This is a genomic window from Umezakia ovalisporum Ak1311 (assembly GCF_029891685.1).
In the GTDB taxonomy this organism is placed as follows: domain Bacteria; phylum Cyanobacteriota; class Cyanobacteriia; order Cyanobacteriales; family Nostocaceae; genus Umezakia; species Umezakia ovalisporum.
Genome location: NZ_JANQDJ010000061.1, coordinates 1 through 45,355, shown reverse-complemented (window position 1 = coordinate 45,355; position 45,355 = coordinate 1). Strand labels below are relative to the sequence as shown.

At 40.9% G+C, this 45,355-nt stretch carries 37 protein-coding genes, 1 tRNA gene and 1 pseudogene; 8 read left to right on the top strand and 31 right to left on the bottom strand.

The window, feature by feature from the left end; genetic code table 11:
- Positions 1-277 precede the first annotated feature (277 nt).
- The 22 genes and pseudogenes from NWP25_RS11335 to NWP25_RS11230 form a co-directional block, all read right to left on the bottom strand.
- Positions 278-1,384, bottom strand: coding sequence for a glycosyltransferase (locus tag NWP25_RS11335; protein ID WP_280699428.1), 1,107 nt, complete (start codon positions 1,382-1,384; stop codon positions 278-280).
- A gap of 27 nt (positions 1,385-1,411) precedes the next feature.
- The gene (locus NWP25_RS11330) at positions 1,412-2,695 is read right to left on the bottom strand and encodes a glycosyltransferase family 4 protein (protein WP_280699426.1); all 1,284 of its coding nucleotides are present in this window, start codon (positions 2,693-2,695) and stop codon (positions 1,412-1,414) included.
- Positions 2,696-2,761: 66 nt separating this feature from the next.
- Positions 2,762-2,881, bottom strand: a pseudogene (locus NWP25_RS11325) (GDP-mannose 4,6-dehydratase); the annotation flags it as partial.
- Positions 2,882-3,086: 205 nt separating this feature from the next.
- The gene (locus NWP25_RS11320) at positions 3,087-4,100 is read right to left on the bottom strand and encodes a glycosyltransferase family 2 protein (RefSeq protein ID WP_280686489.1); all 1,014 of its coding nucleotides are present in this window, start codon (positions 4,098-4,100) and stop codon (positions 3,087-3,089) included.
- A 4-nt stretch (positions 4,101-4,104) separates the two neighbouring features.
- Positions 4,105-4,257 carry a hypothetical protein gene (locus NWP25_RS11315; protein ID WP_280699424.1) on the bottom strand — a complete coding sequence of 51 codons (153 nt, stop codon included), beginning with the start codon at positions 4,255-4,257 and terminating at the stop codon, positions 4,105-4,107.
- Positions 4,258-5,057: 800 nt separating this feature from the next.
- Entirely contained in the window at positions 5,058-5,285 is a 228-nt protein-coding gene (locus NWP25_RS11310) for a type II toxin-antitoxin system HicB family antitoxin (RefSeq protein ID WP_280649869.1), read from the bottom strand.
- The gene (locus tag NWP25_RS11305; RefSeq protein WP_280649870.1) at positions 5,282-5,488 is read right to left on the bottom strand and encodes a type II toxin-antitoxin system HicA family toxin; all 207 of its coding nucleotides are present in this window, start codon (positions 5,486-5,488) and stop codon (positions 5,282-5,284) included. Before NWP25_RS11305 ends, NWP25_RS11310 begins: the two co-directional genes overlap by 4 nt.
- Positions 5,489-6,123: 635 nt before the next feature.
- Positions 6,124-7,011, bottom strand: coding sequence for a dTDP-4-dehydrorhamnose reductase (gene rfbD / locus NWP25_RS11300; RefSeq protein WP_280687591.1), 888 nt, complete (start codon positions 7,009-7,011; stop codon positions 6,124-6,126).
- Entirely contained in the window at positions 7,008-7,559 is a 552-nt protein-coding gene (rfbC, locus tag NWP25_RS11295; protein ID WP_280657349.1) for a dTDP-4-dehydrorhamnose 3,5-epimerase, read from the bottom strand. The genes rfbD and rfbC overlap by 4 nt, the downstream gene beginning before the upstream one ends.
- A 174-nt stretch (positions 7,560-7,733) precedes the next feature.
- Positions 7,734-8,660 carry a glucose-1-phosphate thymidylyltransferase RfbA gene (rfbA, locus tag NWP25_RS11290; RefSeq protein ID WP_280699422.1) on the bottom strand — a complete coding sequence of 309 codons (927 nt, stop codon included), beginning with the start codon at positions 8,658-8,660 and terminating at the stop codon, positions 7,734-7,736.
- Between the two features lie 110 nt (positions 8,661-8,770).
- Entirely contained in the window at positions 8,771-9,835 is a 1,065-nt protein-coding gene (gene rfbB / locus NWP25_RS11285; protein ID WP_280699420.1) for a dTDP-glucose 4,6-dehydratase, read from the bottom strand.
- A 149-nt stretch (positions 9,836-9,984) separates the two neighbouring features.
- Positions 9,985-11,076 carry a glycoside hydrolase family 99-like domain-containing protein gene (locus tag NWP25_RS11280; RefSeq protein ID WP_280699418.1) on the bottom strand — a complete coding sequence of 364 codons (1,092 nt, stop codon included), beginning with the start codon at positions 11,074-11,076 and terminating at the stop codon, positions 9,985-9,987.
- A gap of 19 nt (positions 11,077-11,095) precedes the next feature.
- On the bottom strand, positions 11,096-11,377 hold the full coding sequence (locus NWP25_RS11275) for a glycoside hydrolase family 99-like domain-containing protein (protein WP_280699416.1): 282 nt from the start codon (positions 11,375-11,377) through the stop codon (positions 11,096-11,098).
- 34 nt (positions 11,378-11,411) lie between these two features.
- Entirely contained in the window at positions 11,412-12,902 is a 1,491-nt protein-coding gene (locus tag NWP25_RS11270) for a hypothetical protein (RefSeq protein WP_280649876.1), read from the bottom strand.
- A 28-nt stretch (positions 12,903-12,930) separates the two neighbouring features.
- Positions 12,931-15,177: an N-acetylneuraminate synthase family protein gene (locus NWP25_RS11265; RefSeq protein ID WP_280649877.1), complete on the bottom strand. Its 2,247-nt coding sequence runs from the start codon at positions 15,175-15,177 to the stop codon at positions 12,931-12,933.
- Positions 15,178-15,189: 12 nt separating this feature from the next.
- Entirely contained in the window at positions 15,190-15,864 is a 675-nt protein-coding gene (locus tag NWP25_RS11260; RefSeq protein WP_280649878.1) for an acylneuraminate cytidylyltransferase family protein, read from the bottom strand.
- A 16-nt stretch (positions 15,865-15,880) separates the two neighbouring features.
- Positions 15,881-17,254, bottom strand: a complete 1,374-nt coding sequence (locus NWP25_RS11255; RefSeq protein ID WP_280649879.1) for a polysaccharide pyruvyl transferase family protein — start codon at positions 17,252-17,254, stop codon at positions 15,881-15,883.
- Positions 17,254-18,711, bottom strand: coding sequence for a Coenzyme F420 hydrogenase/dehydrogenase, beta subunit C-terminal domain (locus NWP25_RS11250; protein ID WP_280699415.1), 1,458 nt, complete (start codon positions 18,709-18,711; stop codon positions 17,254-17,256). Before NWP25_RS11250 ends, NWP25_RS11255 begins: the two co-directional genes overlap by 1 nt.
- Before the next feature lie 196 nt (positions 18,712-18,907).
- Positions 18,908-20,194, bottom strand: a complete 1,287-nt coding sequence (locus tag NWP25_RS11245; RefSeq protein WP_280699412.1) for an ABC transporter ATP-binding protein — start codon at positions 20,192-20,194, stop codon at positions 18,908-18,910.
- Between the two features lie 52 nt (positions 20,195-20,246).
- A complete protein-coding gene (locus tag NWP25_RS11240; RefSeq protein WP_280649882.1) occupies positions 20,247-21,110 on the bottom strand; it encodes an ABC transporter permease in 864 nt (287 codons plus the stop codon).
- Between the two features lie 210 nt (positions 21,111-21,320).
- Entirely contained in the window at positions 21,321-21,746 is a 426-nt protein-coding gene (locus NWP25_RS11235; RefSeq protein ID WP_280699410.1) for a hypothetical protein, read from the bottom strand.
- 346 nt (positions 21,747-22,092) lie between these two features.
- A complete protein-coding gene (locus NWP25_RS11230; RefSeq protein WP_280649884.1) occupies positions 22,093-23,418 on the bottom strand; it encodes a glycosyltransferase family 4 protein in 1,326 nt (441 codons plus the stop codon).
- A gap of 630 nt (positions 23,419-24,048) precedes the next feature.
- On the opposite strand from NWP25_RS11230, the gene NWP25_RS18840 reads away from it, so the two are divergent.
- From NWP25_RS18840 to NWP25_RS11210, 3 genes are all read left to right on the top strand, one after another.
- A complete protein-coding gene (locus NWP25_RS18840) occupies positions 24,049-24,327 on the top strand; it encodes a zinc ribbon domain-containing protein (RefSeq protein ID WP_455685179.1) in 279 nt (92 codons plus the stop codon).
- Positions 24,328-24,731: 404 nt separating this feature from the next.
- Positions 24,732-26,927 carry a GumC family protein gene (locus tag NWP25_RS11215; RefSeq protein WP_280699408.1) on the top strand — a complete coding sequence of 732 codons (2,196 nt, stop codon included), beginning with the start codon at positions 24,732-24,734 and terminating at the stop codon, positions 26,925-26,927.
- A gap of 107 nt (positions 26,928-27,034) precedes the next feature.
- On the top strand, positions 27,035-27,910 hold the full coding sequence (locus NWP25_RS11210; protein WP_280657367.1) for an S-methyl-5'-thioadenosine phosphorylase: 876 nt from the start codon (positions 27,035-27,037) through the stop codon (positions 27,908-27,910).
- Between the two features lie 107 nt (positions 27,911-28,017).
- Here the strand turns inward: NWP25_RS11210 and NWP25_RS11205 are convergent, their stop codons facing one another.
- The 3 genes from NWP25_RS11205 to mnmA form a co-directional block, all read right to left on the bottom strand.
- On the bottom strand, positions 28,018-30,201 hold the full coding sequence (locus NWP25_RS11205) for a caspase family protein (protein ID WP_280699406.1): 2,184 nt from the start codon (positions 30,199-30,201) through the stop codon (positions 28,018-28,020).
- 99 nt (positions 30,202-30,300) lie between these two features.
- Positions 30,301-31,479, bottom strand: coding sequence for a sulfate adenylyltransferase (gene sat, locus NWP25_RS11200; protein WP_280686564.1), 1,179 nt, complete (start codon positions 31,477-31,479; stop codon positions 30,301-30,303).
- A gap of 123 nt (positions 31,480-31,602) precedes the next feature.
- Positions 31,603-32,721: a tRNA 2-thiouridine(34) synthase MnmA gene (mnmA, locus tag NWP25_RS11195; protein WP_280699404.1), complete on the bottom strand. Its 1,119-nt coding sequence runs from the start codon at positions 32,719-32,721 to the stop codon at positions 31,603-31,605.
- Between the two features lie 262 nt (positions 32,722-32,983).
- On the opposite strand from mnmA, the gene NWP25_RS11190 reads away from it, so the two are divergent.
- From NWP25_RS11190 to NWP25_RS11180, 3 genes are all read left to right on the top strand, one after another.
- The gene (locus NWP25_RS11190; protein WP_280649890.1) at positions 32,984-33,700 is read left to right on the top strand and encodes a hypothetical protein; all 717 of its coding nucleotides are present in this window, start codon (positions 32,984-32,986) and stop codon (positions 33,698-33,700) included.
- Between the two features lie 61 nt (positions 33,701-33,761).
- Complete coding sequence (locus tag NWP25_RS11185; protein WP_280699402.1) at positions 33,762-35,330, top strand: NAD(P)H-hydrate dehydratase; 1,569 nt, start codon at positions 33,762-33,764, stop codon at positions 35,328-35,330.
- 285 nt (positions 35,331-35,615) lie between these two features.
- Positions 35,616-35,810 carry a hypothetical protein gene (locus NWP25_RS11180; protein ID WP_280649891.1) on the top strand — a complete coding sequence of 65 codons (195 nt, stop codon included), beginning with the start codon at positions 35,616-35,618 and terminating at the stop codon, positions 35,808-35,810.
- A 68-nt stretch (positions 35,811-35,878) separates the two neighbouring features.
- Here the strand turns inward: NWP25_RS11180 and NWP25_RS11175 are convergent.
- From NWP25_RS11175 to NWP25_RS11165, 3 genes are all read right to left on the bottom strand, one after another.
- Positions 35,879-35,950, bottom strand: a tRNA-Lys gene (locus NWP25_RS11175).
- 67 nt (positions 35,951-36,017) lie between these two features.
- Positions 36,018-36,626, bottom strand: a complete 609-nt coding sequence (locus NWP25_RS11170; RefSeq protein ID WP_280649892.1) for a hypothetical protein — start codon at positions 36,624-36,626, stop codon at positions 36,018-36,020.
- 227 nt (positions 36,627-36,853) lie between these two features.
- Positions 36,854-37,441, bottom strand: a complete 588-nt coding sequence (locus tag NWP25_RS11165) for a thylakoid membrane photosystem I accumulation factor (RefSeq protein ID WP_280699400.1) — start codon at positions 37,439-37,441, stop codon at positions 36,854-36,856.
- Positions 37,442-37,630: 189 nt separating this feature from the next.
- On the opposite strand from NWP25_RS11165, the gene NWP25_RS11160 reads away from it, so the two are divergent.
- Complete coding sequence (locus NWP25_RS11160) at positions 37,631-38,974, top strand: Mur ligase family protein (RefSeq protein ID WP_280649894.1); 1,344 nt, start codon at positions 37,631-37,633, stop codon at positions 38,972-38,974.
- Between the two features lie 77 nt (positions 38,975-39,051).
- On the opposite strand, the gene NWP25_RS11155 is transcribed toward NWP25_RS11160, so the two are convergent.
- The gene (locus NWP25_RS11155; protein ID WP_280649895.1) at positions 39,052-39,831 is read right to left on the bottom strand and encodes a hypothetical protein; all 780 of its coding nucleotides are present in this window, start codon (positions 39,829-39,831) and stop codon (positions 39,052-39,054) included.
- 368 nt (positions 39,832-40,199) lie between these two features.
- Between NWP25_RS11155 and NWP25_RS11150 the strand changes: the two genes are divergently transcribed.
- Entirely contained in the window at positions 40,200-41,039 is an 840-nt protein-coding gene (locus NWP25_RS11150; protein ID WP_280686567.1) for a type 1 glutamine amidotransferase, read from the top strand.
- A gap of 395 nt (positions 41,040-41,434) precedes the next feature.
- Here NWP25_RS11150 and typA read toward each other — a convergent pair whose 3' ends face one another.
- Entirely contained in the window at positions 41,435-43,225 is a 1,791-nt protein-coding gene (gene typA / locus NWP25_RS11145; RefSeq protein ID WP_280649897.1) for a translational GTPase TypA, read from the bottom strand.
- A 407-nt stretch (positions 43,226-43,632) separates the two neighbouring features.
- Positions 43,633-44,649 carry a ribose-phosphate pyrophosphokinase gene (locus NWP25_RS11140; protein ID WP_280649898.1) on the bottom strand — a complete coding sequence of 339 codons (1,017 nt, stop codon included), beginning with the start codon at positions 44,647-44,649 and terminating at the stop codon, positions 43,633-43,635.
- Positions 44,650-45,355 lie beyond the last annotated feature (706 nt).

Below are 45,355 nucleotides of genomic sequence, written 5' to 3'. Positions count from 1 at the left end.
GCTACCTTCAAGCTTGTATGTGTCAACAAATCAGTTATGTTCATTGGATGGAAGATATTATGAGATGTTGACATTTTCACCTTTGATAGGACTACTATATCTAACTATGTAAAGTTTTGTAACGACATTCAACATTTCTGTGGTTGACTATCTTTTCAAATTATATCTAACTCTAGTTCATACCATCTCTAGTTCATACCATAAATTGTGTAGATTTCTTAATAATAACCATGGAGTAAAGACTTAATTATAAGGTCTCGATAACTCAAAAAAATACTCAATCAAACCTCCAAGCCTGGGAGAATTTATTTATAGATTGATAAATATATTTATTTTTAACAATGGAGCAATCTGTTTGATGTAATAACTTTTTATCTACCGTGCGTAGTTGTTGTAATAAATCTTCATAACTATTGAAAGTAAAAATATTAGCAGGATATAAACTTGCCATTCGCTCTAACCATCCAAAGGCGGAAACAAGAGATGGCTTATTACAAGCTATTGCTCTGAGAAGAATGCTGGCAATGCCGAAGTGATAGTTTCTATAGGGTAATATAACTAAGTCAAAGCATGAAATTATTTCATGCATTTCCTCAATATCTAGGAAGCGGTCAATAACAATCAATTTGTCATTTTGTCCTTTGTCTAAGATTTCCCGGATGTCTGAGTAAACACTTCCGGCTAACACGAAGTGAACTTTTTCTCGTTGTAAATCCTGGGAAACTTTAACAATTATATCGGCTCCCTTGCGATAATCTATTCCCCCTGTCATACCAACCAACAAGCTATCCCTGGGAAAATCCCACTTATGTCTTAGCTGCTCGCAGCTTTCAGGAAAGGAAATATCCTCAACAGGATCATTTATGTACCGTACATTACTATATCCTCTCTGTACTAGATAATTGTTAAAGAACTCATCATTAATAATTACCCTATTAAAACATGTAATTCCTTGTTCAAATAACCATTTTTTGACTTTTGGGAAATTTACATAAAAATATTTATAGGAAGCCAAGAATCCAAAAACTTGAAGCCTTGGACTCAACAACCAAATTATAGGTTTAAAAACCAGGGCTAAATAGACCATACCATCTATAGATGGTAGCATAATCACATCTGGACGAAATTTTATCAGTAAAAAAAGAAGATAGATAAATTTCTTCAATAATGATTTGGGAAGTTTTTCAAAAAATCTTGGTAAGAAGTAAAAATTTGTGTTTTTTAAAGTCTCCTTATACTTGTGAATAAATTCTTGATTAAACTCATCTTCATACAAGGCTATTGTTACATTATGTGCTCCTGAAAATTCCTGAGCTAAAATCTTTGTAAAATTGCCCGCGTGACCCTTAAGACTCGGTTCAAGAATAAATACTTTTTTTATCATAAAAAAATATGTTTTTTTATTATGTTTTTAATCTTGTGGAAATGAAGAAAGAGCTTTTCCAATAGTATCTTTAGCAGCAGACCATGAATACCTTGAATTTACTAATTCAAAAGCTTTTTCCATCAAACTTAAGCAAAGTTCTTTACAAGACAAAATTTCTACAATTGCATCAAATAATGTATCGGCATTATCCCGAACTAAAGCATGAACATTATTTTCCGATTCTATACCTTCAATGCCCTTTGGTGTTGTAACAACTGGGACACCAGCAGCAAAAGCCTCTAGAAGTTTTAAACGTGTTCCACCTCCTTGAAAAAGAGGAATCACCGCAACATCAGCAATAGCTAAGTAGTCTAAAGTATTTTCAACTTTTCCTGTCACCACAATATCTTGGTGTTCCTGTGCAGATATGTGCATTGTTTTGCTAGGAGAAGAACCCACTAAAAATAACTTAAACTTAACTTCTTGCTTTCTTAACCTTGGGCATATTTCATTAATCAGGAAATTTGCAGCTACTTGATTTGGATAATATCCATAAGAGCCAATATAAATTAGGTGTTTAATTTCATCGGAATTTCCTAAAGATTTAACCTTGGCAAATCTGTTGCTCCTAACTTTGGCAAAACGTCTACAATCAATGCTATTAGGAACTACAAAAAATTTATTCTGGGCTGGAGATATTTTTTTAAGTAAAAAAGCATCATCATTGCTGCAAGTCCAAACTTGATCAACTGTGTCCATTAGCTTTTGCTCTAGACGCTTTAATAAGCCAACACGATAATAGTTAATTAAAGCCTGTAATCCCTTCCTCAATCCCTGTTTTTGTTTATATTGCTCCTTTAGTAAATCTTCTAGCAAAAATGACTCAGCATTATGTGCATCATAAATTAGTTTGCAAGGAGTCTTGGAAAATGCATTAAGATAAGTTGCGAACCATACTTCTGAGAATATAACTACATCAGGTTTAAAAAATTTAACAATGGACTTTATTTCTTTTTCTACCGCTTTAGAAAATAGAGCATCTTTTTTCAAGCCATATCCAGATATAAAAAATATCAAGTTGTTAATACTTTGACTAAAATTTCGCCACAATGTTATCTCGCCAAAAACAATATTCCTTAAGTAAGATACTTCTTGGGTAACTATCTCACTTTTCAAGATGGAATAATCTTTAACAGATGAATCTAAATTAAGATAAATAACGCCGACAGAGCCGTAATGACTACAGGCAAAAATCGTTTGTTGATTTCGCAAAGATGAACCATTGATAATTTTGTTAGGATTATGTTTTGTTAAAATTAGAATATTCATTCTTGATGATTTGCATAATGGTTTATAAAAAATGGTTTATAAAAGTTGCGTTTTACTATTGCCTAACTACGGTTTTTCTTGACTACCTTGGGCGATGGGACAAGGAGTAGCGATCACTTTCTGGGTCACAAATCTTTCTGGACGCAAGGGAGATTCATGGTTAAAAAGAATACCAGAGAAAGCAAATAAACCATGAGCATCTCAATAATTAGCTACCTGGCAAATCTTTACCAACATAGATTGCAGGGTTGGTGTATTGGATGTATACAATGGGTTTTAATAGCTGTTTTTTTGCTGTGAGTCATCTTATCCGCCCTTGAGTTATAAAGTTTAGCCAGATGAAAAGCCACCTACTGCACCATAGTTTTGAATATTATCACTAAGATTTAATTCAGGAGTTTTTTATTTTCTTCTTCACTGAAGGGAGAACCCACAAGACAGAGTAATAAATCAGGAAAAAGATGACTTTGTAATAAATCAGGAAAAAGATGACTTTAAAAGAGTAACTACATTTAAGTCCTTCTTTAATTTGAGCAATAGCTGCTTCAAAATCATCTTGATTAATTAATGTATTAGCCCGCTTAATGGCATCAATGGCATAATATTCTTTCGCTTGCGTTGTTACTTTTTGGCTAATGGTATGAGGTAAATACAATCTAGAAATTTCAATAGCTTTATGTGTATCAGCAATATTAGCTCCTGTCCTAATTAAGCGAGAAGATTCTGAGCTAGAGTGTAGACGAAAACTCGCTAAAATTTGAGGCTCATACCAAATTGGGTAGTGAGCCGCAATTCGTTTCCACATTTCCCAATCGGCAGCAGATCGGGCTTCGGTACAAAATCCTCCTAATCCCTCATAAGTATTACGCTTGACTACTATGGAAGGGAATTGCACTCGTTGCATTGTGGCAATAAGTTGTAGCCAGTCAGTAAGAATACCAGGTGTTTCTCTTTCAGGCAAAGATAAAAATAGGCATTCATTCTTTTCGTTAATATAACTGTGACGGCAAAAGGCTGCTCCCACTGAGGATTCTTTTTGTATTCCTGCTCGTAACTGCTCATAAAACCCTGACAAGACTAAATCATCTTGATGAAGAATGTGAACCCAGTGACCATGGGCACGCCGAATACAAGTATCCCAATTAGATAACAGACCAACATTTTGAGGATTTCTAAAAAAGGAAATTCGACCTTTACCTATGTCTTGTACAAGTTCTTCGGGATCATCTTTAGTAGAGCAATCATCTACCACTTCAATTTGCATTTCATCCGGCCCTGGATCTTGGACTAGGACGCTTTTTAGTGTTTGCTCTAAGTATTTTGTGCCGTTATAGGCGGGAATCATCACCGACCAAAATGGTCTTTGATATTCTTGTGTAACTGGCTCAATCAATGGATATTTCACTTGTTTACTTCCAGTTAGATTTTCCACTATTCAACAAAAAGTTAGCTGAAGGCTGGGCTGGTGTGGGATATTGTTCTGCGGGAATAGGAATTACTGCGGGCTGCTCTAAAAATCGAGGGTGGTTATAATTGCGAATAACAACACTAACTTTTGGCATTTTCAGTGACTGTTTACTTTATTTACTTCCACCACTTAACGAAAAACGCACACAGTGTGCCTAGTTTCTAACTATGGAGGTGTAGTGCGATAGCAACTTCAGTCGCATTCCTAAAAATCGTCTTAAGAAATATTGACCTCAATGTATCATGTTACTAAAAGGTGATGCAAGTGTTTAATCTGACTTACGAATTTAAACTCAAACCAAATCAAAAACAAATGGCAATATTTTAAGAATGGTTACAAACCCCTCGGTGGGTTTGCAACCATGCTTTGCCAGAGCGCAAAGACTAGAATCAGTCTCGTAGTTGTCAGGTAAATGCTTGCAGTATTCGTAGTTCTTACATCATCCCTGCTCATGCACCTCGCCCCACATTTGCAAGTTAATGTAAGTCTCTGACTGTTGCACGCAAAGAAAATGAGTATTTAAAATGTGTTGATGATCAATCTTTGTAGCAAACATTAAGACGACTAGAAAAAGCTTCTATCAGTATGTGGGAACAAAATCATGGCTTTCCCAGATTTAATAAACAGGGGCGAATGCGTTCTTTTTCCTTGGCTCATAGCTGAGGCTCATAGCTGATAGCGGTAGCGTCGCGTTAGCCATAGTCGGTTAAAAAACTCACTAGGGCTGCTGCAAGGCGATGGACTAAGGGCCCAATAAATCTAATATTTGCCATCACCTAGACAATGTAGCCGGTTTCAACCGGCTTGAGCTTTCACACAGGGGTTTTAACCCCTGGATCTTGGCTAGTTTACCCAGCTGTGTACCCAATATGGGAGGCTATGGATCCTAAGTGGTTATGCTACCTGAAGATATTCCAAGGGGTTTTTAGCCTGGGGTAGAGGTTGGTTATTTTCTTGGTAAAGCTGAAGATAACTTTCAATTACTTGCTGGCCATGTTTGGCTGCTTCCTCATAACTATTCCCGTGGGTGTGGATATCTTGAAAAGGAAAGTCAGGGAGGTGGACTACATAGCAGTTATCCTCTTGAGACCAGAAAATAATCATACTGTAATGTAAATTCATTGCAATTCTTCTAGTCTTGCGAGTCTTTGTTTAACTTGTTTCTCTAAATAGATTTTAGCATCGTCACCATCCTTACCTGCAATTGTCATCGGCATATCTGGCATTTTTTCGTGAATCCAGATTGTGTGACTACCTTTACCAGTCCATTGGATAAATCCAGCTTTTAACAACATTGCCTTTAGTTCTCGAATTTTTCTAGGCATTGAATTAAAAGTTATTAAAAGTTATTAAACAAATCAGAAGTGTTGAATCCTGCAATAAAAATTTACAATTTTTGCGTTTTACCCAGATAAAGTTCATTGTCTATTAAGAATAGAGTCATTAATTCCTCAAATTTTGTATCACCGACGCACAACTTGGACAGTCAACAGTCAACTAAACAAATATATCGCTCCCCGTCAATTGTAAAACACACATAAAACACAGCAAAGGCAGCCGGGGAATTCATTCCCTGGCTAATAGCCGATAGCGGTGGCGTGGCGTTAGCCATAGTCCGTTAAAAACCCACTGGTTTGCCTAGCCTGTAGCTCCCCCACCCAAGCGATGGCTCTCGCTGTGCTGCCCAGCAGACCGCCCTAATACCCAATTAACCTCATATTTGCCATCACCTAGACAATGTAGCGGATTTCAATCGGCTTGAGCTTTCACACAGGGGTTTTAACCTTTGGCTCTTGGCTGGTTTACCTAGCTGTGTACCCAATACGGGTGGCCATGACCCCCGCAGTGTTGGAAGCAGATTGCCCTAATGCCCTGCTCTAAAAATCGAGGGTGGTTATAATTGGGAAGAATGACACTAACTTTTGGCATTTTCACTGACTGTTTATTTTATGTGTTTCCACTACTCAAAGGCGAGTTCTAACGACTTATGCCAATGGGGCAAAACCAAACCAAAATTTTGAATAAGTTTGCTGTTATCTAACAGAGAGTTAGCCGGGCGCTGGGCTGGTGTGGGATATTGTTCCGTGGGGATAGCAATTACCCTTTGGACTAGGTGTTCTGCACTTTTTGGGTCAAGGCGGAGAATTGCCTGGGTAAAATCATACCAAGAAGTTTCACCACTGGCGCTGAGATGATACAGTCCGGTACGGCCATGGCTAAACTCAGACAAATTTCCCATCCCCTGGGCTAAAATTTGGCTAGTTATCTCGGCGATGGCTCGGCTCCAAGTGGGCGCACCAATTTGATCATTCACTACCCGTAATTCTTCCCGTTCTCGTGCTAGTTTGAGGATGGTGAGCAAAAAGTTTTTGCTGTGCAGGCCGTAGACCCAGCTGGTGCGGAAAATGAAGTATTTCCCCCCCACAGCTTGAATGGCTTGTTCTCCTGCCAACTTAGTCTGACCATAGACATTCTGGGGATTTGTTTGATCAGTTTCCTTGTAGGGTGTTTGCTGTTGACCAGAAAACACATAGTCTGTGGAGTAGTGAATCAGGGGAATGTTCAGGCGTTTGGCTTCTTCTGCCATGACTCCCGGTGCTATGCCATTAACCACCATAGCCAACTCAGGTTCTGACTCAGCTTTGTCTACAGCCGTGTAAGCCGCAGGGTTAACAATCACATGGGGATGTATTTCTTGGATAACCCGACGAACTGATTCTAAATCGGCAATATCTAACTGTAAGCCAGGAGTATTGCGTCCTAGGGCTATTACTTCACCCAAGGGCATTAAAGTGCGCTGTAGCTCCCAAGCCACTTGACCATTGGCACCGATTAACAAGATTCTCATACAGTGGATTCCTTGATGACATCTTGGAGTTTCAGCCCTTGTTCGTCTTTCTTTGACAGCAGAGGAGGATCTGATAACGGCCAGTTAATACCTACATCTGGGTCATTCCAAGCCAAAGTTCTTTCATATTGGGGGGCGTAGATGTCTGTGACTTTATATAAAAAATCAGCATAATCTGACAGTACCAAAAAGCCGTGGGCGAACCCTGGCGGTACCCACATCATCCGGTGATTATCAGCGCTGAGATGGACTCCCACCCATTGGCCAAAGGTGCTAGAACCCACTCGCACATCCACAACCACATCAAACACCTCTCCGGCCACAACTCGCACCAGCTTACCTTGGGGATGCTGGGTTTGATAGTGCATTCCCCGCAAAACCTGACGCACAGAACGAGAGTGATTGTCTTGAATGAAGGGTAGGGATATACCGGCTTGTTCTCTCAGGCCTTGTTCTTGGTAGCTGATGATAAAAAAGCCCCGGTCGTCTTGAAAACAGGGAGGTTCTATGATGAGAACTTCAGGAATTTCAGTAGGTAAAACTTTCATGACTGAAATTAAATTAAGTTAAATTAAGTTAAGTGTATTAAATACCTTTGCCATTCTTCCCTAGGTTGGGTTGAACGAAGTGAAACCCAAGGTAAACTCAACGTATTTGTTGGCTTTCGTGCCTCAATGCAACCTACTTAAGATATTTTTGATTTTGGCGAAGGTATTGGTGTATTAAATTGAAATTGAAGCTGCAAGTAAGGTGGAGTTATTCACCTCTAATATTTGGGGTGGGGTTGCTTTTAACAGCTGCATCAGATATTTTCCGTAGCTGCTCTTGGCTAGGGGTTGGGCTAGTTGGTGTAGATGCTCTGCATCAATGTAACCCTGTTGGTAAGCAATTTCCTCTACACAGGCAATTTTTAGCCCTTGTCGTTCTTCCAAGGTTTGAATAAAGCTGGCGGCTTGGTGGAGTGATTCGTGAGTCCCCGTGTCTAACCAGGCATAACCGCGACCTAATAGGCACACCTGAAGCTGTTCTTGGTTGAGGTAGAGCTGGTTGAGGTCGGTAATTTCTAGTTCTCCTCGCTTGGAGGGTTTGAGGGTAGCTGCGAGGTGGCACACTTGGGAGTCGTAGAAGTAAATACCGGGGACGGCATAGTTTGATTTGGGATGTTGGGGTTTTTCTTCAAAGCTGAGGACACGACCATTTTCATCAAAGGAAATTACGCCATATCGTTGGGGGTCGGCTACCTGATAGCCAAATACAGCCGCTCCTTGTTGAAGTTGAGTTGCTTGTCGCAGCACATCTACTAAGCCATGACCATACAAAATATTGTCCCCTAGGACAAGACAAACTGGCTCGTTGCCAATAAATGATTTCCCCAGGATGAATGCTTCGGCTAATCCCCCTGGATAGGGTTGCTCCACGTAGCTAAATTGTAAACCCCACTGGCTACCATCTTGGAGGAGCTGGCGAAATAGGGGTAAATGCTCTGGGGTGGAGATGATCAAGATATCTCGAATATCTGCTAGCATTAGCAGGGATAGGGGATAGTAGATCATCGGTTTGTCGTATACAGGCATGAGCTGTTTGCTCACAACTTGAGTAAGAGGGTAGAGGCGCGTCCCTGATCCACCGGCGAGTATTATACCTTTCATGGGCTAAGTAGTTGTTAAATTTGCATTTGTATAGTATGAACATTCTCAATGTTCATGGGGTAAAGGCAAGTGCCTGACTTTCTTGGTAATGCAGTGTTTATCTGTGCCTTTCATTGCTTGAATCCCAGTCGCTGTCTTTGATACTTACCTTCTAAAGCTCGCTCACACCAGTCTCGGTGGTGGAGATACCAGAGGACGGTTTTGCGGATACCTGTGGCAAAGGTTTCTTGGGGTTCCCACCCCAGTTGTTGGCGAATTTTACCGGCATCAATAGCATAGCGGTAATCGTGACCCGGGCGATCGCTCACAAAGGTAATTAAGTCTGTGTAGCGATTTACTCCGGGTGGTTTGTTGGGGGCTAATTCTTCCAACAAGTCACAAATCATGTGGACAACATCGATGTTACGCAGTTCATTATGTCCACCAATGTTGTAGGTTTCCCCTGGTTGTCCTTGGGTAACTACGGTGTATAGGGCTCGAGCATGATCATCTACATATAGCCAGTCCCGGATCTGCTCTCCTTTGCCATATACTGGTAGAGGTTTGCCATCCAGGGCGTTGAGAATCATCAGGGGGATGAGTTTTTCGGGGAAATGGTAGGGACCGTAGTTATTAGAACAGTTGGTAATGAGGATGGGGAGGCCATAGGTACGATACCACGCCCGCACGAGATGGTCGGAACTGGCTTTAGTGGCGGAGTAGGGGGAACTGGGGGCGTAGGGTGTGGTTTCCGTAAATAGTTCGTCGGTGGTGTGTAAGTCTCCATAGACTTCATCTGTGGAAATGTGGTGAAAGCGAAATTGCCCTTGGGCGCTGGGGTCTAAAGTTTGCCAATAAGCCCGGGCGGCTTCTAGGAGGGTGTAAGTACCGACGATGTTGGTTTGAATAAAGGCGGCGGGGCCGTCGATGGAGCGATCAACGTGGGACTCGGCGGCTAGGTGTAAGATGGCCTGGGGTTGGTGGGTTTCCAGGATGTGGTCTAGGGATGAGCCATGGCAAATGTCAACTTTCTCGAAGTGATAGCGGGGGTTGCTGCTAATAGTAGCGAGGGATTCTAAGTTACCTGCGTAGGTGAGTTTATCAACGTTGATGATGCTGTGGGGGGTGTTGGCTATTAAGTAGCGAATCACGGCAGAACCAATAAATCCCGCACCCCCGGTGATTAGGTATTTCATTAAATTAACTGTTAGGTGTCAATAGGTATTTTTCAAAAAATATTTTTCAATGAGTTCTAATACTTTGGGGGCATTGTCCTCTAGCCTATGGCGATAGTTTGGGTTCATTCAAGGGTTGGTATCTGAATCAGATGATTTAGGTCTGGCTGTTAACTGATATACTTCAATGCTCGACGTGTTGCTTCTAGATAGCCATGACCCCACCGCTGACAGGGTTCTAGATGATTGCCCTCAGCCCATTCGTTCCAAGCATTGATGAACACTATGCCCTTCTGGGATGGGTTAGTTACTGTTTCTTGTAAAACAGACCTGAGCCAAAGTTCATACTTTTCAGGGGTTGAACCATGAAATATTGTAGCTCCTTGCTTACGGCGAGCTGTATTATCCCAGGAGGGTGTGACGCAGGGAAAGCGTAAATAACCAGGGGATGGCTTCTGCAACATCCGCTCAACCATTTGTGAGTAATCGTAGTAGTTAGGTTGATTTGCCTTTATTAACTTTAACCGTTTTAACCAGCGCCTAAGTCTTCCCTGTACAGGGCTGGGCAAGTTTGACCAATCTGGTTGAAACTCCACTGCTGCATCAAAACCTACTGCGGTGGGATCTTGATGCTCATGTGCAAAACTTTCCACACGGCACAAAAATAATTCTCCCACACCAAGGCGACGGGCTTCCTCTCGCCAAATTTCCGTGGTTTGTTTAGGGTTGGGAATTTTGGTGGTTCTATACACGAGGAATAGAGGCTTACCATCAATGCGGATGTATCGTGGGTCCTGGAATGCTTTCACTAACCATTGCATATGCAGGCGATCGCTTTCTTCGCCATAGACTTGCTCGGCTAGAATTTCTTGATCTTTACCATCCCAACGGCGAGTCCAGTTCTCATTTGCCCAACATAAACAAAAGGGGAAGTCGGGTTTACCTGACTCTAAAACTTCATTGAAGGGGCGCTCTAATAGTCGCTTACCATTAAACCAGTAGTGGTAATAACAAAATCCATGTATACCATACTCCCGTGCTAGGTCTGCTTGGTCTTGCCTTGTTTCAGGGAGTCTTAGGTCATAAAATCCCAGGTCAGCAGGTAAATGAGGTTGATAATGATCTTTAAATAAAGGCTTTGCTTTGGTGACGTTTGTCCATTCGGTGAAGCCTTTACCCCACCACTCATCATTTTCAGGAATGGGGTGGTATTGGGGTAGATAAAAGGCGATGGCACGAATGTCAGAATTTAATTTTGACATTGAATTTATTGTTTTGATGCTAAATTTTAATAACCCGCTTTACTGCTTCCAGATAAGCTTTGCTGTTGCCTAAGTCCGGATCTAAATGATTTCCTTCAGCCCATTCATTCCAGGCATTAATAAAGACGATATTATCATCTAAGTCTTGACGTAAAAGCAATTTACTAACTACCTCAGATAATTTATCCTCAAACTCTTGGGGAGTTGAATTTTTCAAAATAATAGACTTTTTTCCCCTTCTAGGACTATTATCCCAACTCACAAAAACTGGGTGTAAGACAAGATTTGATACACTAATCATACCTTTTAAAACATCCTCTTAGTATTTTATATTTTTACATATTTAAAATATATTCTTTGATAAAGTTTTTATCAATGCTTACTTGTTGATTCTTTGCATAATATATACTGCTCGTTTCCAAACATCTTCTCCTTTCTTCTAAATAAAATGCTTCATCTGTAGTCAGCTTTTGAAGTTTATGGATTAATCGGTCAAAAGGTAATGCGAAATCATTTTTAAAACAGTTTAAATCTGGAGTAAAATAAGCATCCTGTAAAGTGAGAAAATAGCTAGGCAATCCACTCGCAGCAGCAACGGCTAAGGCTCCGCTGAAAAGACCTACTGCAATAGAATTTCTCTGGATATCTACTTCAAGTTTTAATCTAGGATGAGATATATCAAATTTGTGAGGATAATTGATACTACACCACTCCCAAAACTCAAAAAACTTAGATTGTGGATGTGGTCTAATCACTATTTTTTCTACAGGATCACATAGAAGTAGTGCTTTAATTAAGCGTTCAGTTTCTTCGATGAGTTGGCTTAATCCGTTAAATTTACAAGCTCTATCAACAGACTGATCAATAATCAAAACAGAACGCCTAGAAAAATTATTAATTTGTAATTTTATACTATCAGTGATTGAACCCACAGGATAAAATTCTGAACATAAATTGGATTGATTAGTTGCTTGAGCAAATTGATGATTAAGTTCTGTCATTAACTTTGCTGATTGCTCTCCGAAGGTCAGAAAACGATCAACTCTAACAGGAACATCTAGTGTATGGCTAATTACTCCATGTTGAAAACATATTACTGGAATCTCTTTCAATTTTGAACTTTCAGTTATTGATACAGAAAAATCATCCCATTCACATCGCAAAATTACGAATTTAAAGTTTAAGTTTTTTTGTATATGTAGCCACGAAAATTTATTATAAATAGCCGATTCTATCGAGGAATAAACTTGACGATTAATATTTATTCTATTTTTTGCCAGTATCCTAGTAACTTCTCTAAAATCTGCTTTAGCAATTATTTTAGATAATACCCTTACTATTTTCTTCTGAAACCATGTCATTTCAGAAATAGGGTTTATGAGCATAACATTCTTACTTGTAACTAGATCATCCAGTTCACCACTAAGAATTTGCTTTATTTCATTGTTGCATACAACACATACAATTAAACCCAGAGAGGTACATGACTCAATCAGATTCAAAACTAGCTTTTTTTCTGTAATTCTGTTAAATGTACAAAATGAAGGATTGATTAAAATATCACATTCGATTTTTGTATTCTTCTGAATAAGAGTTAAAAGTTTTTGATATAACCCAGTTATTTTTTTATTTAAAAAACTGTTGTTTATAAAACCAGATTTTTCTGCTAAAGGTTCTGTATCTGCAAAACTAACGTTATAAATTATACTCCTAAAATAGAGATTAAAACGACTATCTATCTTTCCCAAAAGTTTTTGGCTCTCCCAAAAAGCTTCTGCTTCACCTGCTAAGGGAAAGTTAAATTTTTTAATTAAGTCATCGTTCATTGTATTTTAGAATATGAGAGTATTTGTATTAGAGATAGTTCTCTAGTTTTTGCAGCGCTATCCAAAAGCCTTCGCCTTCATTTTTATGCCCCTGCCAAATTTCGGGGATAAATGACGCATTGGGTGCAGTCTTGTGTAAATCTTCCGCTAAAGCCGGAAAGTCAATTTCACCTTCTCCAATTTGTAAGCCTTCTCCATCCAAACCCTCGGAATCGGCAATATGTAAATGGGCTACATAAGTTCCAATTTGCTCAATAAACTCTTTGAACGACAATTTATGGTGATTGCACGCCAACTTGGAATGTGATATGTCTAGACAAACTCGATACCCATGTTGACGGCAAAAGTCGGCGGTATCCTGGGGGTCAACGAACAAGTTATGATAACGTTGTCCACCAAAATGCCAAGGGAATGGGGGCATGGTTTGGGGAATCACTTCAACGCCTGTAGCATCAAGTTGGTCAAGGCTATCACTTAATAACTCATAAAGCTGCTCTCTTTGCCATTGCTCCATTGCTGCATCTAAAGTAAAGCCTCCCACATTGGTAACAATACAGGGACGAATAGCCTGCTTAAAGTAAGGTTTGAGTTGTCGAGTAATGTCAATTACTCGCTGAAGTTCGGCAATGGAATGCTGACGGTAAGCTTCATTTTGGGAACAAAGATCCAGTAAGTGGTCACCAGCAAATAATTCTGGAGCATGAACTACTAAATCTAAATCTAGAGGCTGTTCAAAAAACTGATGAATATCTTGTTCTAAATCTTTGTAACTCAGGTGAAACTCTAGTAAATCGGGATTAGTTTTAGCTAAAAGCGCCTGAAAATCGTGATAGCGAACAGGTAAACCCCACGGACGTTTAAAATGGTATTTTCTCCCCTCTACCCGTTCATGGGCTAAATCACTGGGATAGAAGAAGTCACCGGGTTTAAACTCGCGTTTTGCTGGTTTACCAATCAGTTCAGCTTTGCGATTTGGCTGCAAACCTTTACCTGGGCTTTTCACCTCAATCATACCCTGGGTAATGATTTCCCCTGGTTTGAGGTTGCAGTTAATTACTAAGCTTTTGGCTAGTGTTTCCCGGTTCATTAACTCACCCTGGCTGAGTTTGCGATCGCCACTTTCTCCCAGGGACTGTTCAACTTGGCGAATTCCTTCCACCATGAGGCGAAACTCCTCTGGTAACAAGCTCACTTTGTGGTCGTTCCCTTCCATGGTTTTGTCTAGGGTGAAGTGTTTTTCAATCACCTTTGCACCCTTAGCTACAGCAGCTACAGCAACATTAATTCCCCGCTCATGTCCAGAGTAACCAACAGGACAGTCCCCAATTTCTTTTAATCTTTCTATGTAATTGAGGTTAACATCCTTAAATGGGGCTGGATAAGTTGAATTGCAGTGCAACAGTACATACATGGCTCCCAAGCGTTTGAGTAACGCCACAGTTTCGGATATTTCCTGCTCCGTGGCCATCCCTGTGGAACAGAGCAATGGCTTACCTGTTTTCGCCAAAGCTGTTAAAAGATCATGGTTTGTTAAATCAGCAGATGCAACTTTATACGCCTGCATCCCGTATTCTTCTAACAAAGCTAGACTTTCTAAATCCCAAGGAGTACAAAGAGGTAAAATTCCCTGAGAACGGCAATAGTCAAAGGCTGCAAACAGTTCTTGGGAAGTTAGTTGAAAGCGTGATAGTAAATCCAGTGTGTACTGTGAACCTAAATCTTCACTCGCATCATTAGCATTACCTGCATTGCTATAGAGAGATTTGAGATCCCGCATTTGGAATTTTGCACAGTCGGCTCCTGCTGCTATGGCTGCATCAATCAACTGTTTTGCTAGTTCTAAACTACCGTTGTGATTATTACCAATTTCCGCAATGACAAATGTAGGAAATTGGGCATCAATGATAAAATCACCAATACGGATGCCTTGAGATTTCCGACAAGCAACTGCTACTAAATGACGGTTTTTATCTAAAAGGGGGATAAATTCAATTTCTGGAGAAAAGTAAGATTGAATCTTTGCCGGGTCTTCTGTGTAATCAACATATTTATAGTTTTTGTTAGAAATTTTAGAGACTGGTTGATTTAAATTAATAGTGTCTTGCTTCACCAACCAACGGCGAAAGTCCCCATCGGTGAGGACACCTTCTAAAACTCCTGCTTCGGTGACTGAAAAGATAATGCGGTTTTTGTTGTCGCTGATTTTTTTCAGGGCGTTGATGATATCGTCTTCAGCGAAGACAATATATTTGGATAGGTTCTTATCTATAATCATTTTTTTAACGCGTTATGTTAGTTGTTTATTAAGTAAAAAATCTATGTATTCAAAATCTTCTAAAGAATCTATTTCGTGACTTTGTTCTTCCCTCATGACAAACAAAGAAACTTTGCCCCCCAATCGGTTATTTAATTCTTTTAATACCCACGGTTTAAAAATGTAAATTGAACCATTTTCCATATATTGGGGGTTCATATCTTGGCGACGCTGGCGGTGGCGATAGTCATAGTTAATAGATTGACCTACACCATTGACATGATGCCAGAGAAAGCGATGACTGGGGGAGACAGAAACCAGAGAGTCGGCGTTTTCATTCTGGAGTTGCTCAATGGCGCGGTCAATGTCAATACCATTACGCAAGGGTGAGGTACACTGTAGAAATACAATTAGTTCCGGGTTAACACCTGTTTTTTCAATTTCAGTTACAGCATGGATAAGAGCAGATTCCGAAGATGCTGTATCTGTAGCCAGTTCTACAGGGCGTTGAATAATTTCTGCTCCATAGCTGCGGGATACAGAGGCAATTTCTGGGTCGTCGGTGGTGACGTAGATGCGATCGACTAGATGGGCTGCTTGTGCATCTAGGATAGAATGGGCGATGAGTGGTTTACCTGCAAGGAGGCGCAGGTTTTTGCCAGGAACGCCTTTGGAACCGCCACGTGCGGGGATGATGACTATTGACACTTCTTTAGACTCATACTTATGAGATGAGATCCTGAATAACCTCAAAGTAGTATTGGGTTTTTTCTTTGCAATCCTGACTAAACACTTTTAATCTCTCTCTAATTTCCATTTCGTTGGAAAGAGTTACCTCTAAATCAAATAATAACTCATTGATTTTATATGGCAGTTCTTCAATTTTGTAAAAGCTACTTGAAAGATTAGCCATACTGTGCAATGCACGAGTTTTATGACTATCAGTGCCGAATAACACAGAGGGGGTTCCCGATAAAGTAGCCAGAATAGAAGCGTGCCATCTGCCAGATATGAAGGCCTTAGAATGAGCAAGAATTGCTCCAAGCTCTTCAAAAGTCGTATTTCCAACTGTAATTCTGAAAATTCCCAATTCTTCACACAGTTCCTGAAGTACTTTAGAACATATTGGCGCACCTCCATCAACAACCACAACTTGACCGTAACGATGTTTGACTTCGCCAATAATTTGCTTATAAAAATTTTCAATTGACCAATCTACATATCCTGAAGATGCAGAATCACCTATACAAACATATGGTTTATCAAAATCAATTACGCCAGCATCCTTGAATCTATTAATTAGAGATGGATTCACAGTGTAGTTAAACAAAGCATCCGGAATATATCTCGCGTTTGAGAAGCCTATATTTTCTAAAACTTCTAAAGAGAAAGGATCACGAACAAGCACATGCTTACATAAAGGATATATACGCCTAATCATCTCTCTGGGCTCTTCTTGATCAGGATCAACTATGTGATTAACGATAGCACAAGGCTTATTAAAATACTTGGCTGCAAGATATATCAAAAAAAGAATATACCTTGCCCCTATCCGATAATCTCCTCCCTTGTTGTGAATATTATTTACAATATTACCCTCACCATTAACATAAACAGCATCGCAGCGTTGTAATAGTTGGTACTCAAAGTGCATAATATCACCATTCATTACCATCCTTGCTGCGCTATCAAAATCTTCAAACTTAGTAGGAATAGGTGTTGCTTTAACTGCGGGTAATTTTGATTTTTTAACTTTACTCCGTATAAACTGTATCCCATTCCTTAGAAATGGAATTTTTATTAAATTATTTTTTAGATGAGAACGAATAGAAGATTGTCTATGTTCATGTACGACCTCTTCTGCATATAATGGTTGGATTTTAGGCATACTATAAACCCCATAACCACTTCTAGGAGAAAGTCCTTTAAATGAACGTTGGTCAATTATGGAAAGATTTTGCTCTCCAACACTTTGTTTGGCAATTGCTATTAAAGATGTTGAAGTAGCGATGGCGCCAAAATTTTGGCCTGGTCTATAGTCGCCAATTAGAAGGAGGTTACGAGAAATATTTCTGTTTGAGTCAAAATTTCCTATCATTATATATACCTTTTTATATTTTTAAGTAATTGTTTAGCATAAGTTTTAAAGAGGTTGATTATCCGCTTGGGTCTTCCTCTGAAGAAATCACGAATAGCCATCGCCTTTAAATATTCACTTTCGTACTTAGACATTCGCTGTTTAAAAATATTAAAATCATCCTTATTGAGAGCTTCCTGAAAAGCCAAATGACTAAAAGAAGACATCTTCATCCTAACGACATATAAATTAGACTCCAAAATCCTACTTGCGAGTTCAGAAACTTCCACTCTTTTACGAGGAACCCATTTACCATTTCTCTTTTTTTCGGCAAGACGAATGGATAACCCATCACGGCGATGACGAAAACTACCTGATTGAGAAGCAATTAGATCTTCAAGACTAAGCTCATTTAAGACAATTTTGTTTGATATAACAGCATGTGTGAGAATTACATTTAACCTCTCATTGCGAACAACTATTATATTTGTTCCTCTCCAATCTTTATCATATTGATCTATCCAGGCATCCCCAAAAACAATGTCTGCTGTTTCTGCTAACACATCATCACAGAAATCACACGCATGATATTTAAAGAAACCGTATCCCCAATTAGTTCCATAAAGATTGCGAGCAAAAGCTTGCTTCATTTCAGGATCATACTTTCCTTTGGCTTCAACACCATAGTTATGGGCATCATCACATTCTATCTTTTTTCTAAAGTCGAATAATTCTGTGTTTTCAGGAGGAATTCCCAGTTGCCAAGCCATCATATCGAGATAGAAAGCACTTTTCAAATGGCCACATACTAAACCTACAGTAGTTGTGATACGCTCCCTAAAAATATAATCTACGTTTGACAATAAACGAATTGCTTTGATAAAACAAGGCAATCCTACTACTGCATAACGTCCAGGTGTTTCTCTAATTAATTCGAGAGTTTCAGAATACGAAACTGGGTAGTAACGAGATTTGGAACCAAGTCTTATTTCTTCTTGACTTTGAGAAACAGCAAAATTAAATAGAGGTTTTTCACCATTAGAATTATTGGGTTTTACATGAATAACATAATCCACTTCATTATTTCTTAGGAGTTCACAGAGAAACCAAGAAACCATACCTCCAGAACTACCATTGCTACGAAAATTATCTTCTTCTACCCAGCCAGCGTAAGAATAACTATAACGTCCTGCCTTTGAATCAATAATTGCACTTTTAGGAAAAAGTTCCTGGGAAATTTCAGTTTCATTATGTCCCTTGTCTGTGAAAGGGCACACGTAATCAATTTTTTGGAAAACTTCTGTTTTTTGGTTTGCAAAAGAAACATTCAATTTTGCATTATACATTCCAAGTTCATTTAAAGAAACTTGAACACTCCCATTACTTACCGCCGAACAGACACCACATCCAATACAATATCCTCCAGAAATGACTGATTCTATCTCGCTTTGATAATTACTTTTATCTTTTTCTTTCATTTATCTTTGATGCTGCAATGCACATATATTAATCTGAATCAGAACCAACAGAAAACTAGTCTTGTTCGTTTAGTTCATTTTCTTGCACCCCATTAGCTAATTTTTTGTCAACAACCCTTGATTAAGAATAAAGTTTTTTTGACATAATCCACCAGCAACTCTGAACCAGAAATACAAAATTAAATTTGTATTCAGTCTAAATATTTTCAACAAGTTCCCACTCTCTTGATTGAAAATATAGATTCCTTTCGCAAGGCTGATTGGATGTAACTGAAAATAAAAAAGTTTCCACATAATCAAGTACTTGAAGACTGCCAGTTTTACAAACTACTTGAGCATAATACTGACCTGGCTTCAATCCAATATAAGGCATTTTCATGCGAAACTCATAATTGCCTGGTTTAGCAGAAAAGGAGATTTTATCATTGTAGCTACTTAAAAGTAATATTTTTTCATTTTCTCCCCCAGCACTATTAATTACAACATAAAGAGAAACGTGTTGTAATTCTTTATAAATTTTGCAAGCAACACAAAAAGATGTAAATTTACCGCTCTCGGGATAATCAATAATATTATTTTTAAAGTCTCTAAAAAAAATAGAAACTATATCTAAGCTAGTTGACCCTTCTCTAAGTCTAGAATTTCTCACAAATCTTGTAGGTGAGCTTTGAAAAATAAGTCCATGCAAGTCTTGTTCATAACGAGACATGACCTTACTTACATCGCCCTGGCATATCAAGTTTCCCCTCAATAAATATACAGCAGACCTACAAACATTCAAAATAGACTGAGACGAATGGCTTACCATGACAACAGAAGTTCCCTGATCTTGTAGTTTTTTGAGGCGAGTGTTGCACTTACCTCTAAACCTAATATCCCCAACTGACAAGACTTCATCAATTAACAGAATATCTGGCTCCGTATGAATTGCACAAGCAAACCCCAACCTAGCCGCCATCCCGGAACTATAACTCTGCACTGGTGCATCAATGGCTTCCCCAATCTCGGCAAACTCTACCACATCCTCAAACCGCTCATCAATCTCTTCTTTGGAAAGCCCCAAAATCGACATATTCACATAAACATTCTCTCGCCCCGTCAAAATAGGATTAAACCCAGCCCCCAAAGCAATTAAAGGTGCAACCCGCCCCTTAATCTCCACGGAACCATGATCCGGCTTAATCAAGCCACTAATAATCCTGAGCATGGTTGTTTTCCCCGCACCATTCGCCCCCACTAATCCCAACGCCTCGCCCCGGCGCAGTTCAAAGCTAACATCATTGAGCGCCCAAAACTCACCTTTGCGTAACTCTACATCTTTACGTCGAGCGCCAAAGACCTCACCAGCTATATCTTGTATGCCATAAAATAGGGACTTCTTTAAATCCCGACAAAACCGCTTAGATACATTCTTCACCGACAAAACCACTTCGTCATCTTGTGGTTGTTTAAAAGTGTCTTCATGAGATGTCAGCACAGTCATAGCTAGAATAGTGAGGTTAACTACAAATATAAACAGTAAACAGTGAATAAATTTACGAACTCATCCGTTCTACAACAAAGGGTATTGCCAAGCGATACAAAATCCAAGCTACTAGTAATAACCCAAAAGCCAAACCACTAACTACCCAAAAACCACCCGGGTTACTCACCAACCCGTTGGTAGCCAAATCCCTTGTAGTCACCAGCAAAGGTGTCACCGGGTTCAAATTAACAATATTAGCAATCATTCCTTCTTTGGGAGCCGGATAAACCACAGGAGTTAACAACAACCAAGGAGACACAATTAAGGGTATAGCTTTGGATACATCTCCATACAAAGCACCAAGAGGAGCCAAGAACAACCCAATGGCCGTACCCAACATTACTAAATGAATCAAAGCCACTGGCGCAAGTAATACACTCCAAGTTACAGGAATCTGGAACCAAATAAACAAACCCACAATCAAAATTAGCTTAATGCCAAAATTAAAAAAAACTTCCCCTAACTTAGCTAATATAATCGCTTCTTTTGGAAAGTTAATTTTTGCCAACATCGGTTTAGCTGTACCCACAGCTGCAATGGGTCCATTCAATGATTCCACAAAAGTCTGCCACAGTGCCATGCTAAACATCACATAAGCCGGATAGGGAATATCTGTTTCTCCTATATTTACTGCTCCAGCACTTTTAGCTACCAGCAACCCCGCAGCTGTAATAATTGGTGGTAAAAATGCCCACAACACCCCAAACAGAGATTGTCGATATTGAGCGCTAATATCTCTAACCAATAATCGCCATGCTAATTCTCTAGAACCCAGCAAATCCAGCCCCATGTCCCGAAATAATTGCAAAGGATGACGAATGCGGCTCTCTGATGTGTATACAACTTGGTTAGAAAATGTACTGGTTTTTTTCACACTAAAGTTACCTCAATAAACTGATTTTAACTAAATTAAAATTAAATTTTTTGGTTAAATTTCTTGGTTAATTTTTTTTTGGATTTTCAGTATATTAGGGTTCAAATTCAAATGAACTCAGCAGAACATTTGCTGTTAACATAATTAATCTTTGATTTGAGGCAAATAAGGGCATTTTGTTTCACTCCACTACAACACACACAGCAGCATTCACAGGCAATAAAAGGAATTAAGGCTATGAAAACTCAGCTGTTTGGCATTGGTGCGCGTAAACTCCCCCACAGAAGGATTACCATGGGGGTCAATGACACCGGTTACCTGTTGCCATAGTTCCCTAGGTGCTAAGGTAATGTTATATGTGCCATCATCACACTGACGCACATAATACCAACTTTTTTGCTCACAATGCTGACACCAAAAAGCCTCCAACCATTCCCCTTGTATAGGGACAGCTGTGTAATTAGCTATTAATAATGATGCAGTCCGGCGACTTAAGCCTCTTTGCTGTAACTGCCCTGGTTTATCAGCGAAAAGTTTATATTTCTGACTGACACTATCCAGATAACAGCCATGAATAGGACAATATATCGCCCTGCGTTTAGAACGTTTTCGATTTCGGTCACACCTTCTTTGCAATTCGACCCCCTAATGTAAATAAGATAGGCAGGTTACGTTTGGAGGGACTGAGATCAATCAGACCATCGAAGCCCAACTCCTAACAAATATCACGCTATTTCCTTCCAGGAAGCATTTATTATTCCCTAATGCTTTACTTTTTAATTAAAGTGTGATTTGGGATTTTTAGATAGATTAGCGACCTTATGTTCTTTGACATTGGATCATTGATTAGTCAACTTGTAAGTTTACATTATTTGTGTCCACTTATCATGAGTAACTTATACCATATGACAGATACCCTTGACACAAAAATTTATGTGAACTATCAATTAACTTGTCTAACTCCTCTGGGGGTTTAGAAATATTAACTATCTTCCATATTCAAAGCCTGACGGAAAACCTCAAGGTATTGTTGGGAGATAATCTCAGGTGTAAAGTGAGTTTGGAGATATTGACGAGCCGCTTTACCCATTTGTTGCCCTAGTTGTTGGTTACTCTGTAGTAAGCGGATAAATTCCGCCAATCCATGACCATCACCATGATTAAATGCTGCACCACACTGAGCTTCGCCAATTAGTTGTCTTAAGCTAGAGTAGGGTGAACAAACTACCGCTAAGGGTCTACCGGCGGCTAATGCTGAGTATAGCTTGCTGGGTAGAACTAAACTTTCGCTGGATGGGTTAACACTTACCAAAGACAAATCGCTAGCTGTGAGAGAATAGGGTAAGTCTTTTTTATCTTGATAAGGTAAAAATGTAAAGTTATTTAGCCCTAATTGATTGACCTTGGCAATTAATTCTTCACGCCTCGCTCCCCCACCAATACACACAAACTGTACCGACTCATTTTGTAGTTCAATGGCGGCTTTTAATAAGGTATCAATGTCATGACATCTACCCATATTGCCAGAGTAAAGCACAGTGAATTTGTTGACTAAGTTGTGCTTCCAAGCAAACCAGTTTTCTTTTTTAGCAATGGGGACTATTAATTCTGGGTTAGCCCAGCTATGAATTACAGAAACTTTATGACCCACTTGGGGACAGTATTCTAAAACCCGTTGTTTCATTTCAGGACTCAGAACCACAATACCTTTAGCATTAAGCCAAACACGCTGATTTACTGCCTGCCAAAGTTTTGCTACCCAGTGATTCTTGGAAACTATACCCAGGGAAATCACAATATCTGGGTATAAATCATATATTATACAGACATAGGGTAATTTGAAAAGGAGATTAGTAAAGTAAGCTACAATGGGTAAAAACGGTGGGGCTGTAGTCACCAGTAATAAATTACTGCGCCGAGAAGCTTTTACTAAATATACGAAACTACGTAATGTATATAAAATACCATTAATTAACTTGCCACGAATTCTGCCTGGAAAAAGTTGAGCACTACGTGAGCGCTGAATTTTAATTTTATCAACACTTTCTAAATATGGAGCCTTGCTTAAGCTAAAGGCGTATCCAGGCTGACTGGTAAATACTTCAATACTTACTCCTTCTTTCTCCAACTGTTTGACAAGTTCTTCAATCAATTGTCCTGTGGCAGCATAGTCTGGAGGAAAAAACTGTGTGACTACCGACAACTTTATTGACTGCTGAACTTTGTGATTCTCACCATGTTTGTATTCACCTGGTGATTCCATAGATGGCGACACTATTTTCTGACTAGTCCAGTTGTTGAGTTTCATTGACAATCATATTCTAGATTTAACAAAGCTTCTTAGTGATACCACTAAATGAATCCCACAATCAATGGATGAATTGTATCTTGGGAAAAATGTAGACGTGAAAATAACATTTGATATTTTACTATAAGATGCTCATCTACGTAAGTCTTGGGTATCATCACTTAAAATATCTTGAAACCTTTGAGAATAAGGGAAAAAATTACGTAATTTTACCAGGGGAACCCATTAGCTCAACCATAGATGATGAGGCGTTGATGATTTATGCTTAGTAATAGTTATGGTCAGTTTTGAAAGTTAGAAAAGAGGATCCTAGATTGTTGCCAAGGTCTGAGAAGTCTTTAAAGCGCAAATAAAGAAAAGTTTCTAAATCTAAAAAAGGTTCATGTAATCTTTGTAAAGCTATTAGGAAATTAGCTAAAAAAAAACCTCAAGGTAAGTAGACAGTGTAAAGATTTTGCAGTTAAGACTGCAAGATCCCTTGTGCAGTGAAAAGACTTGGTAGTTTATGAACACTTGTAGGTAGGAAATATTGTTAGAAACCACCATTTAGCTAGATCTATCAGGGATGCATCGTGGTGGTTGTTCACCGATTGGTTAGAGTAATATTCCTAAGTTTTTGATACTTGGGCCATGGTAGTTGCACCACAGTATACATCTCAAGATTGTGCTGTTTGTGGAACACGGGTTAAAAAGTCGTTGTCTACTCCTACTCACAAATGCTATTCTTGCGGAACAATTATGCACCGTGACTACAATGCAGCGATTATGATTTTGAACAACGGACTAAAAAGTCTAGCAAATGCTGAAGGAGAAGAAGGACTTATTTGGTCAGGGAGAGAATATCTTTCTTCCGCAGGAAACTGTTTTGATAACCTAAAAATTGTCATGGCTGCATTAAACGCTTTTTGATACATAACTAAATATTCATGGGTTTTAATTCTTCCTTGTCCACTTTCATTCCTTGTGTCCCAAGTCCGGCCCTATTACAACTATCTATGTAAAAAAAACTACCCCTGTAAGGTGGGAGCGTCAATAAATTGTTTTGTTTGATCAATTTTTCCATCACTTAAGGTGTAACTGTGAAAACAGAATGTTATACTGAGTAGTTGTTACTTTATGCTTAAAAGCTAATGTATAAACAATGTCATAAACAACACTTAAGTATTTAACAACAAGGGTTGAATTGATTTGATGTTGAATTTAACTGATTTAATTAAGTGAGCTTGTCCATCTGGGAACCTAGAGCAATTTTTTTGCAAAAAATATCAATAGACCACTGCCACATCGAAATTCCATCATCACATTTAAAATATATGAATAATCAAGCATCCAATAATTTCAGGAACGAACATAGTAACAACTCCATCACTCCATTTTTTCCATATCAAAATACCTTGGGGAATGACGGTGAAAGGGATGAATGGAACCCTAAAGAACTTTTGGATTTGTTAAGGCGCAGAGCGCTAGTCATAATTGGGGTGTCTACAACTGTGATGCTGGGTGTAGCTATCAACTTAATTTTAAACCCCAAGCCAGTTAAATATGAAAGCAGTTTTCAAATGCTAGTTGAACCTGAAAATCACTCTAATCAAGTAGTTGATATTCTCGAAGACTTTAACCCTTTATCTAATAAATCTGCTTTAGATACTTTAGATTATGAAAGTCAAATTCTAGTTCTCAAAAGTCCTGAACTGGTTAGTAAAAGTATTAATAAGTTAAAAGATTTTTATCCAGAGATTGACTACGAATATTTGATGAATGGTTTGGCAATTGTTCGTTTAGGTGAAACCAAGATTTTAGAAATCAGGTATCGTAGTGAAGATCCATTGGAATCGAAAGCAGTATTAGAGCAAATTGCTCGAGACTATTTGCAATACAGCCTAGAGAAACGGCAAACAAGGATAAATCTAGGATTGCAATACATTAACAGAGAAATACCAGTTTTACAAGGTCGAGTAGATCAAATTCAGAAGGAATTCCAACTTTTCCAACAAAGGTATAATTTTATCACCCCAGAATTACTCTCCCAGCAAGTTGATGGACGCACAGCTACATTAGTTGAAAGACAGCAAGAACTTGGGCGACAGATAGCACAAGCTCGTGTCAATTTGGATTTCGTACAAAGTGAAGAAGGCACTAGAACAGTGCTGGAAAGCTATCCTGTGTATCAGGAGTTGAATAATGAGTTGCGTCAATTGAATCTTGAAATTGCCAAGACATCAACTCTTTTACAAGATGACAACCCCAGGATGATCACATTAAGGGAAAGACGAGACAAACTTGTCCCAATAATACAGGAAGAATCGGAGCGATATATACTAACCAAGCGGGCAGAAGCAGTGTCTGCACTGCGGTCCTTACAGGTTAATATGGAGGAACTGCAAAAAAGCCAGCAAATCTTGGCATTACAACATCAGCAATTACCAGATCTCCTCCGACAATATACTGAAATACAGCGGAAATTAAAAATTGCCACTGAAAGTCTAATTCGTTTTTTATCTACTCGTGAAAGTTTACAAATTCAAAATTCCCAGGCAGAAATAGGTTGGCAATTAATTCAACTACCCGATCTGCCAGAACAGCCTGTGGTCTCCTCAACTTTGATTCGAGATATTATTCTGGGAGCAGCCGGGAGTATCTTTTTGGGTATTGCTGCAGCATCCCTGGTGGAAAAGCTTGATCACACCTATCACAATGCCTGGAACCTCAAAGAAAGGGTAAAACTTCCTTTATTAGGTAATATTCCCTTCAAAAAGGAACTGACAACTCTTAAACCAGAAGATGAACCAGAAGATGAGATGTTTGTTTTGTCAGACCCATCTCCTAAAACTACCACCCAGACGGCTACTATACGGAAACCTCGTTATTACGGTTATTCGACTAATTTTTTAGAAGCCATACGGGTGCTTTACACCAATATTCAGTTGTTAAACTCTGATTCTCAGATCCGCTCTATTAGTGTTACTTCTGCTATGCCTGGTGATGGCAAATCCACAATTGCTTTTCATTTAGCTGAAATAGCCACAGCTATGGGCAAGCGAGTATTACTGGTAGATGCAGATATGCGTAGGGCTTCTATTCATAATTTATCAAAGTTAGATAATCTGTGGGGATTGAGTAGTTTAATTACTTCAAATCTCCCCGTGGAGCAAGTAGTGAAAGAACTACCTTCTATGAAGGGATTATCTATAATTACTGCCGGTCCCACCCCCCCTGACTGTGCCAAGTTGCTGTCATCTGCAAAAATGAAGCGACTGATGGCAGATTTGCATAAGGAATTTGACTTGGTTATTTATGATCTTCCTCCTGTAGTTGGACTGGCTGATGCTAGTTTGATTGCTCCCGAAACAGATGGCCTTTTGATGATAGCAAGGATAGAGAAAACAGACCGTTCTGTGTTTGAGAGAGCATTAGCTGATTTGAAACAAGCTCCTATTAATATTTTAGGAGTAGTTGCTAATGGACAAAAAGCTAATGTCACTGATTACTATTACTACACACCAAATTAAGGTTACAAGTAGCTTCCCGATTTTTTTGAGTAGTGGGAGAAATGAACATCAGTTGAGCCTTTTGGCCAGAATAGCTTGGGAAATCAGCAAATAATAACTTGGGGATCATGGTAACAGCTCAAATAGGGATTATTGGTGGTAGTGGTCTATACAAAATGGCAGACCTTCAGGATGTGGAGGAGGTAAAAATTTCCACTCCTTTTGGTTCACCTTCTGATGCTTTGATTTTGGGAACACTGTCAGGGACACGAGTAGCATTTTTAGCCAGGCACGGTCGTCATCATACTCTATTACCTTCTGAGTTGCCTTTTCGCGCAAATATCTATGCGATGAAGCAGCTTGGTGTGGAATATTTAATTTCGGCTAGTGCTGTGGGCTCTTTAAAGGCGGAGGCTAAACCACTGGATATGGTTATACCAGATCAGTTTATTGACAGAACCAAAAATCGAATTTCGACGTTTTTCGGTGAAGGAATTGTGGCTCACATTGCCTTCGGTGAACCTATTTGTCAAAATTTAGCTGGGGTGTTAGCAGATGCCATTGCATCTCTCAATTTACCAGATGTGACGCTGCATCGTGGTGGCACCTATGTGTGCATGGAAGGTCCGGCATTTTCCACCAAGGCGGAATCCCATCTTTATCGTAGCTGGGATGCAACGGTGATTGGGATGACGAATTTACCAGAGGCGAAGTTAGCCAGAGAAGCGGAAATTGCCTATGCAACTTTAGCCTTGGTAACAGATTATGATTGCTGGCATCCGGATCATGATAGTGTGACGGTAGAAATGGTGGTTGATAATTTGCAGCACAATGCAGTTAATGCCCAAAAAGTAATTCAAGAAACTGTGCGACGTTTGAGGGAAAACCCACCTGTTAGTCATGCTCATTCAGCGTTGAAGTATGGGATTTTAACTCAGTTAGATCAAGTGCCTGTGGCGACTAAGGAAAAGTTAGGGTTATTGTTGCAAAAATATTTAAGATAGAGGAACAAGACTTAGATCCCCCATTGGTATTAAGGTTCGGGGATCATTTTATTTACCTAAAAACGACAATGCTCTCACCACACCAAAACCGTTAGCCGGGAAGAATATCAAGCTACTTGAAAGTCAAAATTGAAACTAGCCCAATTTTTGACATCTAATACATAAGAGTCAGTGGGTGTACTGTTGATATCAAATTTGACTGCACTGGCATTATGCAAGTCTTGCAACAATAGTTGGGCAATTTCTAAAGGTTTAAATAATATTCCGAAGGGTCTTTGCTCTGTAATGGGATACTTGGATTTTTCTAAGTATCCTAAAGTTTCGTTAAAGGGGGCAGTGCTGAAAATGATTTGGTGTTCGCATTCATAAGCTGGCCCTGGTATCATCCATTCAGAAGCAGCTACACTTTTTGGTAAAAACAGGGTTTCACCTGGGGAAATAACCACTTGTTGGAATAAGGGTTGGGAGGTAAAAAGGGTAGATTCTTCAGGGGATTGCCAAGGATAAAAGGCGATGGGGGTGTCCCAAAAAAATGTTGAACCGTTTTTTAAACCTACCAGCATGAGATAAATGGGGACATGGCTCTTGTTCTCCACCCTGTACTGCATCCCACTGGCAATGGGTACAATGGGATTACTGAGGGCTGTGAGGGGTGATGTTGTGGTTAGATTTTGGGTGCTGAGACTGCGGGTTGTTTCCCGTTGCATGATGACCCGTGGTGACAATTTGTTGATAATCTCAAGGGAGGCTTTGACTGGTAAAAGGGAAGAACCTTCATTTTCTGTGAGTCGCCATAACTTTGCTGCTAGGAGGGTTGGTAGTTTGGGCGCTAGTCTTTGCACTGCTAGCTTGACTGCTTCCCCTGGTTCCCCGATGGTGTTGGGGATCAGTTTTCCACTTAGGGTAAATAATCCATAGCGACTGGGGGTTTCTACTAGTTTGCCAAATACGCAATCTGCTGGTTGTTCTCCGGCAAGGACTGTGGAAATATAGTTGATGGCTGCGAAGGCACTTGTGGCATCTACGCGCTCGATTCTTTCTAATCCAGTATCTAAGGCTATTATTAAGTTGGGGGTGCGAGGTAGTGCCCGAATGGCTTCTTGGAATGGTTCCCCTATTTGTGGAGAAGTTTCTGGTTTGATTTTGGAGATTTGCGCTTTTACTGTTAATCCGTTGCGGGTTTGGGGGGAGCGCAGTGGGGCTGGGGATTGCAAGATTAATTGCTCTCCTGTTAATAGATTAAATCGGGAGTTGCTTCCATAGTTTTCTAGTACTTGTGGGGGTAGTCCTGGTAAAAATAGTTGGGCTGTTTTACCATCATCCTCTATGGCTGTAATAATTCCTTCGGCTCCAAGGGTGGGGTTTGATAGAAGTAAGTTGTTTAGGGTTAATTCTTGTGGATTTTTCTGGCTGGTGAGCAATGCTGGTTGTTGATTGCTTCCCAGGTTGTGCATATGGCTTGTGATGTGGGCTAGGCTGATTTGAATTGTGGTTGGTGGTGCGGTTTGCCATAGGTATTGGGTTAGGGTGTAGGTGAATAGTCCTGCGCTAAAGGCGGAGAACAGTATTTCCCGGGCCAGTTGTTGAGGGTCTGAGGTGGCTGTTAGGATGATGCTATGATTGGGGTTTGGGTTTTGGGTTTTAAGTTGTTGTAGGATTTCTAGTTCTTCTATTGCTATTTGTGTTTGTGGTGGTTCTGGGTGGACACGAATTCGCCATCCTCCGGGTTGTGGTTTGGTGGGGGGATGATAACTGGTGTCTAATACGCCAATTACTCGGTCTGTGGGTAGCGATCGCAGTAATAGCTGTAGGGTTTCTTCTAATACATAGTTGACTATTTCATCTTTTTGTGATTCTAGGGGTTCCTGGGCGGGAACTAAGGCGTTTTGGACTGTATCAATGAATCTTCCGGTTTTGATGCGGGTGCCATAGCCACTAAAGTGGAATATTGCTACGTCATCAGTTTTAACTTGCTTTCTTAGGTGTTCGACAAAGGCTGTTTCAATGGTTTTCCTGGTGGCTTGTTGGTCTGTTAAGGTCAGGATATCTGAAGGTTGGAAGCCAAAGCGATGAATTAGGAGTTCTGTTTGCAGTTCTACATCGGTGAGACAACCGCTTAAGGGTAGAGTTTTTTGGTATTGATTGATGCCAATGAGTAGCGCTAGTTTACGGGTACTGGGTTGTGCTAGGGCTTGGGAGTAGCGATGGCTTAAGGTTAACCATTGAGCTTGAGTAATACCTAGGAGGGTGAGTATTGAACCAATTTGTTGTAAAAAAGTCCGACGCTTCATAATTAGCCATCAGTCCTCAGCTTGTTAGCTATTAGCTTATAGGGCTGAGGTCTGTAGTGTAAAGTTAAGGTTTATACTGTTTTTTGATTAACAAATGTCTTAAGCTGGTGTTTGTATTTCCATGGCTCGCGCTAGTTCGGTTGCTACTTCAGGACGGGAAAATTCTGGTGGTGGTAGTTCTCCCCGACGCAGCATTTCTCTGACTTTGGTTCCTGAGAGGTGAATTCGTTCTTCTGGTTTGCTGGGGCTGGTTTTAGTTGTGGCCATTTGTTTGGTGCGTGTGCAATAAAAGGCGTGTTCAAATTTCATCGGGACGATGCCTAGTTCACTGGGGTGGAATTGGTCGAAGATGTGTTGAGCGTCGTAGGTGCCGTAATAATCACCTACCCCAGCATGGTCTCGTCCTACAATAAAGTGAGTGCATCCATAGTTTTTCCGGACTAAGGCATGGAATATGGCTTCCCGTGGACCTGCATAACGCATGGCGGCGGGATTGATTGCCAGAATAACTCGGTCTTGGGGATAGTAGTGTGATAACAAAATTTCGTAGCAGCGCATCCGTACGTCCGCGGGGATGTCGTCTTCTTTTGTAGCTCCCACTAAGGGGTGTAGGAATAAGCCATCAACTGTTTCTAGGGCGCATTTTTGGATGTATTCGTGGGCTCGGTGGATGGGGTTGCGAGTTTGAAAGCCTACGATGGTTTTCCAGTTTTTGTCTTTGAATTTTTGCCGTGAGGCCGCTGGGTCGATTTGGTATGTGGGAAATTGGGGGTGGGGGTTGCGTTGTAGTAACCAAATGTCGCCGGCAAGGTTGACGGTGCCTTGGTTGTAGACTACTTGTACCCCTGGATGTTTGGGGTCGTCGGTGCGGTAAACTTTAATAGCTTCTTGGGTTTTGTCGTAGGTATATTTTTGGGTGAGTTGTAAGGTTCCTATTAATTGGCCTTTGGGGTTATCTAGTCCGATGAGGGTGCCTTCCTGGAGGGGGTTGGCTATTTCTGGTGTTACCGAGAGTGTGATTGGTATTGACCATGGTAGTCCATTGGCTAGGCGCATTTCCTTGACCACCGGGGTGTAGTCTTCTTGGGTCATGAAGCCTGTGAGTGGACTGAAGCCGCCGATGGCTATCATTTCTAGGTCTGAGAGCGATCGCGCATCAAGTTGCACTCGTGGTAGGGTGTGGACTTGAGAGAGAATTTCTGCTTTTTGTTCTGGTGTGGCGATACGGTTAACTAATTGTCCACCGTGGGGTGCAATGGCTTCTGGATGTTGATTCAACCTGTTTCCTTTTTTGATTTAATTGGTGTTGTTGTAAGCTATGTACTAATTTATCAAAATGCTGGTACGTGGTTGATAAGGAGTTTGGGGTTGGTTTTCTGGTTGTGTTGGGGATGTGTTGTGTTAGGGTTTGTGTTCTATGATTCCTCCCCCTAGGAGTTTTTCGTCTTGGTACCATACGGCGGCTTGTCCGGGGGTGATGTTTTGTTGGGGTTGATCAAATACTATTTTTACCCGGGTGTTTTCTAGGGGAATGATTGTTGCTGATGTTGGGGTGGAACGATAACGAGTTTGTACTTCTGCTTTGATGGGGATGGATGGTTGGGGGATGGAAACCCAGTTGACGCTGTTGACGGTGCTTTCTTTTTGGGTTGCTTTGCTATGGTCTACTATTACTTTGTTGTTGATTGGGTCTAGTTCGATTACGTAGAATGGTTCTGGTGCGGCGATTCCTAGGCCTTTTCGCTGTCCAATGGTGTAGTGATGGATTCCGTTATGTTGTCCGAGGATTTTTCCGGTTGTATCGACGATATCTCCTGGGTTTAAGGGTAGATATTTATCCAGAAAGGCTTGCATGGAGCCGTTGCTTTCTACTAAGCATAGGTCTTGACTTTCTGGTTTGTGGGCAGTTTTTAGTTTGTATTGGCTGGCGATACGACGGGTGTCGGTTTTTTGCAGTTGTCCTAGGGGGAAGATGGTGGCTGCTAGTAGGTCTTGGGATAGGTCGTAGAGGAAGTAGGATTGGTCTTTGTTGCGGTCTATGGCTCTTAATAGTTGGTGGCGACCTGTTTCTTCGTCGTAGTTGATTTGAGCGTAATGACCTGTGGCTATGTGATGGCTTTGTAGTTTTTCACGGGCATACTGGAGCATTGGGCCAAATTTAACTGTTTTGTTGCATTGAGAGCAGGGTAGTGGGGTGATGCCGGCGCTGTAACCTTTTAAGAGGTGGTCTACGATGTTGGTTTGAAAGGTTTGACGAATGTCAAGGATGTGGTGGGGTATGTCTAGTTGTTCGCAGGTGTTGGCTGCGTCTATTATTCCTTCGGAGCAACATTGGCCTTTTCCTTTCATGAGCCAAAGGGTTAATCCGATTACTTCATGGCCTTGATGATGTAGGATAGCTGCGGCGGTGGAACTGTCAACGCCTCCGGAAAGTCCAACTACGATTTTTTTCATATAGTTAAGTTTTTTTATTTTATTTGCTGCTGGTGTTGGTGATGAAAATTCGGGTAGAACATTCATTTTCAACGGTTTTATGGCAAGGTGTTAATTTAATTTTTTAAGTTATGTGGGGAGTTAGGTATAAAGTCTTAGTTGTTGATTGTGCTGTTGCAAAACAAATAGTACTTTAAGGTTTTGGGACTGTCTGATTTTAGCATATTTAGCATATATATATATATGTATATATTTCTAGTTGAGGAAGAACTGTTGGCTTTTGGCTGTGGGTTTTTCTTTTTTATGTGGTGAATAATACACTATTGTGAATAGGAGTTTTGTTATTGTTATGGGCGGTTACATATTACCTATTTTTACTGGGTTTCAAGTTGTATTTTGGTTGTTGGGGTGGTGTTTGGCCTTTGTGCCCCAAGGTACCGCAGCCCAGGTAAGGGTTGCGGGGGGGGTGAATAAGATGGTGGTTGGGGATTTATTGCCTCCGGTTGAATATGAGAGATTTTTTCGGGGCTATGAGGTGGCTCAGGTTGATGAATACGGAGGGCGTGGGTATTATTTAGTGTATGTTAATAGTGGTAGTGCGGAGGTTTTGGAGCGTGTACGTTTGTTTGAGCCTGATGCTTATGTTCGTGTGTATGAAGGTCGTGCTGTGATTCAGTTGGGGGTTTTTAGGGAGGTTATGAATGCGGAGGGTCGGGTGAGGTTTTTACAGTCTCAGGGTGTGGGTGATGTACGGATGGTGAGGGTGGGGGATGGAAGTGGGGTATCTGCTGGTTTTGGGGGTGAAGGGTCTGGGGTTTCTATGGCTAAGGTGGGGGAGGGGTTTGGTTATTATGCTGTGATTCCTGGTGATGCTGAAGATTTACCTTTGATGGCGGATTATATTAGGCGGCGGAGTGGTTTTTATGGTCTTGTGTTGGAAAGACAACGACCTCTGGGGCCTCATGTTGCTGTGGGGCCTTTTAAGAAAAGGGAGGAGGCAAAGGTGTGGAGTAAGTACCTACGAGGGTTGGGATATGGTGATGCAAGGGTTTATTATGGGTGGTGATTGAGGTTTTTAGGGGTCAGTTTTTTGTTTTTTTTGTGTTGTAAGCTGGGGCTGAGGTGTGATGCGTGATGGACAAGAAGCAGTTTCACAGATTGTGGTGACTGCTGGGGAAATGCGCGATGTTGAGGGGAGGATGTTGGCGGCGGGTATGCCTGGGTCTGCTTTGATGGAGAAGGTGGGGGGTTTGATTGCTGTTCGTGTTGGGGTGGTGGCGAAGGGATGTTGTGTGGGGGTTTTGGTTGGCCCTGGTGACAATGGGGGGGTTGCTTTAGTTGTGGCTCGTGAGTTGCACTGGCGGGGCTATGAGGTGCGGTTGTTTTGTCCTTTTTCTGAGTTAAAGGTGTTGACTGGGGAGTTTTTACGATATGCCCAAGGTTTGGGTATTGGTTGTTGTGAAGAGGTTGGGGGGTTGTTGGGTTGTGATTTTTTGATTGACGGGTTGTTTGGGTTGGGTTTGGATGGGTTGGTTGCTGATGGAGTTGCCGGGGCCATTGATGTGTTGAATGGATGGGGCAAACCTATTTTGAGTGTTGATGTTCCTTCGGGTTTGCAGGCTGATACGGGTGAGGTGTTGGGCACTGCAATACGGGCGACTCGAACGTTTTGCCTGGGTTTATGGAAGTTGGCTTTTTTTCAAGATGAGGCTTTAGAGTATGTCGGCGTGGCTGAGTTGATTGATTTTGATATTCCCTGGGCTGTGGTGCGGGCTGTGGTGGGTGATGTGCCTAGGGTTAAATGTATTACGGGAGGTATGGCGCTGTCAAGTTTGCCTTTGAATCGTTCTGTGGCTACTCACAAGTATAAGGAGGGTCATTTATTGTTGGTTTGTGGTTCACGGCGCTATGGGGGTGGGTCTATTTTAACGGCTTTGGGCGCTCGTGCTAGTGGTGTGGGGATGCTTTCTGTTGCTGTACCGGAGTCTTTGAGGTCTGTTGTGGTGTCTCATTTGCCCGAGGCGTTGGTTTTTGGCTGTCCAGAAACGGCCTCTGGTGCTATGGCTGGTTTACAGCTGCCGGCGGGGATGGATTTAGGTTGTTTTGATGCGATCGCTTGTGGTCCTGGATTAAGTTTGGATGCTGTTTCTGTGGTTGAGGAGGTGTTTTCTAGTGATGGCTGTTTGGTTCTTGATGCTGATGGGTTGAATATTTTGGCGGGGTTGGGGTGGGTTTCTAGGTTACAGGAGCGTGGAGCTCCGACGATTTTGACTCCCCATGGTGGGGAGTTTAGGCGTTTGTTTCCTTATGTTGTGGATTTTAATGAGGACAGGATTAAGGCGGTGGTGAGGGCGGCGAGGGATTGTGGGGCTGTGGTGTTGTTGAAGGGGGCAAGAAGTGTGATGGCTAATTGTGAGGGTAGGGTTTGGGTTAATGGTGAGAGTTCTGCTGGGTTAGCCCGGGGTGGTAGTGGGGATGTGTTGACGGGGTTGGTGGGGGGTTTGTTGGCCCAGGGGATAATTAGGGGTTTTGGTGTGGAGGATGTTGTGGCGAGTGGTGTTTGGTGGCATTCTCAGGCGGGAATTTTGGCAGCCCAGGAGCGGACGGTGTTGGGGGTGGATGCTTTTACGTTGACGCAGTATTTGGGGAAGTTTATTTCTGGCCAGAGCTTTATAACGGGTTTCGTTGATAAGTAAGGATTGATGAGGAAGAAGTAATGAGGTTAGGAAGTTTCTATCCCGCGAACGGGTTTCATTTATTTGAAAGTGTTGACGGTTGACGGTTGACGGTTAACAATTGCTTGTTTCAATCCCGCGAACGGGTTTCATTTATTTGAAAGATGATGCTGCTAGCTTTACAGTTAGCTGGTATGTCTGTTTCAATCCCGCGAACGGGTTTCATTTATTTGAAAGAGAGCGACGGACAAAAGTCAGTGACAGAGCCATTCCCACCGGGGATTTTGGCGGGGGAGGTTTAAAACCTTGTTTCAGCCACTGCCTGAAGACTCTAGAATTATGCTGAAAACTCTGAAACTATTAACTTGTCAAGGTTCTGACGGTTTGGCGGGAGGTGGGGGGTTTTTGCCTGTGCTTTCCCCTGGCAAAAAAACACTGGCACTATCACGGCGAATTTACAATATTGCTGTAGGGATTTGGGTGTGGATGCTTTTGGGTTGACACAGTGTTTGGGGGAACTTATTTCTGGTTAAAGCCTCGTTGTTAATTAAACTTAGGTTGTGTGGGAATGGGTGACCTGAGATTCGAACTCAGAACCAGCGGATTAAGAGTCCGATGCTCTACCGTTGAGCTAGTCACCCGTTAATAGAATCCGAATCTATCATATTTGTGCTAGATTGGCAAGTGGTAAACTAAAAATATCTGGGGTCAACCAATGGGATGATTTCCCGGATTCACGGCGTGAATCTGCTCACTACCAGATTGGGGTCTACCTCGTTTGTAGCGAGCTTCTTCTGGTTTGCCCCATCCAAGTTGCAAAATCATCTCCAGAAAGTTAGAGTTTTCCCACTTCCATAAACTTGCCCATTGTGTGATTTGAGCAATTCGCTCCACATCAGCCTGAAGAATTTTTTGGTGTTCTTTACCGTTGTTAAAGCTCAAGTATAAGTCCATCCCCTGGGTGACTTGGTACCAAAATTCCAAGATGGATTTTTTTGTGGCTTTAATGATTTCCAAGTCTGTGGGGAGGGAAATTAATTCGGTGTCTATTTCTGGATAACTCAAGGTTTTACCTTTGACTGTCATCTCTCGCCAGACAATACCTGATATTTGGTGCTGTTTTTGATAATGGTGAATGGCAGCTTTAAAATCTTGATAGGCGGTGAATTTTTGCAGCCCATCACTTTTAATGAACTGGTCAATTACAGGATTGCCGGAAACACTCACTTCTAATTTGAGGCGTTTTCCCTTGAGGCAAGCTTGGCGTTCATCTGCCAAAATTTGGATTAGCTCCTGGGTAGTATAAACCTTTGACATCAGAATACAGTGATTCATTTACGGGCTCATATTTGTGAGCATTAAATAGCAATAATTGTTACTGTTGAGTGTTGACTGTTGACTACCTCCAGGAAAAGCTCAGGAATCAAATTCCATCAGTATAGTAATCATATTAACTAATTTTTATCCTATCGCTTTTCTGTGGGAAAATATAGTATCAGACACAACTAAAAATCAGGGTAGACTAACTTGGTCTACCCTCAGAGTTATTGGGCTAGTTCACTACTAAATTCGTTGAATGAACGTCGCTGCAATTGTACAGATTGGTTCCGGGGTAATAAATCAAACACTTCCCGAAATTCATCGTCTATTTCTGCGTAAGGAACTTGACCGGTTTTATTCAAAACTACTTGACCAGATTGATTAAAAACTACTACTTGGGGTACGGCACCAGAATAATAGTATCCTGGCTCAGTGGGTTCATAGGTTTGTTGCACAGGAATAGTGTCTACGTCTACAGGAATAATTTCTGCGGCTCGACCATAGAATTCTTGTACCTGGGAAATGGTAATGGCGTATTGTTTGCAATCACTACTATCATCTACATAAAACGCTAAAAATACGGGTCTATGTTCTTGTAAGGATTTTGCTAAACTTTGTCTGGGGGGCACCAGTGAACCATTGCCGGCATAAACTACGAAAATATTACCATCATAGACATCATCATTAATACCAGCAAATGCAGGTTCTATGTTTATCACCAATAGACAAGCAAGCAATAACAAGCATTTGGACGTTATTCGTCGCCAATCAAGAATTGTTTTATGTAAAAACCGAAACTTTAAATTTTTCATCAACAAGAACCTTGCAAGCTATCAATTGTCATCAATTTGTGCTGAAGTCGGTTAACTGGGCTGGATATATAATTACACTCGCGCACTATTTTTTAAGATAACGCTTACCGGCATGGGAATAGCCAGTGGGGACTAACTAGATTAAATTTGTAGGTTAAAGACTATTTGGGAACTGCTAGCAATTAGGGTATGGATGTGGGCAATAAAATTCAACTTATAGATAGACTACGACTGGGTTTCGCGGTGTCAGTGGCTAAAGGCGTAACATTGATGGTGCGATGGCTAGGTCTGGGTGCTGCTAGTGTATTACCAGGCTCTATTGCTCGTCGAATTGAACCTCGGTTGTTGGGATTATTGAGTCAGCAGGTTAAAAACGGTGTGATTCTCATTGCTGGTACTAACGGTAAAACTACCACAGCGCTTCTGTTATGCACGATTTTAGAACGCCAAGGTTACCGCATCGCTCATAATTCCACAGGTGCAAATCTAGAAAATGGCTTGATGACGGCGTTGATAGAAAATGCTGATTTAGTGGGAAGGCTGAATGTTGACTATGCCATTCTAGAGGTAGATGAGAATATTGTTTCCAAGGTTTTAAAGCCCCTTAAGCCGAGAATTATTCTGTGTTTAAATTTATTCCGGGACCAACTTGATAGGTATGGGGAAGTGGACAGTATTAGTAAGCGGTGGACGGAGGTTATTTCTACTCTCCCCCTAGAAACAGTGGTGATTCCCAACGCTGATGACCCGACTTTATCTTATCTCGGTCAGCAGTTACCCCAAAGGGTACTATTTTTCGGGATGAATGAACCAGAACAGTATTTAGAAGCTATTCCCCACGCGGTGGATTCAATTTATTGTCCTCGTTGTGGATATTCTCTTGATTATGAAGGTGTATATTTGTCTCATTTGGGAGATTTTAGTTGTCCCCAGTGTGGTTTTAGTAAAAGTAAACCACAGCTAGAAAGCCGAGAATGGTCACAGATTTTGGTGGGTTTGTATAACAAATACAATACTTTAGCGGCGGTGACTGGGGCCCTTGAGTTGGGGGTTGATAGAGCCATTATTCAAGAGACAATTGAGAATTTTCAAGCTGCTTTTGGTCGGGCTGAGGATTTGGTAGTTAATAATCAGCGGGTGCGGATTTTGTTGTCAAAAAATCCCGTGGGGACTAATGAAACTATTCGCGTAGTCACCCAAAGTAATGATAGCACTACATTATTAGTCTTAAATGACCGCACTCCTGATGGTACTGATGTGTCTTGGATTTGGGACGTAGATACGGAGAAATTAGTGGAACGGGGCGGAACTTTAGTTGTGAGTGGCGATCGCGTCTATGATATGGCCTTACGTCTACGCTACAGCGAAAAATCCAGTGATAGCAAGGTCAATTTGATTATAGAAGAGGATTTACGTCGGGCGATGGCTATAGCCTTAAAGCATACCCCAAACAATGAAACTCTCCATATTCTCCCTACCTATTCTGCCATGCTAGAAGTTCGAGAAATTCTCACTGGGAGGAAGATTCTTTAAAAGCTGTTACTGAATTGCTGGTTGGTTGATTTCTCCCCAGCTGAAAGCTGGGGAAAAAAGGTAGACAGCAAAACGAATTAGACTAAATATCTAGTATTGGGAACTATGGGAAAGAAAGCATATTCATACCAAGCTGTCCAGATAAAACTTCTGATCCATCTTTGAGATTTTTCCGAGGTCAATTTATAGTTAAATTCTCCTGAAGCTTCATCAATGGAAGACAAATGGGAGTTACAACCACAACCGTGATGATATGTAAAACCGTATTTCGAGGCGATGCTTTGCACTTTCATTTGTATAGCAAAAACTTTTCCTGCGTGTAACACTGCATCCCAAGAACGTTTGTGTACTATATCTCGTTTGTCAAAGCGTAAAGCCCGTTCTTCAAACACATGGTCTCGGTAAATTGGCCCTAGGTGGACATGGTAAAAACTAGCTGGTAATTGGTAGCCAAATTCATCAAAAAGTTCTCCGCCAATGTGGGCTACTTTTAATTCATCTCCATGTTCTTTTTTCTTTGATTCTAAATCTTGAATAATTTCTGTAAAGTTTGGATAGCTATCAATTAAAAAATCATGTCCATAAAATTCTAATGTTTCATGAGCTAGTTGTGCAAATAGCTGAGAAAATGCAGATTTGACATCAGCTAATTCTGGACGTTCATTAAATAAATCTACATCACCCCAGGACAGTTTATATTGAAACAACTGGGCCATTTCTACATAACTGTGGGGGTTATGTAGTCCTACCTTTGCTATTCCTGCTGCAATGTCTTGCCATATGTGAGGTAATTGAGAAATAGGAACAGCATTTTCCTCTGCAATGACGGCAATATTAGGAGCTTGAATAAGTTGCATAAATAATCTCCGTTAAACATGAAAATCAGCTTGTAATTACAATACTGGACTTTTAATGTTTAAAAATGAAATTTTGATAAATATTTTTATAGTAAGTTTTATAACAGTTGAAATTTTGTAGATTCAAGGGATAATAGATGTTTTCATAAGTAATGTGTAAGTATCATAACAATGATACTGTGGCGGACAGAATAACCTCTGGTTATGGGAGGAAACTTTTTTCAGTAAGTTGGCTGGATGAAGCAATAATCCCAGGTGGTTCTGGCGGTGGGAATGTCAATTAAACAAAAATTGCTCCCCCAGTTCTGGATATGCGCCGGGTGATTAATTTGTTGACCAATAACTAATGAGTAATGTTTTAGGATACTATGAGTTCTGAAAATTTAGAATTAACCATTGGCTGGCTGTATCCCAAACTAATGAGTACCTATGGCGATCGCGGTAATGTGATTACTATCGAACGTCGCGCTTTGTGGCGGGGGTATAATGCCAGGGTGATAGCAATAGACCAAAAGGCCACAGCTGCTGATATTAAAAGTGTGGATATTATAGTTGGTGGTGGGGCACAAGACCGTCAGCAAGAAATCGTGATGCGTGATTTGCAAGGGGCGAAGGCTGACGCTATGGGTGAGAAAATTGAAAATGGGACACCGGGAGTATTCACCTGTGGTTCTCCCCAGTTGCTAGGAAAGTATTATGAACCTGCTTTGGGACAGCGTATTCAAGGTTTAGGAATACTGGATTTAGTTTCTGTACATCCTGGGGAAAATACTAAACGCTGTATTGGTAATTTAGTGGTTGAGGTCACAGCTCCTCGTCTAGAGGAGGAACTACAAGCCATGACCGGGACTAAGCCTTATTTGGTGGGTTTTGAAAATCACGGCGGACGCACTCAGTTAGGTAAGGTAGAAGCCTTGGGGCGTGTGGTGTATGGCTTGGGTAATAATGGTGAAGATGGTACTGAAGGGGCATTTTATCAAAATGCCATCGCGACTTATTCCCACGGACCCCTGTTACCGAAAAATCCCTTTGTGGCTGACTGGTTAATTCAAACTGCGCTGCGGTTAAAGTACCAAGAAGCTATCACTTTGTCTGCTTTGGATGATAATCTAGCCTTGCAAGCACGGGGTGCAATGTTAAAGCGCTTGAAAGTGACCTTACCCAGCACCACCGCTCAAGTTGAGAAAAAACTGGAATGGCAAGGCTAAAACAGAGTATTGATTTAGAAGCCAGGGACTCAAGCCAGAGACTACCAATAAATACATTATTAACCCTAATAATGGGGACTTGGACTAATGCAGTAAATTAATTTAGAGCTAACAAACCGCTAATCAATTTTAGCTTTAAGGGATGAGTGGGTTTTTAACTTTTGAGTTATGAGACAGGGAGTTTATTCCCTGGCTCCCTGGCCTCACAGGGTAGGTTTTTTACATTGTCCTCGGGGTAAGACCAGGAAAACAAGGAGGTGTGGTGGGGGAGGTAATGACTTTGATTAGTGGAGCCTTTCAATTTACACAATTGAGTAAGGCGTGTGAAAAACCAAAAATGGTGTGTTCCCCCAGGGGACAACACACCGTACAAAAAAAAGATTTCAAGTCATTTATTAACGCTTGGCGAACTTCTTAGCTACTTTGCGTAGGCGAATTGATTCCGGTGTTACTTCCACCAATTCATCAGGTCCGATGTATTCTAGAGCGCGTTCTAAACTCATGTCTAGTGGTGCTTGTAGTTGCACCAGTTCATCACCACCAGAAGCGCGGTGATTAGTTAACTGCTTAGTTTTACAGACATTCAACTCTAGGTCTTGAGGACGATTATGTTCTCCGATAATCATGCCTTTATAAACCTTAGTGCCTGGAGTGATAAAAAATACTCCTCTATCTTCAGCGTTTTTCATGGCGTAGAATGTGGAAACACCTTCTTCAAAAGCAATGAGAACGCCTTTGTTACGGGCTTCAATTTCACCAGTGATGGGACGATAATCATGGAAACTGTGGTTCATAATACCTTCACCACGAGTTAGACGCATGAATTCACCCCGGAAACCAATTAAACCACGGGCAGGAATAATAAATTCCAGCAGGGTGCGTCCATTACCAATAACTTGCATATCTTGCATTTCGCCTTTGCGTTGTCCCAGGCGTTCAATGCAACTACCAACAGCATCTTCAGGAACATCCAGGGCTAGTAATTCAAAAGGTTCGCAAGGTTGACCATTGATTTCGCGATAAATGACCTGTGGCTGAGATACCTGGAACTCGAAACCTTCTCGGCGCATAGTTTCAATTAAAATACCCAAGTGCAATTCACCCCGACCGCAAACTTGGAATTGGTCGGGAGAGTCGGTTTCTTCCACTCTAAGAGCAACGTTGGTTTCTAATTCACGGAACAAGCGATCGCGCACTTGTCTTGATGTTACCAGTTTACCTTCTTGACCAGCAAAGGGTGAATCATTTACCCAGAAGGTCATTTGTAAAGTTGGTTCATCCACCTTAATTAATGGTAAGGCTTGAGGTTCATTAGGGTCGGTAATAGTTTCCCCGATATAAGCATCAGAAAAACCAGCCACGGCCACAATGTAGCCGGCGGTGGCTTCTTCCATTTCCACCCGCTTGAGTCCTTCAAATCCCATTAACTTGGTAATTTTGGACTTAACAATGGTGCCATTTTCTTTTACCAAAGCGGCTTGTTGTCCAGTGCGGATAGTACCGTTGTGGATTCTACCAATAACAATCCGTCCCAGATATTCAGAATAATCTAGGGTGGTAACTTGCAATTGCAGAGGCTTGTTGATATCCCCTACAGGAGGTGGAACGTGTTGCAGAATGGCATTAAACAGAGGTTGCATATCTACGGCTTCTGCTTCCATGCTTTCTTTGGCGTAACCTGCCATTCCAGAAGCAAACAGATAGGTAAAATCACACTGGTCTTCGTCTGCGCCTAGTTCTAAGAACAGATCTAAAACTTTATCTACTGCTAAGTGGGGGTCACGTTGGGCGCGGTCAATTTTGTTGATGACAACGATGGGGCGTAGTCCTTTTTCCAGAGCTTTTTTCAATACAAAGCGCGTCTGGGGCATGGGGCCTTCGTTAGCATCAACAATCAACAGACAACCATCAACCATCCCTAACACCCGTTCAACTTCGCCGCCAAAGTCAGCGTGTCCGGGGGTATCAACAATATTGATTAGAGTGTCTTTGTAGCGAACCGCCGTATTTTTGGAGAGAATAGTAATACCCCGCTCTCGTTCCAGGGTATTGGAATCCATGACACAATCCGGAACGTCTTCACCTTCTCGGAAAATACCAGATTGTTTCAGGAGCGCATCAACCAGGGTAGTTTTGCCGTGGTCAACGTGGGCGATAATGGCGACGTTGCGAATTGGGAGCGTCATAGGAGCTTTTGGTGAACTCTAGAGGGGGTTTTCAGATTTGAGTTTAAATACTGGTTAAGTAGCTTTAACAGAATTGTTTGTGTTTAGCAAATTCTGTAAAGAACCTTTAATAATTCTAGCCTAATTGTCACAATTCCGGGGGCTTTTCTCACACCCATCCAGGAATAGATATTTTTTGGGAAAATTTTACCCAATGATGCCACAGCCAGCTTGATACACAGTTTCATTTTAACTCAAGTTAATTACTGAGTTAATTAACTCAGTTTCCTCCTTTGTCTTCTCCGTACCTCAGTACTTCAAAATCAACATAAAACAAAAAATGAAGCCTGAAGATTGAAAAAATTCATACTCCATACTTCATAATTTTCTAATAGCAAATTGTAACTTTAAAAACAGTATTGTCTTTCCTAGCGGAACATACTACTTACAGAAGTGTCTTCATGAATTCGCCAGATAGTTTCGCCTAATAGATTAGCGACGGAAAGCACCACTAATTCCGGAAAGCGATTGTCTTCTGCTATGGGAATTGTGTTGGTAACAATCACTTCTTCAAACAAGCCACTGGACAAACGCTCTTTGGCGGGGGGCGAAAAAACCGCATGAGTTGCACAGGCATATACCTGACTTGCACCTTGTTCACGCAGTAACCGTGCGCCTTCGCTAATTGTGCCGCCAGTATCGATCATGTCATCAACTAAAATTGCTGTTTTGCCCTTAACATCACCGATGACATTCATCACCTCAGCTACATTATGAGCCTGACGACGTTTATCGATAATAGCCAAGGGAGCATCATTTAGTTTTTTAGCAAATGCTCTAGCTCTTGCCACACCACCGACATCGGGAGAAACAACAACAATATCAGACAGTTGTTTACTTGCCAAATAATCAAAAATTACTGGCGAACCGTAAACATGATCAAAAGGTATGTCAAAATATCCTTGAATTTGCGCCGAGTGCAAATCCATAGCCAAAACACGGCTAGCCCCTGCTTTAGCAATTAGGTTAGCTACTAATTTAGCAGTAATAGACTCTCGTCCTGCTGTTTTGCGGTCAGCACGAGCATAGCCATAATAGGGAATTACTGTGGTTATTTGTCGTGCAGAAGCGCGACGACAAGCATCAACCATAATCAGCAATTCCATTAAGTGGTCGTTAACTGGTTGACAAGTTGGCTGGATGAGGTAGACATCACAACCCCGAATTGATTCTTGAATTTGAACGTATAATTCTCCGTCCGCGAACCTTTTGCGAATCATTGGCCCCAAGTCCATGCCCAGATAACGAGCAACTTCTTGAGACAGTTGAAGATTGGCAGAGCCAGAAAATAGCCGTAGGCGATGATTTTCAGTTATTCCTGTGGCACCTGGTTGCACCTTTAAACTGGCAGAACTGAGCACAGCAGATCCTCGATGTGCATTCATGGCAATATTATCATTAGATATTTAGTAGATTTAACTGAATTAGCCTAAAAAAACATTTGTGGGTTTTTTTAAAGCTTTCATAAAAACTTTAAACATTTCTCAATATGATTATTTTTTCTTCATACTTATTTTAGTCCTTTTGCTGAACAAACCATTACTGGAATACAGGCAGTGGCGACACTGGCGCATAAATCCTTGAAGGAAAGTCACAAATTTACTGAATACATTATGATAGTAGCTGGAAAATGATAAACTAACGACCAAATTTTTGATAGTAAATCACCGCAAATAATTTTTCTGGGTGTCAAATTTACCTGGAGGGAGTTGCCACAGTTGAGGGTGGATGCTATTGCTACATAGTGGTTTTGACATCACTACTTTTTACTTAATCAAGCCACAAAAAACCCTGAGATGAATCTTCCTCAGGTAGTTATTTAATTGCTATAAAAGTCAATTTTTGCCATTTTTGAGACATAATCACTGATTAAAGCGGGGAAATTGACACTCCCCCCTACACTGCAAAGCACTGTAGGGGGAAATTCTTGCTTCTTAGAAACACCCTTTTTGCACAAGTGTTGAATGTTAAGAAAGAGGTGATAAAAATAGCCCAAAATATGGTAAATTCTGGGCGAAGTATTAAAATGTAATAATTGATAATGATTATAAATTCATTTCCCAAGATTGTCAAAGACATCCTCAGACCGTT

Bases quoted from the DNA above. Each gene is read 5' to 3' on its own strand.
- NWP25_RS11335 (WP_280699428.1), bottom strand. From the start codon at position 1,384: ATGATAAAAAAAGTATTTATTCTTGAACCGAGTCTTAAGGGTCACGCG.
- NWP25_RS11330 (WP_280699426.1), bottom strand. From the start codon at position 2,695: ATGAATATTCTAATTTTAACAAAACATAATCCTAACAAAATTATCAAT.
- NWP25_RS11315 (WP_280699424.1), bottom strand. From the start codon at position 4,257: ATGCCAAAAGTTAGTGTTGTTATTCGCAATTATAACCACCCTCGATTT.
- NWP25_RS11310 (WP_280649869.1), bottom strand. From the start codon at position 5,285: ATGAATTTACATTACAGTATGATTATTTTCTGGTCTCAAGAGGATAAC.
- NWP25_RS11305 (WP_280649870.1), bottom strand. From the start codon at position 5,488: ATGCCTAGAAAAATTCGAGAACTAAAGGCAATGTTGTTAAAAGCTGGA.
- rfbD (WP_280687591.1), bottom strand. From the start codon at position 7,011: ATGAGAATCTTGTTAATCGGTGCCAATGGTCAAGTGGCTTGGGAGCTA.
- rfbC (WP_280657349.1), bottom strand. From the start codon at position 7,559: ATGAAAGTTTTACCTACTGAAATTCCTGAAGTTCTCATCATAGAACCT.
- rfbA (WP_280699422.1), bottom strand. From the start codon at position 8,660: ATGAAAGGTATAATACTCGCCGGTGGATCAGGGACGCGCCTCTACCCT.
- rfbB (WP_280699420.1), bottom strand. From the start codon at position 9,835: ATGAAATACCTAATCACCGGGGGTGCGGGATTTATTGGTTCTGCCGTG.
- NWP25_RS11280 (WP_280699418.1), bottom strand. From the start codon at position 11,076: ATGTCAAAATTAAATTCTGACATTCGTGCCATCGCCTTTTATCTACCC.
- NWP25_RS11275 (WP_280699416.1), bottom strand. From the start codon at position 11,377: ATGATTAGTGTATCAAATCTTGTCTTACACCCAGTTTTTGTGAGTTGG.
- NWP25_RS11270 (WP_280649876.1), bottom strand. From the start codon at position 12,902: ATGAACGATGACTTAATTAAAAAATTTAACTTTCCCTTAGCAGGTGAA.
- NWP25_RS11265 (WP_280649877.1), bottom strand. From the start codon at position 15,177: ATGATTATAGATAAGAACCTATCCAAATATATTGTCTTCGCTGAAGAC.
- NWP25_RS11255 (WP_280649879.1), bottom strand. From the start codon at position 17,254: ATGATAGGAAATTTTGACTCAAACAGAAATATTTCTCGTAACCTCCTT.
- NWP25_RS11250 (WP_280699415.1), bottom strand. From the start codon at position 18,711: ATGAAAGAAAAAGATAAAAGTAATTATCAAAGCGAGATAGAATCAGTC.
- NWP25_RS11245 (WP_280699412.1), bottom strand. From the start codon at position 20,194: ATGACTGTGCTGACATCTCATGAAGACACTTTTAAACAACCACAAGAT.
- NWP25_RS11230 (WP_280649884.1), bottom strand. From the start codon at position 23,418: ATGAAACTCAACAACTGGACTAGTCAGAAAATAGTGTCGCCATCTATG.
- NWP25_RS18840 (WP_455685179.1), top strand. From the start codon at position 24,049: ATGGTAGTTGCACCACAGTATACATCTCAAGATTGTGCTGTTTGTGGA.
- NWP25_RS11215 (WP_280699408.1), top strand. From the start codon at position 24,732: ATGAATAATCAAGCATCCAATAATTTCAGGAACGAACATAGTAACAAC.
- NWP25_RS11210 (WP_280657367.1), top strand. From the start codon at position 27,035: ATGGTAACAGCTCAAATAGGGATTATTGGTGGTAGTGGTCTATACAAA.
- NWP25_RS11205 (WP_280699406.1), bottom strand. From the start codon at position 30,201: ATGAAGCGTCGGACTTTTTTACAACAAATTGGTTCAATACTCACCCTC.
- mnmA (WP_280699404.1), bottom strand. From the start codon at position 32,721: ATGAATGTTCTACCCGAATTTTCATCACCAACACCAGCAGCAAATAAA.
- NWP25_RS11190 (WP_280649890.1), top strand. From the start codon at position 32,984: ATGGGCGGTTACATATTACCTATTTTTACTGGGTTTCAAGTTGTATTT.
- NWP25_RS11185 (WP_280699402.1), top strand. From the start codon at position 33,762: ATGCGTGATGGACAAGAAGCAGTTTCACAGATTGTGGTGACTGCTGGG.
- NWP25_RS11170 (WP_280649892.1), bottom strand. From the start codon at position 36,626: ATGTCAAAGGTTTATACTACCCAGGAGCTAATCCAAATTTTGGCAGAT.
- NWP25_RS11165 (WP_280699400.1), bottom strand. From the start codon at position 37,441: ATGAAAAATTTAAAGTTTCGGTTTTTACATAAAACAATTCTTGATTGG.
- NWP25_RS11160 (WP_280649894.1), top strand. From the start codon at position 37,631: ATGGATGTGGGCAATAAAATTCAACTTATAGATAGACTACGACTGGGT.
- NWP25_RS11155 (WP_280649895.1), bottom strand. From the start codon at position 39,831: ATGCAACTTATTCAAGCTCCTAATATTGCCGTCATTGCAGAGGAAAAT.
- NWP25_RS11150 (WP_280686567.1), top strand. From the start codon at position 40,200: ATGAGTTCTGAAAATTTAGAATTAACCATTGGCTGGCTGTATCCCAAA.
- typA (WP_280649897.1), bottom strand. From the start codon at position 43,225: ATGACGCTCCCAATTCGCAACGTCGCCATTATCGCCCACGTTGACCAC.
- NWP25_RS11140 (WP_280649898.1), bottom strand. From the start codon at position 44,649: ATGAATGCACATCGAGGATCTGCTGTGCTCAGTTCTGCCAGTTTAAAG.